The 54,592-nt window shown below is 73.6% G+C and carries 54 protein-coding genes (1 of these 54 cut by a window edge); 23 read left to right on the top strand and 31 right to left on the bottom strand.

Going from position 1 to position 54,592, the window contains the following annotated elements; genetic code table 11:
- On the bottom strand, positions 1-387 hold the start of the coding sequence (locus ACFVS9_RS27400) for a geranylgeranyl reductase family protein (protein WP_383115905.1). Its footprint begins 897 nt before the window's first position; the window shows 387 of its 1,284 coding nt (coding positions 1-387); it begins with the start codon at positions 385-387; the stop codon falls past the left edge of the window.
- Between the two features lie 97 nt (positions 388-484).
- Here ACFVS9_RS27400 and ACFVS9_RS27395 point away from each other — a divergent pair, with 97 nt between their 5' ends.
- On the top strand, positions 485-1,003 hold the full coding sequence (locus tag ACFVS9_RS27395; RefSeq protein ID WP_383115906.1) for a GNAT family N-acetyltransferase: 519 nt from the start codon (positions 485-487) through the stop codon (positions 1,001-1,003).
- Positions 1,004-1,069: 66 nt separating this feature from the next.
- Here the strand turns inward: ACFVS9_RS27395 and ACFVS9_RS27390 are convergent, their stop codons facing one another.
- Entirely contained in the window at positions 1,070-1,762 is a 693-nt protein-coding gene (locus tag ACFVS9_RS27390) for a demethylmenaquinone methyltransferase (RefSeq protein ID WP_383115907.1), read from the bottom strand.
- 392 nt (positions 1,763-2,154) lie between these two features.
- Here ACFVS9_RS27390 and ACFVS9_RS27385 point away from each other — a divergent pair, with 392 nt between their 5' ends.
- Positions 2,155-3,075 (top strand): DUF3152 domain-containing protein, encoded by a 921-nt coding sequence (locus ACFVS9_RS27385; protein WP_389936367.1) that lies wholly within the window; start codon positions 2,155-2,157, stop codon positions 3,073-3,075.
- A 51-nt stretch (positions 3,076-3,126) separates the two neighbouring features.
- Here ACFVS9_RS27385 and ACFVS9_RS27380 read toward each other — a convergent pair whose 3' ends face one another.
- The 4 genes from ACFVS9_RS27380 to ACFVS9_RS27365 form a co-directional block, all read right to left on the bottom strand.
- Positions 3,127-3,771 (bottom strand): hypothetical protein, encoded by a 645-nt coding sequence (locus ACFVS9_RS27380; RefSeq protein ID WP_383115909.1) that lies wholly within the window; start codon positions 3,769-3,771, stop codon positions 3,127-3,129.
- A 7-nt stretch (positions 3,772-3,778) separates the two neighbouring features.
- The gene (gene mqnC / locus ACFVS9_RS27375; RefSeq protein ID WP_383115910.1) at positions 3,779-4,978 is read right to left on the bottom strand and encodes a cyclic dehypoxanthinyl futalosine synthase; all 1,200 of its coding nucleotides are present in this window, start codon (positions 4,976-4,978) and stop codon (positions 3,779-3,781) included.
- Positions 4,979-5,050: 72 nt separating this feature from the next.
- On the bottom strand, positions 5,051-6,700 hold the full coding sequence (locus tag ACFVS9_RS27370) for a serine/threonine-protein kinase (protein ID WP_389936363.1): 1,650 nt from the start codon (positions 6,698-6,700) through the stop codon (positions 5,051-5,053).
- A 395-nt stretch (positions 6,701-7,095) separates the two neighbouring features.
- A complete protein-coding gene (locus tag ACFVS9_RS27365) occupies positions 7,096-7,974 on the bottom strand; it encodes a menaquinone biosynthetic enzyme MqnA/MqnD family protein (RefSeq protein ID WP_383115912.1) in 879 nt (292 codons plus the stop codon).
- Positions 7,975-8,259: 285 nt separating this feature from the next.
- Here ACFVS9_RS27365 and ACFVS9_RS27360 point away from each other — a divergent pair, with 285 nt between their 5' ends.
- The 3 genes from ACFVS9_RS27360 to ACFVS9_RS27350 all read left to right on the top strand — a co-directional run bounded on the left by ACFVS9_RS27360 (position 8,260) and on the right by ACFVS9_RS27350 (position 12,092).
- Positions 8,260-8,463: a cold-shock protein gene (locus tag ACFVS9_RS27360; RefSeq protein ID WP_003967102.1), complete on the top strand. Its 204-nt coding sequence runs from the start codon at positions 8,260-8,262 to the stop codon at positions 8,461-8,463.
- Between the two features lie 293 nt (positions 8,464-8,756).
- Positions 8,757-11,726, top strand: a complete 2,970-nt coding sequence (locus tag ACFVS9_RS27355) for a BTAD domain-containing putative transcriptional regulator (protein WP_383115913.1) — start codon at positions 8,757-8,759, stop codon at positions 11,724-11,726.
- Between the two features lie 192 nt (positions 11,727-11,918).
- Complete coding sequence (locus ACFVS9_RS27350) at positions 11,919-12,092, top strand: hypothetical protein (RefSeq protein WP_383115914.1); 174 nt, start codon at positions 11,919-11,921, stop codon at positions 12,090-12,092.
- Positions 12,093-12,216: 124 nt separating this feature from the next.
- Here ACFVS9_RS27350 and ACFVS9_RS27345 read toward each other — a convergent pair whose 3' ends face one another.
- A complete protein-coding gene (locus tag ACFVS9_RS27345; RefSeq protein WP_389936359.1) occupies positions 12,217-12,750 on the bottom strand; it encodes a hypothetical protein in 534 nt (177 codons plus the stop codon).
- A 222-nt stretch (positions 12,751-12,972) separates the two neighbouring features.
- On the opposite strand from ACFVS9_RS27345, the gene ACFVS9_RS27340 reads away from it, so the two are divergent.
- On the top strand, positions 12,973-13,647 hold the full coding sequence (locus tag ACFVS9_RS27340) for a hypothetical protein (RefSeq protein ID WP_389936356.1): 675 nt from the start codon (positions 12,973-12,975) through the stop codon (positions 13,645-13,647).
- Positions 13,648-13,650: 3 nt separating this feature from the next.
- Here the strand turns inward: ACFVS9_RS27340 and ACFVS9_RS27335 are convergent, their stop codons facing one another.
- Both ACFVS9_RS27335 and ACFVS9_RS27330 read right to left on the bottom strand, forming a co-directional pair.
- Positions 13,651-16,032 carry a PQQ-binding-like beta-propeller repeat protein gene (locus ACFVS9_RS27335; RefSeq protein ID WP_389936353.1) on the bottom strand — a complete coding sequence of 794 codons (2,382 nt, stop codon included), beginning with the start codon at positions 16,030-16,032 and terminating at the stop codon, positions 13,651-13,653.
- Positions 16,033-16,237: 205 nt separating this feature from the next.
- Complete coding sequence (locus ACFVS9_RS27330; protein WP_389936351.1) at positions 16,238-17,029, bottom strand: VOC family protein; 792 nt, start codon at positions 17,027-17,029, stop codon at positions 16,238-16,240.
- Between the two features lie 477 nt (positions 17,030-17,506).
- On the opposite strand from ACFVS9_RS27330, the gene ACFVS9_RS27325 reads away from it, so the two are divergent.
- The 5 genes from ACFVS9_RS27325 to ACFVS9_RS27305 all read left to right on the top strand — a co-directional run bounded on the left by ACFVS9_RS27325 (position 17,507) and on the right by ACFVS9_RS27305 (position 21,875).
- Positions 17,507-18,154: a TetR family transcriptional regulator gene (locus ACFVS9_RS27325; protein WP_383116596.1), complete on the top strand. Its 648-nt coding sequence runs from the start codon at positions 17,507-17,509 to the stop codon at positions 18,152-18,154.
- A 157-nt stretch (positions 18,155-18,311) separates the two neighbouring features.
- Positions 18,312-18,977: a pyridoxal 5'-phosphate synthase gene (locus tag ACFVS9_RS27320; RefSeq protein ID WP_389936348.1), complete on the top strand. Its 666-nt coding sequence runs from the start codon at positions 18,312-18,314 to the stop codon at positions 18,975-18,977.
- A gap of 88 nt (positions 18,978-19,065) precedes the next feature.
- Complete coding sequence (htpX, locus tag ACFVS9_RS27315) at positions 19,066-19,977, top strand: zinc metalloprotease HtpX (protein WP_389936345.1); 912 nt, start codon at positions 19,066-19,068, stop codon at positions 19,975-19,977.
- Positions 19,978-19,986: 9 nt separating this feature from the next.
- The gene (locus ACFVS9_RS27310; RefSeq protein WP_383116599.1) at positions 19,987-20,571 is read left to right on the top strand and encodes a hypothetical protein; all 585 of its coding nucleotides are present in this window, start codon (positions 19,987-19,989) and stop codon (positions 20,569-20,571) included.
- Positions 20,572-20,687: 116 nt separating this feature from the next.
- Positions 20,688-21,875, top strand: coding sequence for a flavin-containing monooxygenase (locus tag ACFVS9_RS27305; protein ID WP_389936342.1), 1,188 nt, complete (start codon positions 20,688-20,690; stop codon positions 21,873-21,875).
- 14 nt (positions 21,876-21,889) lie between these two features.
- Here ACFVS9_RS27305 and ACFVS9_RS27300 read toward each other — a convergent pair whose 3' ends face one another.
- The gene (locus ACFVS9_RS27300) at positions 21,890-23,194 is read right to left on the bottom strand and encodes an MFS transporter (protein ID WP_389936339.1); all 1,305 of its coding nucleotides are present in this window, start codon (positions 23,192-23,194) and stop codon (positions 21,890-21,892) included.
- Positions 23,195-23,343: 149 nt separating this feature from the next.
- Positions 23,344-23,805 carry a DUF2809 domain-containing protein gene (locus ACFVS9_RS27295; protein WP_389936336.1) on the bottom strand — a complete coding sequence of 154 codons (462 nt, stop codon included), beginning with the start codon at positions 23,803-23,805 and terminating at the stop codon, positions 23,344-23,346.
- A gap of 62 nt (positions 23,806-23,867) precedes the next feature.
- Here ACFVS9_RS27295 and ACFVS9_RS27290 point away from each other — a divergent pair, with 62 nt between their 5' ends.
- Positions 23,868-24,857: a GlxA family transcriptional regulator gene (locus tag ACFVS9_RS27290; RefSeq protein WP_383116603.1), complete on the top strand. Its 990-nt coding sequence runs from the start codon at positions 23,868-23,870 to the stop codon at positions 24,855-24,857.
- A gap of 6 nt (positions 24,858-24,863) precedes the next feature.
- Here ACFVS9_RS27290 and ACFVS9_RS27285 read toward each other — a convergent pair whose 3' ends face one another.
- The 3 genes from ACFVS9_RS27285 to ACFVS9_RS27275 form a co-directional block, all read right to left on the bottom strand.
- Positions 24,864-25,319, bottom strand: coding sequence for an ATP-binding protein (locus ACFVS9_RS27285; RefSeq protein ID WP_383116604.1), 456 nt, complete (start codon positions 25,317-25,319; stop codon positions 24,864-24,866).
- Between the two features lie 623 nt (positions 25,320-25,942).
- Positions 25,943-26,479, bottom strand: a complete 537-nt coding sequence (locus ACFVS9_RS27280; protein ID WP_383116605.1) for an EF-hand domain-containing protein — start codon at positions 26,477-26,479, stop codon at positions 25,943-25,945.
- An 82-nt stretch (positions 26,480-26,561) separates the two neighbouring features.
- Entirely contained in the window at positions 26,562-26,936 is a 375-nt protein-coding gene (locus tag ACFVS9_RS27275; RefSeq protein WP_383116606.1) for an STAS domain-containing protein, read from the bottom strand.
- 288 nt (positions 26,937-27,224) lie between these two features.
- Here ACFVS9_RS27275 and ACFVS9_RS27270 point away from each other — a divergent pair, with 288 nt between their 5' ends.
- Together ACFVS9_RS27270 and ACFVS9_RS27265 are read left to right on the top strand one after the other, a co-directional pair.
- Positions 27,225-27,806 (top strand): RNA polymerase sigma factor, encoded by a 582-nt coding sequence (locus ACFVS9_RS27270; protein ID WP_389936331.1) that lies wholly within the window; start codon positions 27,225-27,227, stop codon positions 27,804-27,806.
- On the top strand, positions 27,803-29,065 hold the full coding sequence (locus tag ACFVS9_RS27265) for a maleylpyruvate isomerase N-terminal domain-containing protein (protein WP_383116608.1): 1,263 nt from the start codon (positions 27,803-27,805) through the stop codon (positions 29,063-29,065). The genes ACFVS9_RS27270 and ACFVS9_RS27265 overlap by 4 nt, the downstream gene beginning before the upstream one ends.
- A 19-nt stretch (positions 29,066-29,084) precedes the next feature.
- On the opposite strand, the gene purU is transcribed toward ACFVS9_RS27265, so the two are convergent.
- Entirely contained in the window at positions 29,085-29,984 is a 900-nt protein-coding gene (gene purU / locus ACFVS9_RS27260) for a formyltetrahydrofolate deformylase (RefSeq protein ID WP_383116609.1), read from the bottom strand.
- 28 nt (positions 29,985-30,012) lie between these two features.
- Complete coding sequence (locus ACFVS9_RS27255; RefSeq protein WP_383116632.1) at positions 30,013-30,459, bottom strand: hypothetical protein; 447 nt, start codon at positions 30,457-30,459, stop codon at positions 30,013-30,015.
- Between the two features lie 174 nt (positions 30,460-30,633).
- Here ACFVS9_RS27255 and ACFVS9_RS27250 point away from each other — a divergent pair, with 174 nt between their 5' ends.
- Complete coding sequence (locus ACFVS9_RS27250) at positions 30,634-31,902, top strand: ABC transporter substrate-binding protein (RefSeq protein WP_383116610.1); 1,269 nt, start codon at positions 30,634-30,636, stop codon at positions 31,900-31,902.
- Between the two features lie 49 nt (positions 31,903-31,951).
- Here the strand turns inward: ACFVS9_RS27250 and ACFVS9_RS27245 are convergent, their stop codons facing one another.
- Together ACFVS9_RS27245 and ACFVS9_RS27240 are read right to left on the bottom strand one after the other, a co-directional pair.
- On the bottom strand, positions 31,952-33,379 hold the full coding sequence (locus tag ACFVS9_RS27245; RefSeq protein ID WP_389936326.1) for a hypothetical protein: 1,428 nt from the start codon (positions 33,377-33,379) through the stop codon (positions 31,952-31,954).
- 160 nt (positions 33,380-33,539) lie between these two features.
- Positions 33,540-34,922 carry a transcriptional regulator gene (locus ACFVS9_RS27240; protein WP_383116612.1) on the bottom strand — a complete coding sequence of 461 codons (1,383 nt, stop codon included), beginning with the start codon at positions 34,920-34,922 and terminating at the stop codon, positions 33,540-33,542.
- 257 nt (positions 34,923-35,179) lie between these two features.
- Here ACFVS9_RS27240 and ACFVS9_RS27235 point away from each other — a divergent pair, with 257 nt between their 5' ends.
- From ACFVS9_RS27235 to ACFVS9_RS27225, 3 genes are read left to right on the top strand one after another with little or no spacing between them, the layout of a single operon-like run.
- On the top strand, positions 35,180-35,857 hold the full coding sequence (locus ACFVS9_RS27235) for a bifunctional DNA primase/polymerase (RefSeq protein ID WP_383116613.1): 678 nt from the start codon (positions 35,180-35,182) through the stop codon (positions 35,855-35,857).
- 37 nt (positions 35,858-35,894) lie between these two features.
- Complete coding sequence (locus ACFVS9_RS27230; RefSeq protein WP_389936322.1) at positions 35,895-36,710, top strand: ABC transporter ATP-binding protein; 816 nt, start codon at positions 35,895-35,897, stop codon at positions 36,708-36,710.
- Positions 36,707-38,350 carry a transporter gene (locus tag ACFVS9_RS27225; RefSeq protein ID WP_389936319.1) on the top strand — a complete coding sequence of 548 codons (1,644 nt, stop codon included), beginning with the start codon at positions 36,707-36,709 and terminating at the stop codon, positions 38,348-38,350. Before ACFVS9_RS27230 ends, ACFVS9_RS27225 begins: the two co-directional genes overlap by 4 nt.
- Before the next feature lie 234 nt (positions 38,351-38,584).
- Here the strand turns inward: ACFVS9_RS27225 and ACFVS9_RS27220 are convergent, their stop codons facing one another.
- The gene (locus ACFVS9_RS27220; RefSeq protein ID WP_383116633.1) at positions 38,585-39,478 is read right to left on the bottom strand and encodes an alpha/beta fold hydrolase; all 894 of its coding nucleotides are present in this window, start codon (positions 39,476-39,478) and stop codon (positions 38,585-38,587) included.
- 721 nt (positions 39,479-40,199) lie between these two features.
- Positions 40,200-40,892 carry a metal-dependent transcriptional regulator gene (locus ACFVS9_RS27215; protein WP_383116616.1) on the bottom strand — a complete coding sequence of 231 codons (693 nt, stop codon included), beginning with the start codon at positions 40,890-40,892 and terminating at the stop codon, positions 40,200-40,202.
- A 209-nt stretch (positions 40,893-41,101) separates the two neighbouring features.
- Between ACFVS9_RS27215 and ACFVS9_RS27210 the strand changes: the two genes are divergently transcribed.
- Positions 41,102-41,857: an SIS domain-containing protein gene (locus ACFVS9_RS27210; protein ID WP_389936316.1), complete on the top strand. Its 756-nt coding sequence runs from the start codon at positions 41,102-41,104 to the stop codon at positions 41,855-41,857.
- A 297-nt stretch (positions 41,858-42,154) separates the two neighbouring features.
- Here the strand turns inward: ACFVS9_RS27210 and ACFVS9_RS27205 are convergent, their stop codons facing one another.
- A complete protein-coding gene (locus ACFVS9_RS27205) occupies positions 42,155-43,543 on the bottom strand; it encodes a PAS domain S-box protein (protein WP_383116618.1) in 1,389 nt (462 codons plus the stop codon).
- 389 nt (positions 43,544-43,932) lie between these two features.
- Complete coding sequence (locus ACFVS9_RS27200) at positions 43,933-44,718, bottom strand: SDR family oxidoreductase (protein ID WP_389936313.1); 786 nt, start codon at positions 44,716-44,718, stop codon at positions 43,933-43,935.
- A gap of 112 nt (positions 44,719-44,830) precedes the next feature.
- Here ACFVS9_RS27200 and ACFVS9_RS27195 point away from each other — a divergent pair, with 112 nt between their 5' ends.
- Positions 44,831-45,436: a TetR/AcrR family transcriptional regulator gene (locus ACFVS9_RS27195; protein ID WP_383116620.1), complete on the top strand. Its 606-nt coding sequence runs from the start codon at positions 44,831-44,833 to the stop codon at positions 45,434-45,436.
- 4 nt (positions 45,437-45,440) lie between these two features.
- On the opposite strand, the gene pdxH is transcribed toward ACFVS9_RS27195, so the two are convergent.
- The gene (gene pdxH, locus ACFVS9_RS27190) at positions 45,441-46,073 is read right to left on the bottom strand and encodes a pyridoxamine 5'-phosphate oxidase (protein WP_383116634.1); all 633 of its coding nucleotides are present in this window, start codon (positions 46,071-46,073) and stop codon (positions 45,441-45,443) included.
- Positions 46,074-46,329: 256 nt separating this feature from the next.
- On the opposite strand from pdxH, the gene ACFVS9_RS27185 reads away from it, so the two are divergent.
- Positions 46,330-47,439, top strand: coding sequence for a citrate synthase 2 (locus ACFVS9_RS27185; RefSeq protein ID WP_383116621.1), 1,110 nt, complete (start codon positions 46,330-46,332; stop codon positions 47,437-47,439).
- Positions 47,440-47,700: 261 nt separating this feature from the next.
- Here the strand turns inward: ACFVS9_RS27185 and ACFVS9_RS27180 are convergent, their stop codons facing one another.
- Together ACFVS9_RS27180 and ACFVS9_RS27175 are read right to left on the bottom strand one after the other, a co-directional pair.
- Positions 47,701-48,015: a hypothetical protein gene (locus ACFVS9_RS27180; protein ID WP_389936309.1), complete on the bottom strand. Its 315-nt coding sequence runs from the start codon at positions 48,013-48,015 to the stop codon at positions 47,701-47,703.
- Entirely contained in the window at positions 48,012-48,275 is a 264-nt protein-coding gene (locus tag ACFVS9_RS27175; protein ID WP_389936306.1) for a hypothetical protein, read from the bottom strand. The genes ACFVS9_RS27180 and ACFVS9_RS27175 overlap by 4 nt, the downstream gene beginning before the upstream one ends.
- A 155-nt stretch (positions 48,276-48,430) precedes the next feature.
- Here ACFVS9_RS27175 and ACFVS9_RS27170 point away from each other — a divergent pair, with 155 nt between their 5' ends.
- Positions 48,431-49,255 carry a Scr1 family TA system antitoxin-like transcriptional regulator gene (locus ACFVS9_RS27170; protein ID WP_383116624.1) on the top strand — a complete coding sequence of 275 codons (825 nt, stop codon included), beginning with the start codon at positions 48,431-48,433 and terminating at the stop codon, positions 49,253-49,255.
- Positions 49,242-49,466, top strand: coding sequence for a DUF397 domain-containing protein (locus ACFVS9_RS27165; RefSeq protein ID WP_389936303.1), 225 nt, complete (start codon positions 49,242-49,244; stop codon positions 49,464-49,466). The genes ACFVS9_RS27170 and ACFVS9_RS27165 overlap by 14 nt, the downstream gene beginning before the upstream one ends.
- Positions 49,467-49,510: 44 nt before the next feature.
- On the opposite strand, the gene ACFVS9_RS27160 is transcribed toward ACFVS9_RS27165, so the two are convergent.
- From ACFVS9_RS27160 to ACFVS9_RS27135, 6 genes are all read right to left on the bottom strand, one after another.
- Positions 49,511-49,750 carry a hypothetical protein gene (locus ACFVS9_RS27160; protein WP_389936300.1) on the bottom strand — a complete coding sequence of 80 codons (240 nt, stop codon included), beginning with the start codon at positions 49,748-49,750 and terminating at the stop codon, positions 49,511-49,513.
- 16 nt (positions 49,751-49,766) lie between these two features.
- The gene (locus tag ACFVS9_RS27155; RefSeq protein ID WP_383116627.1) at positions 49,767-50,369 is read right to left on the bottom strand and encodes a TetR/AcrR family transcriptional regulator; all 603 of its coding nucleotides are present in this window, start codon (positions 50,367-50,369) and stop codon (positions 49,767-49,769) included.
- On the bottom strand, positions 50,357-51,097 hold the full coding sequence (locus ACFVS9_RS27150; protein ID WP_389936297.1) for an enoyl-CoA hydratase family protein: 741 nt from the start codon (positions 51,095-51,097) through the stop codon (positions 50,357-50,359). Before ACFVS9_RS27150 ends, ACFVS9_RS27155 begins: the two co-directional genes overlap by 13 nt.
- The gene (locus ACFVS9_RS27145) at positions 51,094-52,671 is read right to left on the bottom strand and encodes a 4-coumarate--CoA ligase family protein (protein ID WP_389936294.1); all 1,578 of its coding nucleotides are present in this window, start codon (positions 52,669-52,671) and stop codon (positions 51,094-51,096) included. Before ACFVS9_RS27145 ends, ACFVS9_RS27150 begins: the two co-directional genes overlap by 4 nt.
- Before the next feature lie 79 nt (positions 52,672-52,750).
- Positions 52,751-53,920, bottom strand: a complete 1,170-nt coding sequence (locus ACFVS9_RS27140) for an acyl-CoA dehydrogenase family protein (RefSeq protein ID WP_383116630.1) — start codon at positions 53,918-53,920, stop codon at positions 52,751-52,753.
- A partial coding sequence (locus ACFVS9_RS27135; protein WP_389936291.1) for an acetyl-CoA carboxylase biotin carboxyl carrier protein subunit occupies positions 53,917-54,592 on the bottom strand: 676 nt, incomplete at its 5' end. The genes ACFVS9_RS27140 and ACFVS9_RS27135, both read right to left, overlap by 4 nt.

Raw genomic sequence — 54,592 nt, 5'->3', positions numbered from 1 at the left:
GCGCTCGTACAGCCGGGCGCCCGCCTTCTGGGCCTGGCGGGCCAGCTGCTCGTCGAAGTCGTCGCGCTTGCGGACCAGACCGTAGTCCGGGTAGGAGGCGAGGTCCGGCCAGTCGAGCTGGAGGCGGACGCCGCCGCCGATGATGCGCAGGCCCTTGTTGCGCAGCCAGCCGGCCTCTTCGGAGATGTCGATGCCCATGGAGACGAGCTGCTTGGTGGCGCGCGGGGTGAGACCGTCGCCGCAGACCTTCTCCCGCGGGAAGGCCGTCTTCTCCAGGAGGAGGACGTCGAGTCCGGCCTTCGCGAGGTAGTACGCGGTCGTGGAGCCGGCTGGGCCCGCTCCGACGACGATCACGTCCGCGCTGTGTTCGGAGAGGGGCTCGGTCACGGTCGGATCTCCCGAAGACTCGAATTCGCGTGCCGCGCGGCACATGTCGCGTGCAGTCTATGGGTGCCTGCTGATCAACCTCCCGAAGGGCTCCCCGATGCCGAACGTGCCTGATTCGACCCCGTCCGTACATCTGCGCGTCCCCACCGACGAGGACGCCCTGGCCTGGTACCGGGTGTTCGACGATCCGGAGGTGATGGAGTTCCACGGCGGACGTCCGGCGGAGTACTCCGTGTACGAGGAGTTGACCGCCCGCCAGCGCCGGCACGACGCGGAGCTCGGCCACTGCCTGTGGACGGTGCTGGACGACTCCGGCGCGGTGCTCGGCTTCACGGGCGCCCAGCCCTGGCCGCACGCGTCCTTCGGCCCGGTGGGCGAGGTCGAGATCGGCTGGCGGCTGGGCCGGGCCTCCTGGGGCCACGGGTACGCGACCGCCGCCGCGCGCACCACGCTGGAGCGGATACGGGCCCTCGGGGTGCGGGAGGTCGTGGCGATGATCAACTCGCGCAACGCCCGCTCGGTGGCCGTGGCCGAACGTCTCGGCATGCGGCACGCCGAGACGTACACCACCCAGGTGACACAGCAGGAGGCGTACTGCTTCCGGCTGGAGCTGTGAGGCAGCGCACCGGGTGCCGGGGCCCCGCGCCCGGTCGCGTGACGGGACGCGCGGAGCCCCGTGGGCTCAGGCGCGCACGCCCCGGTGGAGCGCCACCACTCCGCCGGTGAGATTGCGCCAGGCCACGTCCGACCAGCCGGCCTCCTGCAACAGCGTGGCGAGGCCGGCCTGGTCGGGCCAGGCGCGGATCGACTCGGCGAGGTAGACGTAGGCGTCCGGGTTGGACGACACCGCCCGCGCCACCGGGGGCAGCGCGCGCATCAGGTACTCGGTGTAGACGGTCCGGAAGGGGGTCCACGTCGGCTGGGAGAACTCGCAGATCACCACCCGGCCACCGCGCCTGGTGACCCGGTACAGCTCGCTCAGCGCGGCGCCGGTGTCCTGGATGTTGCGCAGCCCGAAGGAGATCGTGACGGCGTCGAAGGTCTCGTCCTTGAACGGGAGCTTCATGCCGTCGCCCGCGGTGAACGGCATCCACGGGTGGCGCCGCTTGCCCACCCTGAGCATCCCGATCGAGAAGTCGCAGGGCACCACGTAGGCGCCGGCCCGGGCGAACGGCTGCGAGGACGTGGCCGTGCCGGCCGCCAGGTCGAGGATCTTCTGGGCCGGGCGGGCGTCGACGGCCCGGGCGACCTCCCGGCGCCAGAGCCGCGCCTGGCCGAGCGACAGGACGTCGTTGGTGAGGTCGTAGTTCGCCGCCACGTCGTCGAACATCGAGGCGACTTCGTGCGGCTGCTTGTCCAGGGATGCTCGGGTCACCCTCCCATTCAAGCAGCCCCGCCCCCGCCCGCTCGCGGCGGCGTGGAACGGCTCCGGCCCACCGGCCCCGCGGCGCCCGTACGGGGGTACGGGCGCCCCGCGTGCCCGGCCCCGGGGCGCGGGAGCGGGGCACCGGATTCGTGCCTGTCGGCCGATCACCGCCGTTTTCGGGAACAGCACCGCCCCGGACGACGTCTCAGGAGGCGAGGGGAGAGGGGTTTCCGTGACCGGTGACCACCCGGCGGCTCCCGGAGGGCGCGCGGGAGGACGGACCGCCGGAGGTCGTACGGACACGGACGGGCACCCGGTGCCCGACGAGCAGGTCAGCGTGCGGGACGGATGGTCCATCGGTCCCGCACGGCCATACCGAGAGCACGGATACACACCAGAACATGCGCAGTGACGACACGCAGCGAATACGCGGAACCGCCGGCCGAGGGCGGGGGGCCGGGGCACCCCGGCCGGGGGTGCGGCCCGCGTCCGCCCGGCCCCGGCCCCGGCCCATGAACCGCCGCGGAGCCGTGCGGCGACGGCGGGCGCGCCTCACGGCGGTGGTGCTGGCCGCCGCTGCCGCCGCGGCGTTCCTCTACGTCTCCCCGCCGTGGCACGACGACGGCGCCGCCGTCGCGGCCGGCCAGGATCCGTCCCGGCCCCCCGCGGCCGCGCCCCCGTCCGGGGCGTCGGCGACCCCGGAGGCAGCCGCGCCCCCGGACCGCTCGCCGGGCGCCGGGGAGCCCGTGGATCCGGGATCCGTGCCGCAGTCGGGCCCCGGCACGTTCACCGTGGCACGGGCGGGCGTCCCGTCCGGGGGCGGCGGCAGCCGCTACCGCGTCGAGGTGGAGGACGGCATCGGCGTGGACGCGGACGGCGCCGCCGAGGAGATCGCGAGGATACTCGCCGACCCCCGGGGGTGGGGCGAGGGAGGGAAACGCGCCTTCCGGCAGGTCGACGACGGATCGGCCGGGCTGGTGATCCGGATAGGGACGCCGAAGACCACCGACCGGCTCTGCGGGCGGTACGGCCTGGACACCGGGGGCGAGGTCAACTGCCGGGGCGGGAAGAACGTGATGGTCAACCTGGCCCGCTGGCAGCTGGGTTCACCGACGTTCGACGGCCCCGCGTCCGAGTACCGGGCCCTGATCATCAACCACGAGGTGGGCCACTGGCTGGGCCACGGCCACGAGACCTGCCCCGGTGAGGGCAGGCCTGCGCCCGCGATGATGCAGCAGATCAAGGGGCTGAAGGGGTGCAGGTCCAACGCCTGGCCGTACGACGGCAACGGGCACTACCTGGGCGGGCCCTCCGTGCCGTAGCGGTGCGGGGCGGCCGGCCGCGTCCGTGTCCCGGGCCGCCTGGAGGCGCTCTCAGCGCCGCCGGTACACCAGCCGCCCGCCGAGGACGGTGGCCACGCAGGTGACGGCGCCCGCCGCGCACAGCCCCGCCTCGTCCGGCACGTCGAAGACCGCCAGGTCGGCACGGCCGCCGACGGTGAGCGGGCCGTGCGCGGACCCCGCCAGGTCCCGCCCCCGGGTGAGGGGGTCCAGGCCGGCCCCGCCGGACGGGGCCCCGGCGGGCGGGAGGACCGTCAGGCCCGCGCGGGCCACGGCGGTGCGTACGGCCGGTTCGGCGAACCCGCCCGCGAGGTGGGTGGTGCCGTGGCGCAGCATCCGCTGGAGTCCCCGGCGTACGCTGCCGGCCCGGCGGGGCTCGTCCATCCGGGCGGCCAGCCGCTCGAAATCCGGTCCGGTCAGGGGCTGTTCGCCGAGCTCGTCCGCCTCGCGCGGGTCGGGGTGGTAGCAGCGGGTCAGCAGCGCGACGGCGTCCGGCTGGTAGAGCCCCGGGGTGAGGACGCCCGGCCACCGCCGGACCCGGGCGTCCGGGAACGCGCCGGCCACCTCGTCGTAGGGGCCGAGGGCCACCACGCGGTCGCCGTCCACCGCGACCGCGCCCCCGTCCACGGGCGCCGCGCCGGCCGGGAGGACCAGCGGCGCGGCGTGAACGGTCAGCACCGGTGCCTCAGTTGGCGTCGAGGAGCTTGAGCTCGGGGTGTGCCGTGCCGCCCGCGATCGCCGTGGAGGAGATGTGCGAGACGACACGCTCGTCGACCGGGTCGTTCGCCGGGTCGTCGTGGACGACCAGGTGCTCGTAGGTCGTGGCGCGCTGGGCGGGGACGCGGCCCGCCTTGCGGATCAGGTCGATGATCTCGAGCCGGTTCGAGCGGTGCCTGGCGCCGGCCGACGAGACGACGTTCTCCTCCAGCATGATCGAGCCGAGGTCGTCGGCGCCGTAGTGCAGGGAGAGCTGGCCGACCTCCTTGCCGGTGGTCAGCCAGGAGCCCTGGATGTGGGCGACGTTGTCGAGGAAGAGCCGGGCGATGGCGATCATGCGCAGGTACTCGAAGAGCGTGGCCTGCGTCCGCCCCTTCAGCTTGTTGTTCTCCGGCTGGTAGGTGTACGGGATGAACGCGCGGAAGCCGCCGGTGCGGTCCTGGACGTCGCGGATCATCCGCAGGTGCTCGATGCGTTCGGCGTTCGTCTCGCCGGTGCCCATCAGCATGGTGGAGGTGGACTCGACCCCCAGGCCGTGGGCGATCTCCATGATCTCCAGCCAGCGCTCGCCGGACTCCTTGAGCGGGGCGATGGCCGTACGCGGCCGGGCGGGCAGGAGTTCGGCGCCGGCGCCGGCGAAGGAGTCGAGGCCGGCGGCGTGGATCCGGCGGATGGCCTCCTCCGCGGAGACGTCGGAGATCCGGGCCATGTGCTCGATCTCGGAGGCGCCCAGCGAGTGGATGACCAGCTGCGGGAACGCCTTCTTGATCGCGGAGAAGTGCTCCTCGTAGTACTCGACACCGTAGTCCGGGTGGTGGCCGCCCTGGAACATGATCTGGGTGCCGCCCAGCTCGACGGTCTCCGCGCAGCGGCGCAGGATGTCGTCGAGGTCGCGGGACCAGCCCTTGGCGGTGTCCTTGGGCGGGGCGTAGAACGCGCAGAACTTGCAGGCCGTGACGCAGACGTTGGTGTAGTTGATGTTGCGCTCGATGATGTACGTCGCGATGTGCTCCGTACCGGCGTAGCGGCGGCGGCGCACCGCGTCGGCGGCGGCTCCCAGCGCGTGCAGCGGTGCCGACCGGTAGAGGTCGAGCGCCTCCTCCGGAGTGATCCGCCCGCCTTCGGCGGCGCGGTCGAGGACGGGCTGAAGGTCGGCCTTCTCGGTCACCGGGCTGTCACCTTTCGGCGGTTCTTCTGCTGTTCCACGGACCGATCCAGCCTACGCCAGCCCCTGCCGGGGTCAGCCGTCGGACCGGGTGAGCGTGCCCTTGGGCGTGCCCGCGGCCTCCTCGTGGGACTCGTAGCGCAGGGTGCCGCCGGGGGTGAGGGTGAAGACCAGGTCGGCCTCACCGCCGGTGCACAGCGTGCCGGTACGGGCGTCCGGGTCGGCCCGCTCGCGGATCCTCAGCTCGGTGGCCGTACCGGAGACGAGGGTGCCGACGCCCTTGCAGACGACGGTCGTCCCGAGCGCGTCGAACCGGTACGACAGCCGGACCACCTCCTCGCCCTTCTCCCCTTCGACGAAGACGGCGGTGACGGTGCCGTGCGGCGCGCCGCTGCGTTCGGTCGCGGCGCCCTTCCAGGTGCCGGCGAACGCCTCGGGCAGCTCGCTCACCCCGCCGGACGCCGAGGAGGCGTCCGACGGGGCCTGGGAGGCGGTGTCGGGCGGGGTCTGCGCGGCGTCGCCGACGGAGCCGCCGCTCCCGCCGCCGCCGGGGAACAGGTCCCCCATCATCGCGACGCCGACGGTCACCGCGGCGAGCGCGCCCGCGACGGCCAGCGCGACCGTGCAGCTGACCCGCCGCCCCCGGCGCGCGCCGGGCCGGGGGCCGGTGTCCAGGGTGAGCGCGACGCGGGAGCCCGCTCCGGGCTCCCCCGCGGGAGCTGCCGTCGGGGGCCCTGGCGGGAGCGGGGGCGGGCCGAAGGCGCCGGGCGCCGCGCTCCCCAGCGACGCGTTGCTGAACGGCACCGGCCCGGTCTGCACCGGGGCGTCCTGCGGCTCCAGGTCCAGCAGGGCCACCGCGGACCTGCTGACCTCGCGCACCAGCGGGCCCGGCAGCCAGCCGGGCGCCACCAGCGACGCGGCACCGCCGGGCGCCAGCCTGCGGGCGAGCTCGGCGGGGGCGGGCCGGTCGGCGGGGTCCTTGGCGAGGCAGCCGGCCACCAGCTCGCGCAGTTCGCCCTCCAGGTCGCCGAGTTCGGGTTCCTCGTGGACCACCTTGTAGAGGAGTACGGCGGAGGAGTCGCCGGGGAAGGGCGCGGTGCCGGTCGCCGCGTAGGCGAGGACGGCCCCGAAGGAGAAGACGTCGGCAGCGCCGGAGATCTCCAGGCCGCGGATCTGTTCCGGCGCCATGTAGCCGGGCGAGCCGACGGAGACGCCGGTGGAGGTGAGGGACACGGTGGCGCCGAGGGCGCGGGCGATGCCGAAGTCGATCAGCCGGGGGCCGTCGAGCGCGAGCAGGACGTTGGACGGCTTCACGTCCCGGTGGATGAGGCCGTGCGCGTGCACGGCGTCGAGCGCCTCCCCGAGTCCGGCCCCCAGGGTCCGCACCGCGTACTCGGGCAGCGGGCCGTGGCGGACCACGGCGTCGGAGAGCGGCGGACCCGCGACGTAACCGGTCGCCACCCACGGCACGGCCGCGTCGGGGTCGGCGTCCAGGACCGGTGCCGTCCACTGCGCGCCGAGGCGCCGCGCGGCCTCCACCTCGCGCCGGAACCGCGCGCGGAACTGCTCGTCCTGGGCGAAGTGGGGGTGCACGACCTTGACCGCGACGGTGCGTCCGCCCGCGCTGCGCCCCAGGTAGACCCGGCCCATACCGCCGGCGCCGAGTCTGCCGAGCAGCCGGTAGGCGCCGATGGTGTGCGGTTCGCCGGCTTCCAGCGGCTGCATACGGTCTCCCCCTGTGGACCCCGGGACTCGGACGGCAGCCTAGGCGGCCCGCGTCGCACGGTCACGGAGACCCCGTGCGCCGATTTCGCCCCTATGGGCACGAAGCAGGGATTTTGCCACGCGGAAAGGCGCGAATACGCCGTTCGTCCGCACCGCAGGGGTTCACGGGAGGGAAACCGGAAGGCGTTCCGGGAGTCATCCGCTATTCCCCCGCGCACCCCCGGAGAGGGGCCTCATGACAGAACTCCGACATTCGCGCCCTTTCAAGGGAACGGAATGCCGGAGTCACGCATCAGGGGGAAAGCGCGGTGCGGGGAAGGAAGGCCCGGGAAGGTACGGGATTCACCTTCTCCCCCGCACCCATTCGCGTACGCCGCCCCCGGGCGCCCGCGCCCTCAGCGGCCGAACAGCTCGACCTCCACGTCCGCCGGGAACCCGGTGCTCGGACCGGTCCGCCGGGCGAACTCGCGCACGCCCGCCAGCTGGTCCGGGCCGAAGCGGAAGTCCAGGGTGGTGAAGTAGCGCTCCAGCACCTCGGCGTCGAAGCTCTCCCAGCGCGCGGCCTGCTCGGCCACCTTGGTGACCTCCTCCAGCGAGAGGTCGCGGGAGGCCAGGAACGCCTCGTGCACCTTCTCCACGTACTCGGGGTGCGAGGCCAGGTAGTCCTTGCGCACCGCCCAGACCGCGAAGACGAACGGCAGCCCCGTCCACTCCTTCCACATCGCGCCCAGGTCGTGGACCTGCAGCCCGAGCCTGGGGGCGTCGTGCAGGTTCGCCCGCAGCGCCGCGTCACCGATGAGGACGGCCGCGTCGGCCTCCTGCATCATCAGGCCGAGGTCCGGCGGGCAGGTGTAGTAGTCGGGTGCGACGCCGTACCGCTCGGCGAGCAGCAGCTGGGCCAGCCGTACGGAGGTGCGCGAGGTCGAGCCGAGGGCCACCCGGGCCCCGTCCAGCTGCTCCAGGGGGAGCTGGGACACGATCACGCACGACATGACGGGGCCGTCGCAGCCGACGGCGATGTCGGGGAGGGCGACCAGTTCACCGGCGTTGCGCAGGTACTCGACCAGGGTGACGGGACCGATGTCGAGGTCACCCCTGACCAGCTGCTCACTGAGTCTTTCCGGGGTGTCCTTCGAGAGCTCCAGGTCGAGCAGGGTTCCGGTCCGCGCCAGGCCCCAGTAGAGGGGGAGGCAGTTCAGGAACTGGATGTGGCCGACGCGCGGCCTGCTGCGACGGTCGTCGCCTTCTACGGGAGAGACGGTTGAATTGTCCACATCGCGAGGCTAGACCTGTCCCCGCCGGGCGGCATCATCGGGTCTCCCGCACCGCCCCGCGGAGGCCTTGTACGTCAGCTCTCCGGCGGCCCAATCAAACATCCGGGTGAAGTGATCTTTCCCTCTACCGCTCCCCACAGAGTGCGTGCTAGGCTCGCCGCAAGTTGCAGTTTGGTTTCCCTTGCAGTACAGAGCCTGCGGAGCATGTAACCCGCAGGCTTTTGTAGTTTTCAGACTTGTTTGCAGGTTCTGGAGCAGGGCAACCCTTTGGCCCAAGGAGGGCTTATGGCTACCGGAACCGTCAAGTGGTTCAACGCTGAAAAGGGCTTCGGCTTCATCGCCCAGGACGGCGGCGGCCCGGATGTCTTCGTCCACTACTCCGCGATCAACGCGTCCGGGTTCCGCTCCCTCGAGGAGAACCAGGTCGTGAACTTCGACGTCACTCAGGGACCCAAGGGTCCGCAGGCTGAGAACGTCACCCCGGCCTAGTTGCCCGGGTCGGCCGATCGCGGCCGAGTGAGCAGTACCCAAGGAGCCCCGCTCCCCCGCTTCGGCGGAGGAGCGGGGCTCCTGCCTTTGCGGTCCCGGCCCGCCGCGCCGGGCGGTGGAGGCGGCCCCTTCGGGCGGGTCCTCGCCCCCCGTTCATGTCGAGGGCCTGTGCAGAGCGTCACCCGATACTGACGAGCCCGCCCATAACAAGGCAGACTGTTGACCGCGACACCAACGGTAGGAAGCAGAGCGGGATCAGCAGCACCGGCGGGGCAGGCAGGACAGGGGGCATCATGGACCGCGACAACGGACCCGGCGTGCGCGTTCCGGAGCAACGCGCTCCGCGGGAACGGGCGGCAGGCACCGAACTGCGCTTCTCCGTGCTCGGCCCGGTACGCCTCTGGCGCGGCGGCGAGCCCCTTCAGTCCGGCTCCCCTCAGCAACGCGCCCTGCTCGCCGCCCTGTTGCTGCGCGACGGCCGCACGGCCACCGCCGCCGAGCTCATCGACGCCCTCTGGGGGGACGAGCCCCCCTCCCAGGCGCTGGCCACGGTACGGACGTACGCCTCCAGGCTCCGCAAGACCCTGGGCCAGGACACCCTGGTCAGCGAGGCGGGCGGCTACGCGGTCCGGATCCCGCGCGAGGCGCTCGACCTGACGCTCGCCCAGGACCTGGCCGCCGAGGCGGAGAAGGCGCGCGGCGGCGGGGACCGCTGCCAGGCCCGCACGCTGATCAACAAGCTGCTGGGCCTCTGGGACGGCGAGGCCCTGGCCTCCCTGCCCGGCCCGTACGCCGAGAACCAGCGCGCCAGCCTGGAGGAATGGCGCCTCCAGCTCACCGAGACGCGCCTCGACCTGGACCTGGAGGTCGGCTGCCACGCCGAGGCGGTCTCCGAACTGACCGCGCTCACCGCCGCGCAGCCGCTGCGCGAGCGGCTCCGCGAGCTGCTGATGATCGCCCTGTACCGCAGCGGCCGGCAGGCGGAGGCCCTCGCCGTGTACGCCGACACCCGCCGCCTGCTCGCGGAGGAGCTGGGCGTCGACCCCCGCCCCGAACTGGCCCGGCTCCAGCAGCGGATCCTGCGCGCCGACGAGGAACTGGCCCGCCCCGCCGACGAACCGGCACCCGCGGCCGTCCCGGTCCGTCCGGCCCAGCTCCCCGCCACCGTCCCGGACTTCACGGGCCGTGCGGCCTTCGTGCGCGAGCTGAGCGACCGGGTGGTGACCGCCGAGGGCTCCGTCATGGCGGTGTCCGCGCTGGCCGGCATCGGCGGCGTCGGCAAGACGACCCTCGCCGTGCACGTCGCCCACCAGGCGCGTCCGCACTTCCCGGACGGCCAGCTCTACGTCGACCTCCAGGGCGCGGGCGCCCGGGCCGCCGAACCGGAGACCGTCCTCGGCTCGTTCCTGCGCGCCCTGGGCACCGCCGAGTCCGCGATCCCGGACACCCTGGACGAGCGCGCCGCCCTCTACCGCTCCACGCTCGACGGGCGCCGCGTCCTGGTCCTGCTCGACAACGCCCACGACGCGGGCCAGATCCGGCCGCTGCTCCCCGGCACGGAGGGCTGCGCGGCCCTGATCACCAGCCGGGTCCGCATGGTGGACCTGGCCGGGGCGCACCTGGTGGACCTGGACGTGATGTCCCCCGACGAGGCCCTCCAGCTCTTCACCCGCATCGTCGGCGAGGAGCGCGTCCGCTCGGAGCGGGAGGCGTCCCTGGACGTGGTGGCCGCGTGCGGCTTCCTGCCGCTGGCCATCCGCATCGCGGCCTCCCGGCTGGCCGCCCGCCGCACCTGGACGGTGTCGGTGCTGGCCGCCAAGCTCGCCGACGAACGCCGCCGCCTCGACGAGCTCCAGGCCGGAGATCTCGCGGTGAAGGCCACCTTCGAGCTCGGCTACGGCCAGCTGGAACCCGCCCAGGCCCGCGCCTTCCGCCTGCTGGGCCTGCCGGACGGCCCGGACATCTCCCTCGCGGCCGCGGCGGCCCTCCTGGACCTGGACCCCCGCACGGCGGAGGACCTCCTGGAGTCCCTGGTCGACACGAGCCTGCTGGAGTCGGCGGCCCCGGGCCGCTACCGCTACCACGACCTGGTGCGGCTCTACGCGCGTGCGTGCGCCGAGCGGGACGAACAGCCGCCGGTGGAGCGGGATCTGGCGCTGTCGCGGCTGCTGGACTTCTACCTGGCCACGGCCGCCGGGGTGTACGCGCTGGAGCGGCCGGGCGACCGGACCGTCGACCACCTGGAGGCCACGGAGTACCCCGGTCTGGAGTTCGCCGCGCAGAAGGCCGCGCTGGACTGGCTCTACACCGAGGCCGGTTCGCTCCTGGCGTGCGCGCAGCAGCAGGCCGCGGTGCCCGGGCGGATCCGGCACAGCGTGGACCTCATGCTGGCGGCCAAGGACCTCGCGGAGTCGGGGGCGAACTCCCGTCAGTTCGAGTCGGCGGCCGTCGCGGTCCGGGACGCCGCGGTGGCGGCCGGCGACCCCCGGTCGGAGGCGCGGGCGCGTACGACGCTGGCTCAGGTGCACAGCATCGCGGGGCGGTTCGCGCAGGCGGAGGACGAGGCCCGGCGCGCGCTGCTGCTGGCGCCCGCGATCGACGACGTGTGGACGGACTGCAACGCCCCGAACGAACTCGGGATCATCGCCGGGTACCAGAACAGGCACGGCGAGGCGGAGCCCCTCCTCCAGCAGACCCTCGCCGCGTTCCGGCAGGACGGGAACCGGCCCGGCGAGGCCAGCGCCCTGTGCAACCTCTCGCGGATCCAGCTGGCCATCGGCCACACGGACAGCGCGGTGGAACTGGCCGGCGAGGGCGTCGCCCTGTACAACCGCCTGGGTCTCACGCTGCGGCTGGCCAACGGCCGGTACGCGCTCGGGCTCGCGCTGGCGCGTGCGGGCCGCCAGGACGAGGCGCAGGAGAGGCTGCAGGAGGCGCTGGCGGTGTTCCGGGAGAGCCGGCAGAGGCTGTGGGAGGGCATGACGCTCTTCCGCCTGGCCGAGGTCCACCTCGACGCCCGTCGTCCCGGTGAGGCCGCCGCCCTCTCCGAGCAGGCCCTCGCGGTACTTCTGCACATCGGCGGCGAGTGGCGGCGCGCGAACGTCCTGACCGTGCTGGGCACGGCCCTGCAACGGATCGGGCAGGTGGACCGCGCGAAGGTGTGCTGGCACGAGGCCCTGTCGACCCTGGAGCAGCTGAAGGCGCCCGAGGCCGACGCCGTACGCCTCCTGCTGTCTCCCGCACCCGCGGCGAACGGGCGCTGACAGCGCGTTCATCGTTCGTTTATCCCGGCCCTGCACTCTGATGACCGTCGGAACGTCGCGTCGGGGGGCAGACGATCCGGCGGCCGGGACCGCGCACTAAGGTGAACGGCTCTGAACAGCCCGTCCGGCAGTCCACGGGGGAACAGCCGGACGGGCTTCGCCGCCTGTCCATGCACCGAAGATGGAGTTCACATGAGTGATGTCAAGAAGCCCGTGGTCCCGAAGGCCGGCGCCGTGGGGGGCACCAAGCCGACGGACAGCCACATGACCGGCGAGCCCGTGGCCGAGCCGACGGACAGCCACATGACCGACGAGCCCGAGGTCACGACGCTGGACAGCCACATGACCGGTGGCGATCCTCGCTAGGACCGCCCTGACGGGGGAGACGGCCGCGGCGGCGCGGAGGGGGAGCCGTCGCGGCCGTCGCGTCGTCCGCGTACACGACGAGGGCCCGAGCCGACCGGCTCGGGCCCTCGTCGTGTGCGCCGCCTCAGTGGCGCAGTTCCGCCGTGACCAGGCAGCGCTTCACCTCGGGGAGCAGGCGCGGGCTGTCCATGCGGACCGCGACGGTCTCGGACCCGCCGCCGTCGACCTCGACGTCGGCCTCCCCCGTGTCGACCGTCAGGCCCTTGGCGTCGACGAAGGTCACGTCGATCTCGTACACATGGGTGCCCGTGGCGGTCGAGCGGACCTCGATGGAGGAGGAACTGCTGGCCTTGCGCGTGCCCTTGCGCGGCTGGGCGCAGCGGATGACGCGCAGCTCGGGCGCCTCCGAGGCGGTGGCGTCGGGTGTGGGCGACCCGTACGCGGAACCACCCGACGAGCTCGATGTGTTGTCGTCATGGGAGCGGTATCCGCCGTTGCTCTTGCCGGAGTTGGAGCAGCCGCCGCCGTCGGAGCCGCCGCTGCGGCTCTTCCCGCTCCCGCTCCTGCCGCCGTGGCCCGATCCCGAGGTGGAGAACCCGGTGAGCGCGAGCACCACCACGATCAGGACCGCCCCGAACCTCATCCGCCGCCGCACCATCGATGCAGCCCCCCTAGCTGTCGTCCCTGCTTCCGGCTTCCGCGGCCACCGCCCGTCCGCGCGACGGCCCGGTGCACAGCATTCCGGCCACTCACCCCCAGCGCGGTCATGACCCTGTCACGGTCTCGTCCCGGTCTCCGATGGCAGGGAAGATCGGCCGGGCGTAGCGTCGGTCCGGGGAGCGGTGCGCACAGCCGTGCGCCATGGCCCGGGAGGCTGTCGATGATCCGCAATGTCCTCGGCTCCGTCGTCGCCCTCGTGGGAGCGGCGGCGGCCGTGCAGAGCCCCTTCCACAGCTGGTACGACGCCCGGCTCGGGCGGGACTACCGCATCCAGGACCTCTTCGGCGGCATCACCGGCGTCGCGTCGTCCGTCATGGGCTCGATCCTGCTGCCGTTCCTGTTCGCCGCCGTGGTGACGATCGTGGGCGTCGTGCTCCGCGCCCGCTGGGTGGTGGCCCTCGCGGGCCTCGTCGTCCTCGGTTTCACGGTGCTGTGGATGGTCCGGCAGGGCCAGGCCGCCGGGAGCCTGACGGCCGGTGGCGGCTCCGGGCTGCGCTGGGGCGTGGCGCAGGCACTGGCGGGCGGCGTCCTGCTCCTGCTGGGCGCCCTGGTGATGTCGGGGAGGCGGGGCGTACGCCGGAGCCGCGCCCCCGAGCCCTACCCCGTTCCGCCGGACGACCGCCCCGACACCTGGCCGCCGACCCAGGAGCCGGGTCCGTCCGCGCAGACGTCCCCGGCGCCCGAACCCGAGGCGGACCCGTACACCGGGCCCGGCCGGCACCGGGCGTCAGCGGCCGACGAGGACACCGCCGAGTACCCGGTCCAGGACGGGAACACCTACCCGGGCCAGGACGGGCCGCAGGAGCCGGGCCGGTACCACCCGCCCCATCCCTGAGCGTCAGGCCCGCGCCCTGTTCCCCGTCCCGGTGCCCTTCGACGCGTCCAGGGCGTACACGCAGCGGTCCTTGCTGCACGCGTACACGACGCCGGCCCGCACCACCGGGGAGCCGGTGATCTCGCCGCCCGTGGCCAGCTTCCAGCGGAGCTGGCCGCCGGCCGCGTCCAGGGTGTAGAGCACGTGGTCGGCCGAGCCGAAGTGGACCCGGCCGTCGGCCGCCACCGGCGCGCCGACGACCTCGCCGCCCGCCGCGAAACGCCACTTGGGCGTGCCCGTCACCGCGTCCAGGGTGTAGAGCGCGCTGCCGCTGCCGACGTGCACGTTGCCCGCCGTGACCAGGACGGGCTCGACGGACTGCCGGGCCTCGGTCGCGATCCGCCACCGGTCCTTGCCGGAGGCGGCGTCCAGCGCGTACACCGTGCCCAGGTAGTCGGCGAGGTAGACCCCGCCGCCCGTGACCGCGGGCCCCGGCGCGAACGCGGGCGGGGAGAGGAAGACGGCCGGTGCCTCGAAGTGCCAGCGCACCCGGCCCGAGGCCGTGTCCACGGCCAGCACCCGGGTGCCCGCCGCGACGTACACGGAGCCGTCGGGGGCGGGGGTCACCCGGACCGGGACCCCGCCGCAGGAGGCGGCGTCGCCGACGGGGTAGGACCACCGCTCCGCGCCGGTGCGCGCGTCGACGGCCCGCAGCCGGGCGTCCTGCCAGAGGTAGACCGTGCCGTCGTGGATGACGGGGCCCGCCTCCGGCGTCTCGAAGTCCGTCTGGACGCCCGAGACCTCCCACAGCTTCTCGCCGCCGGACGCGTCCCACGCCTGTACGCCGCCGCCCCGCGTCCCGGTCAGGACGGTGCCCAGGTCGGCCTTGAGGGAGTACACCCAGGCGTCGCTCCGCAGCCGCCACCGCTCGGCGCCGGTCGTCGCGTCCAGCGCGTACAGGGACGGGCCGTCCGAGGCGTGGATGCGGCCGCCGTCCACGGCCATCGACCAGGCCACGTCACGGGTCTTGAACTGGCGGCGCCCGTTGCCCACGTCCAGGGCGTGGACCTCGAAGGACGTCACGTACAGCAGGTCGTCGACCACGACGGGCGTGCCCCACACGTCGTTCGACATGCGGAAGCGCCAGGGCCGCCACCGCTCGGGCGCGGCGGACGCCTCGTCCGTGGGCGGCGCGGGGGCGGGCACCGGAGCGGCCGGAGCGGCCGGAGCGGCCGGGGTGTGCCCGCCGGGCGGGCGGACCCAGCCGGTGGCCGGATCGGCGTGCGCGGCGGCCGGGCCGCGTACGTCCACGGGGCGCGGCCCCGGCCCGATCGGCACCCGGGCGCCGGCCAGGTGGACCGGACCGCCGTCGGGGGCGGGCGCCCGCGCCGGGGCGGGCGCGGTCCGCAGGTCGCCGCCGGCGTGCCAGGCCCCGCCGGGAGCGGCACCCGGCGGGGGCTGCCTCGGGGGCGGCGGAACGGCCACGGGCGCGGGCGCGACGGTGACGGTGCGGCCACCGCCCCGGCGCTGCTCGATCATCGCGGTGGCGACGCTCGGCAGCCACGCCGACGCGGTACCGCTGTCGTCGGAGCCGGAGGCGAACAGGTGCGGGGCCAGCTGGGACTGGAGGTCCGCCGGGCTGGGCCGCCGGGTCGGGTCCATCTGCATGCAGGACTCGATGAGCGGACGCAGGTCGTCGGGCAGCCCTTCGGTGTCGGGACCCTCGCGCAGCAGCATGAAGACGGTCTCGACGGGGTTCGCCCCGTGGAAGGGCGCGTGCCCGGTCGCGGCGAAGACGAGGGTCGATCCCAGCGAGAAGATGTCGCTGGCGCCGGTCACGCTGCGCGAGTCGCGGGCCTGTTCCGGGGACATGTAGGCGGGGGTGCCCACCGCCACGTTCGTCATGGTCAGCCGGGTGTTGGAGACGCCGGAGGCGATGCCGAAGTCGATGACCCGGGGTCCGTCCTCGACCACGAGGACGTTGGACGGCTTCAGGTCGCGGTGGACGAGTCCGGCGCCGTGGATGGACTGGAGGGCCTCGGCGATCCCGGCGGCCAGCCAGCGCACGGCCTGCGTCGGCATCGGCCCGCACTCACTCACTATCTCCTCGAGGGAGGGGGCGGGGACGTAGGCGGTGGCCAGCCAGGGGACGGCCGCCCTCGGGTCGGCGTCGACCACGGCGGCGGTGTAGAACCCGCTGACCGCGCGGGCGGCCTCCACCTCCCGCGTGAACCGGACCCGGAACAGCTGGTCCTCGGCCAGTTCCGTACGGACCGTCTTGATCGCCACCCGCCGGCCCGACGCCGACCTCGCCAGATAGACCAGCCCCATGCCGCCGGCCCCGAGCCGTCCCAGCACCTCGAACGGGCCGATCCGCCTCGGGTCATGCTGCGTCAGCTGCTCCACTTGCCTGCCACCTCCCCGTACGGACCTCAGAGAACAGAAGCCCGCGAAATCCCGCCCTGTGCAGCGTCTCACCACTGGGCACCACTTGGCGGTGCGCACCCTGATTCTTCCTGTCCCGGGGCCCGGTTGCGAACCCGGGGGCGAGTCGGGGTGTTGTGTGGCACTCCATCCCTTTCAGGACAGCGGCACGACGGCGGCAGGGCGGCTACGCGGGCGGCCCGGCCGCCTGGAGGACCGCGAAAGCCGCACCCTGGTCGTCCTGCAACACCGCCATCCGCCCGTACGGGATGTCCAGCGGCGGGGCCGTGATCCGGCCACCGAGGCGTGCCGCGGTCTCGACGGCGCGGTCGCAGTCGGCCACGGCGAAGTAGGTGAGGAAGAAGCTGGGCAGCATCTCGGGGAACGCGTCGGTGATGACCGCGCGGCCGCCGACCGCGGTGTCCTCGCCCCGCTCGGTGCCGGCGGGCGACCAGACCCGGAACGGCTCCGCCGCCCCGGGGGCCGCCGGTTCGACGTCCGTCCCCTGGAAGCCGAGGACCTCCTCGTAGAAGGCGTCCACGCGCTCCGGCTGCCGGGTGTGCACCTCGGTCCAGCAGAAGGCGCCCGGCGCGTTCCGCTTCTCGAAGCCCGCACGCTCCCCCGCCTGCCAGAGGCCGAAGACCGCGCCGCCGGGGTCGGCCGCCTGGGCGAGGATCCCGGCGGCGCCGGCCCGCACCGGATCGGTGATCATCCGGCCGCCCGCCCGCCGGACCAGCGCGACCGTGGCCAGGATGTCGTCGGTGGAGAAGTAGACGCCCCAGGTCGTGGGCATGCGGCCGTCCCGTTTGGCGGCGAGCGCGGCGACCAGCCGGCCGTCGCTGTACGCGTCGGCGAAGGGCAGGCCGTCACCCGCGTGGAAGGTCCAGCCGAAGAGCCCTCCGTAGAAGCGCTTGCCCGCTTCCAGGTCGGCGAGCTGGACGTCCACCCAGCACGGTGCGGACTGCGCGAATACGGCCATGGCCGTGGTCCTTCCGTCGCTGTGGGCTCGCCGCGGGGCCGCCGCGAGTCGGCCGGTGAACGCGCCGCGGGGCCGCCGCGGGGCCCGGTGCGCCTCGGCGGTGACGCTGTGGACCGCCGCCGGCCGCGCCGGCAGCAGCCGTGACGCCCGTCACACTCAACGTAGCGGCGGAGCCCTCGGGGCGCGCCCCGAGAGGCCGAATAGAACCTTTGCCCGAATCGTGAAGATCCCGCACCCCGCGTGGACGAAGGTTGTCCACCGAAGTTATCCACAGGCTGTTGATAACACCATCCGACCGGAGCGCGCCGCGGGCGCCGGGGAAGGGGAATTCATAAACGCCGATTCCGCGCGGAAAACGGATCGGGCACCCCCGCGAATTACACCGTCCGCCGTGTGGCAGACCGTGCGCCGACTGGGACGTTCCCCATTTGCAGTCGGCCAGATCGCGCTCGGATCACCCCTCGGTAAGCTGACGGCATGACAGGACAAGTACGCACCGTCGACGGCCGCGTGGCTGGTCGGCGAGGCCAGGCGACGCGGCAGAAGCTGCTCGACTGCCTCAGCGAGATGCTCAGCTCCTCGCCGTACCGGGACGTCAAAGTCATCGACGTGGCCCGGAAGGCGGGGACTTCACCCGCGACTTTCTACCAGTATTTCCCCGATGTCGAGGGCGCCGTTCTCGAACTCGCCGAGGAAATGGCCAAGGAAGGCACCGGACTGACCGAACTGGTCGGCGGCCGCTCCTGGGTCGGCAAGGCCGGCTGGCAGGCCTCCGAAGAACTGGTCGAGGGATTCCTCGACTTCTGGCGGCGTCATGACGCGATCCTGCGTGTCGTCGATCTCGGCGCCGCCGAGGGCGACAAGCGGTTCTACAAGATCCGCATGAAGGTGCTGAACTCGGTCACCAGCTCCCTGACGGACGCGGTCAAGGAGCTCCAGTCCAAGGGCAGGGTGGACAAGGACGTCAGCCCGGCCGCGGTGGCCGGCTCCCTGGTCGTCATGCTCGCGGGGGTCGCCTCGCACCAGAAGGGCTTCACGACCTGGGGCGTGAAGCAGGCCGAACTCCGGCCGAACCTCGCCCTGCTGGTCCATCTGGGCATCACCGGCAAGAAGCCGGTCAGGTAGGCGCCGGCCAGGACACTCCCCCTCGCACCCGCCGGGCGCCGCGCACCTCCCGCGGCTCCCCACGTCCTGTCGCGCCGACGGCGGACCACACACCCTGTGGTCCGCCGTCGGCGTCTCCGCGCGGACGCGGACCGCCGCGACGCTGTGGAATGGACCCATGAGCGATGCACAGCAGGACTTCCGCGACCTCCTCCACGCGCAGCGCGTCTGGGACGTGCCCCTCCCCTCCTTCGACGCGTCCCGCGCACCCGCGGCCCCCCTCCCCCTCTTCCACGCCTGGTTCGCCGAGGCGGTGGCGGCCGGGCAGACCGAACCGCACACCATGACCCTGGCCACCGCGGGCACCGAGGGCCGGCCCGACGTGCGCACGCTGATGCTCCACGACGCGGACGGGCGCGGCTGGCACTTCGCCACGCACGCCACCAGCGCGAAGGGGCGCCAGCTCGCCGCGTGCCCGCACGCGGCGCTCGGCTTCTACTGGCCCTCCCAGGGCCGCCAGGTCCGCGTGCGGGGCACGGCCGTCCCCTCGGGCCGCGAGGAGAGCCGGGCCGACCTGCGCGCCCGGTCCACCGGCGCGCTGGCCGCCGCGCTCACCGGATCGCAGAGCGAGGTGCTGGCCGCGCGGGAGGACCTCGTACGGGCCTCCGAGGCGGCCTGGGAGCGTGCGCGGGCGCGGCCGGACACCGAGGCGGAGACCTGGACGCGGTACGTGGTCGAGCCGCGGGAGGTGGAGTTCTTCCAGGGGGACGACCGGCGGCGGCACGTGCGGCTGCGCTACCGCCGGGACGGCGCCGGCTGGACCCGCGAACTCCTCTGGCCCTGAGCCCGCCCCCGGCCGGGAGCCCCTCTTTATCCGCTTTGCACGGCAAGGGGGCACTATGGAAGTCAGGTGAGCTACTGGAGGCACCCCCATGGCACGAATCCGTTCCCGTTACGCCCAGGACCGCGGCCTGACCACCCGCATGGTGAGCACGATGTTCTTCATCGGCCTGCTGTACGTGGTCATCGTGGGCGTACTGCTGGCCGTCCTGCGCGGCGCCTGGCCCATCATCCTGATCATCGCGGGCGGAATGTTCATCGCCCAGTTCTGGTTCAGCGACCGCATCGCGGCGTACGGCATGGGCGCCCGGGAGGTCACCCCGCAGGAGGCGCCCGAGCTGCACGGGGCGGTCGACCGGATCTGCGCCCTGGCCGACATGCCCAAGCCGCGGGTGGCCATCGCCCGCAGCGACGTGCCGAACGCCTTCGCGACCGGCCGCAGCGAGAAGACCGCGCTGATCTGCGCCACCACGGGACTGCTGCGCAGACTGGAGCCCGAGGAGCTCGAAGGGGTCCTCGCCCACGAGATGTCGCACGTGGCGCACCGCGACGTGGCCGTGATGACGATCGCGTCGTTCCTCGGCGTACTGGCCGGCATCATCACCCGGGTCGCCCTGTGGGGCGGCTTCGCCCGCAACAGCCGGGGCAACGACCCGGCGGGCATCATCATCATGCTCATCCCGCTGATCAGCGGGGTCGTGTACGCCCTGAGCTTCCTGCTGACCCGGCTGCTCTCCCGCTACCGGGAGCTCTCGGCCGACCGCACGGCCGCCCTGCTCACCGGCCGCCCCTCGGCGCTCGCCTCCGCCCTCACCAAGGTGAGCGGGCAGATGGCCAGGATCCCGACGGAGGACCTGCGCAAGGCGGAGCCGTACAACGCCTTCTACTTCGTGCCCGCCTTCAGCTCCAAGGAGAGCCTGAGCCGGCTGCTCTCCTCCCACCCGACCCTCGAACAGCGTCTGGACCAGCTGGCCCGCATCTCCGCCGGCCTGTCCCACCCGTAAGGAGCCTCCGTGGGCCTGCTCGACACCATCCTGGGCCGCAGCAAACCGGTCCGTCCCGACCTCGACCAGCTCTTCGCGGTGCCCTCCGCCGCGCTCACCCTCCAGGCGGGGACCGGTTTCGAACCCACCGGGCTCGGCTCGGTCTGCTTCGCGGGGGTGGAGGGCGGCACGTTCGCCCGCGTCCAGCAGGACGTGCGGGAGCTGCTCGACGCGGACACGGCCCGGGGCGGGGTGCCGGTGGAGTTCAGCCGCGACGGCTACGGCTACACCTGGCTGCTCGCCCGCCAGGCACCCGAGGACACGGCTTCCCTGGTCAACGACCTGCACGCCGTCAACACCCTGCTCCAGGACGGCGGCTTCGGCCCCCACCTGCTCTGCTCGATCATCGGGTTCCGGGGCCCGGAGGGGCGCTCGCTGGCCCTGGTCTACCTCTACAAGCGGGGCACGTTCTACCCGTTCGCCCCGGCGCCGGGCGGCGGGGAGAAGCGCGACAACGAGCTGGAGCTCCAGGTGCGGGCCGTCCTCGGCGACGACCTCCGGGTGGAGAGCGACCTGTCGCGCTGGTTCCCGGTGTGGGGCGCCCCCGGGCTCTGAACGGCCCCCGCGCCCGCCTGGCCGGGGGTCCCGCGCACCGGTCCGTGATCATTTCGCAACCGATTCCGGTCCGGACCGGAACCCATCATGTCCATGTCCTCCTTACGCTCCGAACCATGCCCGAAAGCGCCCCCGCCCCCGATGACGCCCTGCCCGCCTCCATCGACCGCACCGACGGCCGGCCGGTCTACGTGATCGGCGGCGGCCCGGGAGGTCTCGCCGTGGCGGCGGCCCTGCGGGAACAGGGCGTGCGCGCCGTGGTGCTGGAGAGGTCCGCGGCCGTGGGGTCGTCCTGGCGCGGCCACTACGACCGCCTGCACCTGCACACGACCCGGCGCTGGTCCGCGCTGCCGGGGCTGGCGATGCCCCGCCGGTTCGGGCGCTGGGTGTCGCGCGACGACATGGTGCGCTACCTGGAGAAGTACGCCGAGCACCACGAGCTGGAGGTGGTGACGGGGGTCGAGGTGTCCCGCGTCGACAAGGCCGCCGACGGGTCGGGCTGGCGGCTGAGCGCGACCGGCGGCCGGGTGCTCACCGGCCGGGCGGTGGTGGTGGCCACCGGCTTCAACCACACCCCGCGCATCCCCCCGTGGGCCGGCCGGGAGGACTTCACCGGCACGCTCACGCACGCCGCCGACTACCGTGCCCCGGGCCCGTACGCCGGCCAGGACGTCCTCGTCGCCGGCATCGGGAACACCGGCGCGGAGATCGCCGTCGACCTGGTCGAGGGCGGCGCGTCCCGGGTGCGGATCGCGGTCCGCACGGTCCCGCACATCGTGCGCCGCTCGACGGCGGGCTGGCCCGCCCAGGCGACGGCCGTCCTGGTCCGCAGGCTGCCGGTCCGGCTCGTGGACCGGGCGGGCCGCCTGATGTGCCGCGTCTCCGTCCCCGACCTGGCGGCGCAGGGCCTCCCGCGCCCCGGCACGGGCCTGTACTCCCGGGTCAGGGAGGGCGCGATCCCCGTCCAGGACGTCGGGCTGATCGACGCGGTCAGGAGCGGCCGGGTGGTCCCCGTGGCCGCGGTCGAGTCGTTCGACGGGGACGCGGTGGTGCTGGCCGACGGCACCCGGATCACCCCGGACGCCGTGATCGCGGCGACCGGCTACGAGCGCGCCCTTGAGGGCCTGGTCGGCCACCTCGGCGTACTGGACGCCCGGGGCCGCCCGGTGGTGCGCGGTGCCCGCACACCGGACGGCGCACCGGGCCTCTACTTCACCGGGTTCACCAACCCGATCAGCGGAATGCTCCGCGAGATCGCCCTGGACGCCCGGAAGATCGCCGCCCGCCTCGCGCGGACGGGCTGAGCCCGGCCGGTGCCTCAGCCGGCGGCGGCCGGTGTCGCTCCGCCGTGCCCGCGGCGGATCACCAGGGCCATCAGGGCCGCTGTCGCGCACAGGGCACCGGAGGCGTACCAGACCACGTCGTAGGAACCGGTCACGTCCCTGGCCACCCCGCCGAGGAACGCCACCAGGGCGGCCCCGACCTGGTGCGAGGCCAGGACCCAGCCGAAGACGATCGCGCTGTCCTCGCCGTACCGCTCACGGCACAGCGCCAGCGTCGGCGGGACCGTGGCGACCCAGTCGAGTCCGTAGAACACGATGAAGAAGACCATCGGCGGGTGGACCACCGGGGCCATCAGCATGGGCAGGAACAGCAGTGAGATCCCGCGCAGCGCGTAGTAGACGGCCAGCAGTCTGCGGGCGTCGAAGCGGTCGGTGAGCCAGCCGCTGAAGACCGTGCCGACGATGTCGAAGACGCCGATGACGGCCAGCAGCGACGCCGCGGCGGTGATCTCCATCCCGTGGTCGTGGGCCGAGGGCACGAAGTGGGTGCGGATCAGGCCGTTCGTGGAGGCGCCGCAGATCGCGAACGAGCCCGCCAGCAGCCAGAACGGGCCCGTGCGGGCCGCGTCGGCCAGGACGCGCAGGGTGCGGGCGGCGGCGCCCCTGGCCGGGGCCGGCTTCTCCACGTACGCGCCGCCGTAGGGGGCGAGCCCCACGTCCGCCGGGTGGTCGCGCATGAGGAGCCAGACGAACGGGACGACGACGAGCGCGGCCAGGGCGACCGTCACCGACGCCGGGCGCCAGCCGTGCTCGGAGACGATCCAGGCGCAGAGCGGGAGGAAGACCAGTTGGCCGGAGGCTCCGGCCGCGGTGAGGATGCCGGTCACCAGGCCGCGCCGGGCCACGAACCAGCGGTGGGTGACCGTCGCGGAGAAGGCCATCGCCATCGAGCCGGTGCCCAGGCCGACGAGCAGGCCCCAATAGATCATGAGCTGCCAGCTCGCCGTCATCCAGACGCTCGCCAGCGCCCCGGCCGCCACCGCGCCGAGCGCGACGACCACCACCCGGCGGATGCCGAACCGGTCCATCAGCGCCGCCGCGAACGGCGCGGTCAGGCCGTACAGCGCCATGTCGATGGAGACGGCGAGCCCGATCTCGCCGCGTGACCAGCCGAACTCCGTGTGGAGGGGGTCGATCAGCAGTCCGGGCAGGGAGTTGAAGGCCGCCCCGCCGATGATCGTCACGAAGGTGACGGCGGCGACGGTCCACGCGCGGTGGATCTGCGGACGGCGGCGGCGCGGCGCGTGCCGGACCGCCGGGCTGTCGGTTGTCTGGGTCACGCCGCTCAGCATCCGTCCGTGCTCCGCACCCGGACGAGTGGCCGGAGGGACACCCTTCGCAGGAATCGGGCCAGGGGCGCCGGGGCCGGGCCGGGCGCGCGGATCCGCTCGGGCGGACCGGCTCCGACCGGCGGTTCAGGCGGGCGGGGTCACGTGCGGCGGGCGCGCCGGGCCGGGCCCGCGCCGCCGGACCGGGCCGGGCCGGCGCCGGACGGCAGGCGGCTGTGGACGGCCCAGGCGAGGGCCGCGCCCGCCGCGTACCAGAACAGGTCCGGGACGTTGAACGTCGAGCCGAGCACCAGCCGGGCCACCGTGCTCTGCCGGGCGAGCCCGGCCGGTACGCCCGTCAGCTGGGCGAGTTCCACGGCCCAGCTGACGGCCAGCGCGGCGGCCGCGGCGGACAGCGGGCGCACCCGGGGCACGAGGAGGACCACGAGGGTGTGGATCAGCACGGTGTAGAGGGCGTCGCCCGCGTACTTCGCGACCTCGCCGCCCGCCACCGAGCGGATGCCGAGGCCCGCCGCCACGGTGACAAGGGCCGCCGCCGCGGCGCGAAGACGGACGGCGACCGTCCCGGGAACACCTGCGCGGGCGGCCTGCTTCTCCTTCATGACCGGTACGTTTATCAGGCCGTGAGCGGTCACGCCGAATCCGTGGGAAGGCGGGGGTCCAGATGTGCCACCGTGTCGTCGTCCTCGCCCTCGACGGGGTGCTCCCCTTCGAACTGGGCATCCCCCAGCGGATCTTCGGCCGTTCACTGCGCACCGGGCCGGACGGCGGGAGCGAGAGGCTGTACGACGTGGTGACCTGCTCGGTGCGCCCGCCGGGCCCCGTCCGCACCGACGCCGACTTCAGCATCATGGCCGAGCACGGCCCGGAGGCGCTGGCCGGCGCCGACACCGTCGTCGTCCCGGCCTCGTACGAGCTCGGCCCCGTGTACGAGGAGGGCCGGCTCACCCCCGAACTGGCCGCGGCCTTCGCGCACATCAGGCCGGGGACCCGCATGGTCTCCATCTGCACCGGCGGTTACGTCCTCGCCGCGGCCGGTTGTCTCGACGGGCGCCCCGCCACCACCCACTGGTCGTCGGCGGACCACTTCCAGCGGCTCTTCCCCGAGGTCCGCGTCGATCCGGACGTCCTCTTCATCGACGACGGCGACGTCCTCACCTCGGCCGGTGTCGCCGCCGGGATCGACCTCTGCCTGCACATCGTGCGCCGGGACCACGGCACCGCGGTCGCCAACGACGTCGCCCGCCGCACCGTCGTGCCCCCGCACCGCGACGGCGGCCAGGCGCAGTTCATCCGGCGCCCGCTGCCCGAGCCGGGGCTCGCCACCACGACGGCCGCGCGGGCCTGGGCCCTCGGGCGGCTGGAACAGCCCATCCAGCTGCGCGACCTGGCCCGCCAGGAGTCGATGAGTGTGCGGACCTTCACCCGCCGCTTCCGCGAGGAGGTCGGCATCAGCCCGGGGCAGTGGCTCTCGCGGCAGAGGGTGGAGCGGGCCCGGCATCTGCTGGAGTCCACCGATCTCTCGGTCGACCAGGTGGCGCGGGACGCCGGCTTCGGTACGGCCACGTCCCTGCGGCAGCACGTGCAGGCCGCGCTGGGGGTGTCCCCCACGGTCTACCGGCGCACGTTCCGCTCGGCGGCCGCCGGGCGCTGAGGCCCGTCAGGCGCTGGCGCGGTCGCCGGGCTGTTCCTGGACCGCGGGGACCATGACCGGGCCACCCCGGTCGATCTCGCACCAGATCCGCTTGCCCGCGCCCTCCGGCTGCCAGCCCCAGCGGTCGGCCAGGCCGTCCACCAGCTCCAGGCCCCGGCCGCCCGTGTCCTCACCTTCGGCGTGACGCGGCCGGGGCGGACGGCAGCTCCTGTCGGCCACCTCGACCCGCACGGTCTCCGCCGAACCGGCCCCCCCGGCCGAGCCGAACAGCATCCGCAGCACGGCCGGACAGCCGGTGTGGACCACGGCGTTGGTGACGAGCTCGGAGATCAGCAGGATGAGCGTCTCCGCGAGCGTCTCGTCGTCCTCCATGCCGGACCCGGCCAGCCGCGAACGGGCCCACCTGCGGGCCCGCCCCACCTCGGCGGGATCCGGACCGACCTCGAGCTGAACCTGAAGCACCGCTCACACCATCCGAACCGGCGGACACATCGCCTCGCGCCTCCTCAGGGTCACGGAACGTGACTCCCCTTCGAGACAGCATGGTTGACGTACAGTCACCGCGACAAGCGCTTCGGGCATATTCCAGCGCGAAGGAGTACGCGTGGTCCATACTGTGCGACGCACGCCGCGGAGAGTCGAACAGAGGCGCTCGGACACAGCGGGGACCGGGTCCCCGACAGGCCCGCCGCAGCTCCGTGCGCCGCGAGCCCGGGACCGTGCGTCCTCCGGGGCGGCCACAGGGGTCGCCCCCGGATCCTCCGGTTCCAGCACCACTCGCATCCCACGGAGGGTACCCGAGCGCGGGCCCGTGACTCCTCCCGGTGACGGGTCACTCCGGGGGCGCACGGAGGGTTCGGATGCGTTGAGTCACCCGTGACGCACCGCCCGTACGCCCCCCGGACGCGCCCGTACGCCTCCGGCCGGGCGGGCGGGGGGCAGGGGGCCGGTCACGCGCGCCCCGCCGCCGGGTTCGCCCACCCGTTCCCACCCGGCCGGTTCGACCACCCCGCCCGCCGTGCCCGGTCGTGCGCCCCCGCCGGCCCGTGCACCCGGGCCCGCGCGTCGGGTCCGGACCCGTGCGCCTACGCGTCGGGTTCGGTCACCGTGAAGTACGCGGAGAAGGCGGCGATGGCGTCCGACTCGGCGACCTGGCCGTCCTGGTCGGTGTCCAGGCTCCTCGCCGCCACGCTCGCGATGTCCTCCGCGGCGCCCAGCACCCGCAGGGCGCGCTCCACGGCGGCGACCGGCGCCGAGGCGGGCGCGTTGCCCTCGGGGTCCGTGCCGGCGGCGACGGAGAGCGCCGCGCGCAGGAACGGGCGCGCGATCTCCGCGAAGCGTTCGGGGTTGTCCCGCAGCCGTTTCACGGCTCCGCCGACGAACTCCTCCCGGGTGACGCGCTGGTCCCCGTCCACGTCCGCGATGCCCGCCATGCCCTGCCAGAAGGCCTCGGCTCCGGTGTAGAGCGACTGGCCCCTGTCGCAGCGGGCCCGCGTACCGAACTCGGTGAGCAGCCGGGCCGCGGCGGCGTTGAAGTCGCCTCGGTCGATGTAGTCGTTGCCGTCCTGGTCGAAGGCGGCGAAGCGGTGCGCGATCTTGCGCTCGTACTCTGCGCTGTCCATGCGGGGAGCGTACGACGCCGAGCGGCGTCACGTGTCACTAACTCCCTTCAGTGGTGTGACGACCTCGTGCCACCGCGGCGTGTCACGCGGTGAGCGGCCGGGACTCGTCGTCGGTGGCCGCGCCTGCGTCCGGATAGACGTCGAAGAGCCGGCGCACGCCCAGGGCGCCGAGCACCTTGTTGACGTGCGAGCCGTCGACCGCGCCGCGGGCGGGGAGGATCAGCCGGAGCCGGCCGCCGCAGGACTTCATGAGACGGCGGGCGGCGATCAGGACGTTGACGCCGCTGGAGTCGCAGAAGAGGACGCCGGAGAGGTCGAGGACCACGTCGTGGCGTCCGGCGGCCACCGCCCCGTGGACGGACTGGCGCACGACGGGTGAGCTCACGAGGTCGAGTTCGCCGTGGATCCGCAGCACCGTCCACGCGTCCTGCTCGGTCTCGTACACCTTCAGCGTCACGCGACTCGGCCTCTCGTTCCGGGGCTCCGGAGGATCCGGAAGTTTCCGTTCCTCCTCGCGGCTGCCCGCGTACCGGCCCGCGAAACGCCCTTCCGCCTGCCGGCCCGGCACAGGATTGCTCCAGAAACGATCACTTCAGGATCGTTTACGCGATCAGTAAAGGGCAAGGGGTGAACTGTTCTCTATCATTCGGCGCCACTCCCCGGACGTACTTACCGGAAAGGTTCGTGTCCGGACTATGCCGCCGACTACATTCGACGTGACGAGAGGCACAGGGCTGGGGGCTGGATGGCTAAGGACGCACCACCGCGCTGGGACCGCCGGATGCAGCAGCGGCTGACGCGTGGCGAGGCTGCGGCCCTGGGCGAGCTCTACGACCGGTTCGCCTCGCTCGTCCACAGCCAGGCGCACCGCATGCTCGACGACGAGGACGCGGCGGACCAGGTGACACGCGAGGTCTTCGGCTACGTCTGGGAGAACCCCGGCGCGTACGACCCCAGGCACGGCTCCATGCGCTCCTGGGTGGCGCGGCTCACCCACCGCCAGTCCGTCCAGCGGCTGCGCGGGGCGCACGACGGGGACGGGGGACCCGGCGCGGACGGCCGGGCCGAGGAGCTGGAGCACCGGGTGCTCAGGGCGACCGCCGCGGCCCGCGCCGACTACATCGTCGCCTCCATGCCGGCGCCGCTGCGTGCCGCCCTGGAGCTCGCGTACGTCCAGCGCAGGGACTACCGGCAGGCCGCCGAGGACCTGGGTGTCACCGGGGACGAGGCCAGGCGCCGGCTGCGGCTCGGCCTCCAGCTGCTCTCCACCGCGAACACCCGGCCGTCCGCGGACTCGGCGCCTCCCGGATACGGACCGCTCTCGTGACCGGCGGCCACGACGGCGACGGCCGCGACGGGGAGCAGCCGGTCGGACGGCGCATACCGGGTCCCCGGGCCGCCGCGGACGACCAGGAGGTGCTGCCTCCGGCACGGTCCTGGGCCGTGGAGCCGGCGAAGCCGCCGGATCCGCCCGTCCCGCCGCTCCCCCACCAGGTGCTCAAGTCCCTCCTCGGGGCCTGGGCCCTGGCCGCGTGCTCGGCCGGGGAGACCGCCGCCGTCGAGGAGCACCTCACCTCGTGCGCGCCCTGCGCCGACGAGGCACTGCGGCTGCGCGACGCCGTGGGACTGCTGCACACCGACGGCACCCTGGACCTGGACCCGATGCTCCGCTCCCGGGTGCTGGAGGGCTGCCTCGGCCGGCGGCCGGCGCGTATCCCCGTCCCCGAGTGGGCGGCGCCCTACGACGCGGAGACCGCGCGGCTGGACGCGCTGCTGCGGGACATCGGCGACGCGGAGTGGCACGCGCCGGTGCGGCTGAAGTGGTTCGAGGACGACCGTCAGGTGAACCGCAGGACGACGGTCGCCGGGGTGATCACGCACCTGATGGCCGTCGACGGCCTGGTGTCCAGGGCGCTCGGCCTGGACGACCCGCTCGGCAGGCCCGGCCACGACCGGCCGCCCACACCGACCGGGCGCACCGAGAGCTACTGGGCGGCGGCGCTCCGGCCGCCCACCCGGACCGTGCGGGAGCCCTGGCGCGACCAGAGCCACTCCCTCGTGCGCACGGTCTCGTTCGCCGGCCGCGGCGTCGCGGAGCTCTCCGTGCCGTACGGGGACTTCGCCCTGCCGCTCCAGGACTCGCTCCTGGAGCGGGCCTTCGAGTGCTGGGTGCACGGCGGGGACATCGCGAAGGCGGTGGACTACCCCTACGAACCGCCCGCAGCCGCCCATCTGCACCGGATGATCGACCTGGCCGTCCGGCTGCTGCCGGCCGTCCTCGCCGGGCGCCGCCGCGCGGGGCTCGCCTCACCGGCCCGCCATCTGGTCGCCGCGGGCTCGCCGGGACGCTCGCTCCACCTGGAGGTCGAGGGACGCGGCGGCGGTGACTGGTACATCGCCCTGGACTCGCCCGCCGCCCTCGGCTCCCCCGCCCACACGGTCGCGCAGGTCGCGCTCGACGGGGTGGAGTTCTGCCGGCTGGTCGCCGGACACGTGCCGCCGGTCGAGGCCGCGGCCGGCCAGGAGGGCGACCGCGAGGCGATCAGCGACGTCCTGTTCGCGGCGGCCTCCCTCAGCCGGCTGTAGGGCACCGGGCCCCGGGGCCCTACGGGAAGACGACCGTACGGCGGCCGTTGAGCAGGATGCGCCGCTCCGCGTGCCAGCTGACGGCGCGGGCCAGCGCCCGGCACTCCACGTCCCGCCCGACGGCGACGAGCTGGTCCGGCGTGACGCCGTGCCCGACGCGCTCGACCTCCTGCTCGATGATCGGCCCCTCGTCGAGGTCGGCCGTCACGTAGTGCGCCGTCGCCCCGATCAGCTTCACACCGCGCGCGTGCGCCTGGTGGTACGGCTTCGCGCCCTTGAAGCTCGGCAGGAAGGAGTGGTGGATGTTGATGATCCGGCCGCTCAGCTGCTTGCACAGGTCGTCCGAGAGCACCTGCATGTACCGCGCCAGGACGACGAGTTCGACGTTCTCCCCGCGCACCAGCTCCAGCAGCTGCGCCTCGGCCTCCGGCTTGTTCTCCCTGGTCACGGGGATGTGCCGGAACGGGACGCCGTACGAGGCGACGAGCTCGGCGAAGTCCGTGTGGTTGGAGACGACGGCCACGATCTCCACCGGCAGGGCGCCGGTGCGGGAGCGGAACAGCAGGTCGTTGAGGCAGTGCCCGAACTTGCTGACCATCAGCACGATGCGCATCCGGTCACTCGCCCGGTGGATCTGCCAGTCCATCCGGAAGGAGTCCCCGATCGCGGCGAAGCTGGCCCGCAGCTTGTCCACGGTGACCGTGGCGTCCGCCGAGAAGTGGACGCGCATGAAGAAGAGACCGGTGTCGTGGTCGCCGAACTGCTGGCTGTCCTCGATGTTGCAGCCGGTCATGAACAGGTAGCTCGACACGGCGTGCACGATGCCCTGCTTGTCGGGGCAGGAGAGCGTGAGGACGTACTGCTCGGAGGCGGTGTCCGAGGCAGCGGACACGGATTCGGCGGGCTGCGGCGCGGTCATTCCCGTAGGGTGCCACACCGCCCGCCGGTCAGGCGGAACTGGTCATGATGCGGAGCACGTCCAGGGAGCGCGGCGGGATGTCGGGGTCCTCGGCGTCGTTGGTGGCGAGCATCACATGGGCCTCGCGGGCGGCGACGACCGCCTCCTGCCAGCCCGGGTGCTCCAGGTAGGCGGACACCGGGGCGTCGGCGCCGATCTGGTGCATGATGCGCAGCACCCGCAGGGCGGCGACGTCGACGAGGGCGGCCTCCGCGGAGTCGCGGAAGATCGTCCCCACGTACTTCTCGGCGGACCAGTTGTCCAGCCAGGTGTCCTCGACCAGGCGGTACACGGCGTCGGTGACGTCGCCGTACCCCTCCCGGCCGGTGAGCCAGCACTCGTGGTGGAAGACGGGATCGGAGAGCATGTGCAGCGCCGAGCGCACGTTGCTGCGCCAGCGCCACCACGGCATGTCGTTGAGCGGCATGCCGCCCATGGTGGAGGAGCGACGGCCGCGACGGGAAGTGTTCTCCGAACCTTGCTGCACGGTTGCCGATCGTACGTTCCTTCGCGGCGGCCGTGTGAAGCCCCCCGTAATTCACCTCCACGTCACCGTGTGTTGACCACCGCACACTGCGGCGTTACCCCTGAACCGTAAAAGTTCATGCCCATGACCGGATGGCGACGTCTCCTCCCACCCCGTCCCTGCCGACTCCTCGCATCGGCGGCGGCCGGAGCGCTGCTGATGTCCGGCTGCGGCGTCCTGCCCGGCGCCTCGGGGGGTTCCAGGGAACCCGTCACCGTGATGACCTGGGCCCCCGACACCACCGGGGCCGACGCGGTGAACATGGCCGGCATGCCCGCCATGGCGAGGACCTACGCCCGCTGGATCAACGAGAAGGGCGGGATCGACGGCCACGAGCTGCGGGTGCTCACCTGCAACGAGCAGGACACCGCGGCGGGTGCGTCGAAGTGCGCCCGGCGGGCCGCCGACGAGGACGTGGCGGCGGTCGTCGGCTCGTACAGCAGGTACGGGCGGGCCTTCCTGGCGCCGCTGGAGGCCGCCGGAATCCCGTACATCGGCGGGTACGGCGCCTCCGCCGACGAGTTCACCAGCTACCTCTCCTACCCGGTCAACGGCGGCCAGCCCGCGCTCCTGGCGGGCAACGGCGAACAGCTGGCCGCCCACTGCGAGCGGGTGTCGCTCGTGCGGCCCGACACCCTGGTCGGCGACACCATGCCCGGACTCCTCGACACGGGCCTCGGCCGGGGCGACCGCCCCGCGGCCCACGACATCAGCGCGGCCGAGGGGGCCACCTCGTACGAGTCGGAGGCGGCCAGGGCCCTCGACGAGGCGGGCGACGGCTGTGTGACCGCGGTGCTCGGCAAGGGCACGGAGACGTTCTTCGACTCGTTCCGCCGGCTGGAGCCCGCGGACAGCAAGGTGCGGATCTCGTCCGTGCTCGGCAGCGTCGGCCAGGGTCTCGTCGACCGCACGGGCGGGGCGGACAGCCCCTTCGAGGGGGCCCTGGTCACCGGCTGGTACCCGGAGTCGGGCGACGCCCGGTGGAACGAGATGCGCGAGGTGATCCGGAAGTACGCCTTCGGGGACAACCGGATCGATCCGGCGGACACGGGCGTGCAGACGACCTGGATCGCGTACACCGCGCTGCGGGCGGTCGTCGAGGCGATGGACCGGCCGGACATCACGGCGGGCGGGATCTCCGTCAGCCTCAACCGGGGCACCGAGGTGGACACCGGCGGCCTCACCCCGGTCCTGCGCTGGCGGTACCAGGACATGGTCGGTACGGCCGCCTACGGGCGGATCGTCAACGGGCGGGTGACGTTCCAGGTGGTCCGCGACGGACGGCTCACCGCGGCGGAGAAGGACTTCGTCGATGTGACGGAGACGCTCCTGGACGCCCGCACGGGCGGCTGACCCCGCGTGAGCGTCCCCGCCCCCGCGGCGCGCGGGGGCGGCTGCCGGGTCAGAGCTGCGTGGGGGCGCGCTCGGTCAGCGCGTACTTCTGCGCGATGGAGTTCCACAGCCCCGAGGCCTTGCGCTTGGCCGTGGTGGCCTCGCCGCTCGACACGTTGGCCTTGTTGAACTCGTCGGTGGAACGGGCCTTGCCGCCCTTGCAGACCTTCTTCTCGTCCTTGGCCTGCCCGGCCCACGCGGCGTAGTGGTCGTCGGCCTCGGCCGACGCCTGCCAGGCGTCGGTCAGGGACGAGGTCAGCTCGGCGTGCTCGGGGAGCTGGTCGACGCTCAGCGCCTCCAGCCGTGTCACCAGGTCCCGGCGCTGGTCGGCGGCGCCCTTCAGGTCGGTGGCCGCCTGGTCGAGCTCCCGGCAGTTCTTGATCTTCTCCACGGCGCTGATCACCGCCGCACGGCTGCTGTTGCTGTCCGCGAGCAGCTTGTCGAGCTCCTCGGCCTGCGGTTTCGCCGGGTCGTCGGTCTGCGTGGCGGGGTCGCTCCCCTGCGAACTCTGCGAGGCCACCGGCTGCTTGTCGTCCGAGGGGCTGTCGTCGCCCCCGCTCATCAGGGCGCCGGCGCCGAGTCCGATGACGGCGCAGCCGATGACGACGGCCGCGATCAGCGGGACGGCGGCGGACCGCTTGCGCGGCTCGGGGCCGCCCTGGGGCGGCTCCTGTCCGCCGTGCCCGGCCTGGGGTCCCTGCGGAGGCTGGTAGGGCGGGGCGCCGGGCGGCGGCTGCGGGGCACCCCGGTGGGGCTGCTGGGGCTGCTGCTGCTCGGCGTAGCGGGGCATCTGCTGGGTGGCGCCCGCGGGGCCCTCGTTGCGGAAGAGGCTGTCGAACTCGGCGGGCGGCTGCCGGTCGCCCGGGGCTCCCGGCCGGATTCCGTACGGGGCGCCGCCGGGCACGGGGGGTATGTACTGGGTCGCGTCGGCGTCGGACTGCTGCGCCGGCGCGCCGGTGTGCCCCATGAACTGGGTGGACTCCGCCGGGCGCTCGGGCGGCAGCCCTCCGGGCAGCGGGCCGCCGGGTACGGGCGCGATGTACTGCGTGGCGTCCGCGTCCCCGCCCTGCCCCGCGGCGGCGGCCTCGGGCGGCAGGGGCTGGGCGTACTGCTGCGGCTGCTGCTGGTACGGGTCCTGCTGCCGGTACGGGTCCTGCGCGTAGTGCTGCTGCTGGTACTGCCCGTGCTGCTGGTACGCGCCCTGCGGGTGCTGCTCCGGTGGCAGCTGCCCCGGCGGCGGACCGTCCTGGTGCGCGGCCTGCGGCCCCCAGGGCTGGCCCCAGGGCTGCCCGCCCGCGGGGGTGGCCTGGTCCGGCTGCCCGCTCGCCGGCCCCCCCGGGTTCCAGGGGGCACCACCCTCCGCGGGCAGCACGACACCTTCGTGCGCGGGCCGTACAGCGGGAAGCTGCCGCTCGTCACCCTGTCCGCTCTGCGTCACCGGGACTCCTACGTGTGAACCTATGGAATCGTCGGCTCACGCTACCGGGTGCCCGGAGCGCCGCGCCAAGCGCCCAAGGGCTCACACCACCCCTTCACACGGCGGGTAACACGAGCGGCGTCCACGGCGCTGTTCATGGTCAACTCGCCCCCGGGGCAGGTCAGGCGGCCTGGAGTTCGAGCCTGGCGCCGAACTCCCGGACCGCCGGTTCGGCCTGGTAGGGCTCGAACCGCTGCTGGAGGTCGTCGAGGTATTCGGCACCCCGGCTGGAGCGCACGGTCCCGAGCAGTTCCATCGCCCGCAGACCCGTGTGGCAGGCCTGTTCCACCTCGCGCTGCTGCACCTGGGCGGAGGCCAGGAGCACCAGGCCGATGCCCCGGCGCCGGGTCCGGGACTCCGGGAGGGCGGCCAGGGCCTCCTTCGCCCGGCGGGCGGCCGGCTCGCCCTGCCCGAGGTCACGGTGGCAGTGCGCCAGCTCGTCGGCGAGGTAGCCCGCGTCGAAGTGGGCGATCCAGTCGGGGTCGTCGCCCTTGTCGGGGTCGGCCTGCTCCAGCGCGGCGATGGCCCGGCCCGCCGCGACCTGGCAGTTGCGGGCGTCGCCCATCAGCGCGTGCCCCCGGGCCTCCGCCGCGTGGAACATCGACTCGGCCCGCGGGGTCACCCGTCCCCGGGCGCCCTCCTGCGCGGCCCGCGCCAGCTGGGCGATCTCGCGCGGGTTGCCGAGCTGGGCCGCGAGGTGGCTCATCGACGCGGCCAGCACATAGCCCCCGTACCCGCGGTCGCCCGCGGCCTGGGCCAGGCGCAGCGCCTGGATGTAGTACCGCTGGGCCAGCCCCGGCTGACCGGTGTCGACGGCCATGTACCCGGCGAGTTCGGTGAGCCGGGCGACCGCGCCGAACAGCTCGCGGCCGACCGATTCGCGGTAGGCCCCCGAGAGGAGCCCGGACACCACGCTGTTGAGGTAGTGCACCAGCACGGGCCGCACGTGTCCGCTGCCGAAGCGGTGGTCCAGGTCGACGAGGGCGGCCGTCATCGCCCGCACGGCCGCCACGTCCGGCATGCCGACCCTGCTCCCGGCGGTGCGGGCCACCTGCGGGTCCGCGCCCGTGATCAGCCAGTCGCGGCTGGGCTCGACGAGGGCCGAGGCGGCGACCGCCGATCCGGACAGCAGGTCACGGCGTCCCACGTCGCTGCGCCACAGCTCGCAGACCTGTTCCACGGCGCCGAGGACGGTGGGCGAGAACTGCAGGCCGACGCCGGAGGCCAGGCTCTTGCCGTTGGCCATGCCGATCTCGTCGATCGTCACCGTGCGGCCGAGTTTGCGTCCGATCGCCTCGGCGATGATTCCGGGCGCCCTGCCGCGCGGCTGCTGTCCGCGCAGCCAGCGGGCCACCGAGGTCTTGTCGTAGCGGAGGTCGAGTCCGCGTTCCGCCCCGACCATGTTGACCCGGCGTGCGAGACCGGCGTTGGAACACGCCGCCTCCTGGATGAGCGTCTGGAGCCGTTCGTTCGGCTGGCGGGCGACGAGTGGCCTGGCTGCCATATTTTTTCCCCCTGGGACCGCAGTGATTCAGTGAAGGCATCACTGCCCGGCACGGCACAAGAAATGCGCATATTCATCTGTATCTGGTATGAGCGGTGGTGAGTTGGCACAACCCTGCAAAGGGTTACCCGCGGAAGGGTGCGCCGCCTCCCACGCGCCCCCGGCCGTGCACCCGTGCGCCCCATGTGCGGGACCGGTCCGCCGTCACGGGCGTACGTGCGCCCGTAACCCCAGGTGGCGCCGGGAGTTGAGTGGACGTGGAAGAGCCCATCGGAGTGACGGAAGCCGCCAGGATCCCCCAACAGCGGAGTGAGCAGCTGCTCGAGGCCGCCGCCTGGTATGCCCAGGAGCGGCACTGGGACGTGTTCCCGGGCACCTGGCTCGAGGCCGGCGGGGGGACGGAGCACTGCTCGTGCGGTGACGCCCGCTGCGCGGCCCCGGGCGCCCATCCGACCCGGCAGGACTGGGCGGGCCAGGCGACCGGCAGCGCCGCCGCCGCGCGCCGGATGTGGTCGAGGCAGCCCGGTTCGGCGGTGCTCCTGCCCGCAGGGCGTACGTTCGACGCCCTGGACGTGCCGGAGTCCGCGGGCTTCCTGGCCCTGGCCAGGATGGAGCGGATGGGTGTGACGCTCGGCCCGGTGACCCGCACCCCTGACCGGCGGATGCTGTTCTTCGCGCTGCCCGGGGCCGCGGCGAAGGCACCCGGGCTCGTACGGCACCTGGGGTGGAACGCCGACGCCATCGGCCTGGTGGGCCGCGGCGAGGGCGACTACGTGGCGGGGCCGCCGACCCGGGTGGCGGGGCGCGGGGCCGTCCAGTGGGCCCGCCGGCCCTCCCGGGCCAACCTGTGGCTTCCCGACGCGGACGAGCTGGTCAGCCCGCTCGCGTACGCCTGCGCCAGGGAAGCGGCCGACGCCCGGACGCGTCTTTCGTAGGGTGGTCCCCATGACGGGGACATCGAAAGACAGTGCCATGCCGGAGCGTACGGACGGGACGGGGGCGGTGGGTGCGGCTCCGGCGGCCGTGCCCGCCGTACGGGTCGAGGGGCTCTGGAAGCGGTTCGGGGACCAGGTCGCGGTCGCCGGGATCGATCTGGAGCTGCCCGCCGGGAAGTTCATCGGCCTGGTGGGTCCCAACGGCGCGGGGAAGACCACCACGCTGTCGATGGTGACGGGGCTGCTGCGGCCGGACATGGGGCGGATCGAGATCGGCGGCCACGACGTGTGGCGGGACCCGGTCGAGGTGAAGTCCCGGATCGGGGTGCTGCCGGAGGGGCTACGGCTCTTCGAGCGGCTCTCGGGGCGCGAACTCCTGGCGTACACGGGCCGGTTGCGGGGCCTGCCGGGCGCGGAGGTGGACAAGCGGGCCGGCCAGCTGCTGGACGTGCTGGACCTCGCGGGGTCGCAGCACAAGCTGGTCGTGGACTACTCGACCGGCATGCGGAAGAAGATCGGCCTGGCGTCCGCGCTGCTGCACAACCCCGAAGTCCTGTTCCTCGACGAACCGTTCGAGGGTGTGGACCCGGTGTCGGCGCAGACCATTCGCGGGGTGCTGGAGCGCTACACGCGCTCCGGGGCGACCGTGGTGTTCTCCAGCCATGTGATGGAGCTGGTCGAGTCGCTCTGCGACTGGGTGGCCGTCATGGCGGCGGGCCGGATCCGGGCCCGGGGCACGCTGGCCGAGGTGCGCGGCGAGGCCGCCTCCCTCCAGGACGCCTTCCTCGAACTGGTCGGCGCGGGCGCCCGGGACACCGGGGACTCCCTGGACTGGCTGGGCGGTGCCCGATGACGGTGCTGGACGCCCCGGCGGGTGCCGCCGTCCCGGCCGTGCGCGGTCAGGGGCTCGTCCCCGTCTTCGTACGGCTCAAGCTGGCGCTGCTGCGCAACGGCCTGCGTCAGTCGTCCGGGCGGCGGGCCGCCTACATCGCGTCCCTCGTCGTCACCCTGCTGCTCGCGGCGGGCCTGGTGATCGGGCTGGTGGCGCTGCGGGGCCACGCGCAGGCGGGCACCCTGGTGGTGCTGCTGACCGCGGTGGTGGCGCTGGGCTGGGCGGTGATGCCGCTGTTCTTCCCGAGCGGCGACGAGACGCTGGACCCGAGCCGGCTGGTCATGCTGCCGCTGCGGCCCCGCCCGCTGATCGGGGCGCTGCTGACGGCCTCGCTGATCGGGATCGGGCCGCTCTTCACGCTGGCCCTGGCGTCCGGCTCGGTGATCGCGCTGGCGCACGGGGCGGTCGCGGTGGTGTGCGCGGTGATCGCCGTGCCGCTGACGCTGCTGGTCTGTGTGGCGCTGGCGCGTTCGGTCGCCACGGCCAACATCCGGCTGCTGACCTCGCGCAAGGGCCGGGACCTCGCGGTGCTCAGCGGGCTGGTGATCGCGGTGGGCATCCAGTTCGTCAACTTCGGTGTGCAGAGCCTGGGACGGGCGGGCGGGCTGTCCTCGCTGGAACCGGCCGCCGACGTGGTGCGCTGGCTGCCGCCCGCCTCGGCCCTCGGGGCGGTGCGGTCCGCCTCCGAAGGGGCGTACGGGGCGGCGTTCGGGCAGCTGCTGCTCTCGGTGCTCGCGCTGGGCGGGCTGATGTGGCTGTGGGAGCGGAGCCTGGTGAGGCTGATGACGTCGCCGGACGGCTCCACGATCGCCGCCGCGGGACCGTCGGCCGAACGCTCCGGCACGGACCGTTCCGGTCTCTTCCGGCTGCTGCCCGAGGGGCGTACGGGCACGGTGATGGAGCGGAGCCTGCGCTATGTCGTGCGGGCTCCCAAGACCAAGGCGGCCTGGGTGACGGCGCTGGCGATCGGTCTGATCGTGCCGGTGCTCAACGCGGTGCAGGGGGCGGGGTCGGTCTACTTCGCGTGTTTCGCGGCCGGGATGCTCGGCATGCAGATGTACAACCAGTTCGGGCAGGACACCTCCGCCTTCTGGATGGTGGCGCTCTCCGTGTCCTCGACCCGGGACGCCTTCGTCGAGCTGCGGGCGCGGACCCTGGCCCTGCTGCTGATCACCCTGCCGTACACGGTCCTGGTGACCGTGGTGACGGCCGCGGTGACGGGGGACTGGGCGGCGCTGCCGGGGGTCATGGGGCTGTCGTTCGCGCTGCTCGGGGCGATGCTGGCGACGGGCGCCCTGGCGTCGGCGCTGTTCCCGTACTCGATCCCGCAGGACGGGGCGTTCAAGAACGTCGTGCCGGGGCAGGCCGGGCTCGCCTGGATCTCCATCCTCGGCGGCGTCGTGACGGCCGCGGTGCTGAGCGCGCCGGTGATCGCGCTGACGGTCTGGCTGCACGTGGCGGGCCACCAGGACCGGCTGTGGGTGCTGCTGCCGGTGGGCGCGGTGTACGGAGCGTTCGTCTGCTGGCTGGGCGTACGGCTGGCCGCGCCGCGCGCCGCGGCCCGGCTCCCCGAGATCCTGACCGCCGTCAGCAAGGGCTGAGGACCGGACGGCGGGGGTGTACGGCCGCGCGGGGCGGGCCCACCGGGGGGTCCGCCGGGCCTGACGGGGCGGGGTGAGGGGATCCAGGCTGAGCGGATCCGGGCCGTGCGGATCCGGGCCGTGCGGATCCGGGCCGTGCGGATCCGGGCCGCAGGCAGCGCGACCGGGCCGCGCGGCCTGCGCGGCCTTCTCGGACTGCCGGGGCCTTCGCGGACTGCGGGGCGGGGCCCGGGGTCAGGGGCTGACGGGCTGCCTGTCCTCCCGGTATCCCTCGGCGAACTGCTCCAGGAAGGGCTCCACCGCCCTGCGCCAGCCCTCCGGCCGGTCGTAGTGGACGAGATGGCCGGCGTCCTCCACCTCGGCGTACTGCCCGCGCGGCAGGACGCGGACCATCTCCTGGGCCTCGGCCCTGCCCAGCTGGCCGTCGATCCCGCGCAGGACCAGGGTCGGGCAGCGCACCTGGGCGAGCTCGTCCCAGTGGGCCTCGTAGATCCAGGTGGCCCGGGACGTCAGCATCTGCTCCTGGGAGAAGACGGGCCGCCAGCCGTCGGAGCCCTCGGCCATCACCTCGGCGTAGAACTCGCCGCGTGCGGGGTTGGGCCGCTCCACCCACGGGTCGTCCTCGCCGAACCACTTCCGGACCTCGGCGAGCGTCGCGAAGGGCAGCGGCCAGGTGTTGAACCAGTCGGCCCACTCCCGCTGCGAGGCCGCCCCGAGCGCGGAGGCCCGCATGTCGCAGACGATCAGCGCCTTGACGAGATCGGGGCGCTTCGCGGCGAGCTGCCAGGCGGTGAGGGCGCCCATCCCGTGCCCGACGAGGGTCACCGGAGCGAGGTCGAGCTGCTCGATCGCGGCCTCGGCGTCCGCGACGTAGGCGTCGCGGGTGTAGGGGCCGTCGGCCGGCTTCTCGCTGCGGCCGTGGCCGCGCTGGTCGAGGCCGACCGGCCGGTGGCGCTCGGAGAGCCAGCGGGCGGTGGAGGCCCAGTGCGTGGCCCGGCCCAGCAGTCCGTGGAGCATCAGGACGCCGGGGGCCCGCCCGGCGTCCGCGCGCTCCTTGGGCGGATCGGCGAACTCCCAGGCCGCGAGGCGTACACCGTCCGATCCGGTCACATCGATGCGCCGCACCATAGGTTCTGGCACCCCCTTCTGGTCCTCGATCACCGTGCGCTCGTGCATGCCAGACTATCGAACCTTTATTCGAAAACCCGCTTCCGGCTCGCAAGATCCCACGTTTGAGTGACAGCGGTTCAGGATTGACGAAGGCCGCCCAGGGGAGACCTTCTCCGGGAAGCGGACCACTCGGGGACAGGGGTCCGTGGGGACTGACCTCGGGAGCTCGGGGCTCCAGGTCAGCGCAGGGGAGGACCGGCCCCGGCACCTACGGGCGCCGGGGCCGTCCCCTGTCCTGGAGGCCGTCGGCCCGCGCTCGGGGCGGACGGCGAGTGGCCGCGCGGCCACCGGGCCGGCACACCGCGCGAGGGTGCCCGGGCGCCCGGCCGGGGCGTCCTCACGGGCCGGCCCGTCGGGGCGGACGCGCCCCGGGGTGATTCGAACACTCCGCACGGCCACGGCGGCACGGCGGGTCACGAGGGCGTCGGAGAGCCCGGCGGTCACCTCGCGGTGCACGTGCCAGTACGACGGGCGCATTCCCTGCTCCCTCCCCGACCGCGCGGCAGCTTCCGCCGGCGCCCTCAGGTCATATGCCTGGCCACAGCCTGGCACGCGTTTCGCCCGGGCGCTGCGATTCCGGGCGGAAAACAGAAAGCGGGCTTACCGGCTCACATCTGCACGTGCATCCGCATCGGCGCCTGCACCTGCGGCAGGCCGCCGACGCGGACACATCCGCTGGTCAGCGCTTCGCGACGAAGACGTGCGAGGCGACCTCGGCGTCCAGCTCGGCCGCCTCACCGCTGGAACCGACCAGCACGCCGCCGGCCGATTCCGTGACGCTGACGACCGAACCGGGCTGCACGCCCGCCCGTCGCAGCGTGTACATCAGCTGTGCGTCGGTCTGGATCGGCTCACCGATCCGGCGCACCACCACGGTCTTGCCCTCGGCGCCCGGGTCGAGCTCGGCCAGGCTGACCATGCCCTCGTCCAGGAACGGATCGGCCTCGGACTTCTCGCCCAGCTCCTCCAGGCCCGGGATCGGGTTCCCGTAGGGAGACTCGGTCGGGTGCCGCAGCAGCTCCAGCACGCGGCGCTCCACGGCCTCGCTCATCACGTGTTCCCAGCGGCACGCCTCCGCGTGGACCTGCTCCCACTCCAGGCCGATGACGTCGACGAGCAGGCACTCGGCGAGCCGGTGCTTGCGCATGACCCGCGTCGCCAGGCGGCGCCCCTCCTCGGTCAGCTCCAGGTGGCGGTCGCCCGCGACCTGGACCAGCCCGTCCCGCTCCATCCGCGCGACCGTCTGGCTGACCGTCGGACCGCTCTGGTCCAGCCGTTCGGCGATCCGGGCGCGCATGGGGACCACGCCTTCCTCTTCGAGCTCGAGGATGGTGCGGAGATACATCTCCGTTGTATCGATCAGTCCGGACATACGTGCCCCTCGATGCTGTGACATGAAAATCGTCGTGCGATGGCCCTGCACCAATTCTGACGCATAGCACCGACAACCGTGCCCCGCCGTCGGGAGCCCGTGCCCACGGCCGGTCCGGCGCACTATTGACAGCCCACTGGTCCAGACCGCAACGTGATCCGCGACACGGGCTCCGCCCGGGCCCCCACCCCGCAGGAAAGGCCTCCTCGATGAGCGACAGCAAGCTCGCCGGTCAGTTCTTCGACGCCGCGATCGGCCTGCTGGAGCGGGTGCGGGACGAGGAGGCCGGGGCCATCGCCGCCGCGGGGGCCGCGATCGCCGACACCGTCGCCGCGGGCGGCCGGCTCTTCGCGTTCGGCGCCGGGCACTCCTCGCTCGCCGCGCAGGACGTCGTCTACCGGGCGGGCGGGCTCGCCCTGATGAACCTGCTCTCGGTGCCCGGCACCGTCGGGTTGGACGTCATGCCCGCCACGCTCGGCTCCGCGCTGGAGCGGGTGGACGGTCTCGCCGGCGCCGTGCTCGACTCCAGCCCGGCCCGTTCCGGCGACCTCCTCGTGATCATCTCGCTGTCCGGGCGCAACGCGCTGCCGGTGGAGATGGCCCAGAACGCGCGGGCCCTCGGGCTCACGGTGGTCGGGGTCACCTCGGTCGCCTACACCACGGGCACCAGGTCCCGTCACGTCTCGGGCGGTTTCCTCCGGGACCACTGCGACATCGTGCTGGACAGCAAGATCGCGATCGGTGACGCGGAACTGCGGGCGGAAGGGGTCGAGGCGCCGTTCGCGCCCGCGTCCACGGTCGTCACCAGCGCGCTCATGCAGGCCATGATGGCGACCGCGGCGGAGGAGCTCGTCGCCCGCGGGATCGAGCCGCCGCTGCTGCGCTCGGGCAACGTCGACGGCGGGCACGAGTGGAACGGGCGCGTGATGCGGGAGTACGGCGACCGCGTCTTCTACCGGCACTGAGCGTCCGGGCCGGCCCGAGCGGCCCCCGCGCCGCGGCCGTTGCCCTGACCCGCCGCCCGCACCCACCGGGCCGCACGCCCTGCGCCGCCCCTACGCCGCCCCCGGCACCTCCACCGCCGCCCCGGCGTCCCTATGCCGCCCCGGCACCCCGGCCGCACCGAGGCGTCCCTCCGCCGCGCCGAGCGTCCGTACGCCACACCAGGCTCCTCCGGCCGCACTGGGGCACGCGCACACCTCACCACACCTGGACGTCCGCACACCGCACCACGCCCTGGCACGCGCACGGCCGCGCCGCGCTCAGGCGTCCGGCGCCGCCGTCAGCCGGGCCAGGTCGATCGCCGAGGCGACCCGGACCGCCACGCTCTCCGCGTACGTCACGTCGGGGCGTTCGAACGCGCTGCGGTTGGCGGCGCGCAGGAACGTCACCACGCCCAGGGTCCGCCCCCGGCTCCGCAGCACCGCGCACAGGGCGTGCACCGAGTCGCCCGGCCACCGGTGCTCCGCCGCCCACGCCTCGCCCGCCGTCGGGGGCGCGGCGGCACGGACGGAACCCGTGCGCTCCACGGCCTGGAGGGCCGGGTGCCCCGGCGCGTACCGCGCCGGGAGCGGGCCCCCGGAGACCGGCAGGCAGGGTCCCGGCGCGTCGGAGGGCGTGGACGCCGCCCGTACGAGCCGCTCCCCCGCCGTCCGCCCGGCCAGCAGGTCGACGACCGCGTGGTCGGCGAACCCCGCCAGGGCGTAGTCCAGCGACGTCGTGGCCGCCTCCATCGGGTCCTCGCACTCCGCCGCCTGGCGGGCCGCCCGGTGCAGCTGGTTGGCGCGGAAGCGCACGCGGTCCGCCTCCTGCTCCGCGAGCTTCGCCGTGGTGACGTCGCGGAACAGCCAGCCGACCCCGAGCGGAATCGGTTCCTCCGCCAGGGGCGAGGCCAGCCTCAGGAACCCGCTGCGCCAGCAGCGCCGCCGCTCGCCCTCGGCGGTGCGCAGGGTCACCCACAGCTCGGCCGGGGCGGTCGGCGCGCCTTCGGCGAGGACGTGCTGGAGCGCGCCCTCCAGATCTTCGACCCCCTGCACGATCAGCTCGCCCAGCGGGCGTCCCAGCAGCTTCACGCGGCCTCCGCCCAGGGCCCGCGCGGCGTAGGCGTTGACCACGGTCGGGCGGAGGTCGACGTCGACGGTGACCACCCCCCAGGAGGCGTCCTCGAACAGGGCCTCGCCGAGCGCGATGGAGCGCTCCAGGTCCATCCGCGCGTCCACCTCGCTGAACGCGCAGTACACCCCGGCGGGCTCCCCGTCCTCGCCGCGCACCCCGGAGGACTGGGTCCGTACGAGGACGCGTCCGCCGTCCTTGCGCAGCAGCGCGAACTCGTGGACCTGGCGGCCGGGCGCCCCCATGGCGGACAGCAGCCGCTCCGCGACGTCCTCGGCGTCGGCCCTCCGCACGGCCCATCCCGCGAAACCGCGCCGCCCGACGGCGTCGTCGGCGCTCCAGCCGAGGATCCGTTCGGCCTCGCGGTTCCAGTGGGTGATGGTGCCGTGGGCGTCGAACGCGCAGAGCGCCGCGTCCATCCCGTCGAGCAGCGCGGCGAGGAGCCGGGAGCCCGGCACGGCGGAGGCCGGCGTGTCCCGTCCGGGGTCCTCGTCGGGGCCGAGCGCGTCGGTGGTCCCGGTGCTCCTGGAAGCACTCACTCCGTACCTCCCGCAGGACGTATTCCGCTACGCGTTCCGCATTGCCGCACGTCAGACCATTGAACTCGAATGTGAGCCACCACACAGCCACTTCCAGGAAATCCGGTGTCCGCCGGCGCTCCCGTTAATTCGGTTGTGCGGCCGCAGGGGCGTTCCTAGGCTGTGGGTACACGCGAAAGGAGGTGTTCCGGAAGTGATTTCTCTTCGGACTCGTGAGGTGGCTGCGGGCTGACGCCCGTCGTCGCGCTCTGTGCAGTGCAGGCCGGTCGCCGGCCAATCCCGAGCAGTCACCGACCCGCAGGCTCGCCGGTAAGTCCGGCCGGCTCCTCCGTGAGGAGGGACCAGAGCCTGCGGGTCTCCGCTTGTCCGGGCCGTGCGGTCCGCCGCTGTCAGTACTGCTCGGACTGGCCGCCGTCGATCGGGACGACCGTGGCGTTGATGAAGCCGGACTCCTCGGAGAGCAGGAACGCGACCAGGTTGCCGACCTCCTCCGGCCTGCCGAAGCGCTTCATCGGGTTGACGCTGACGAAGGCCTCGCCGGCCTTCTCCCACTCGTCCGCGTCGATCTGCTTGAGCGACGCCTCGACCATCGGGGTCATGATGGCGCCGGGGGCTATCGCCTTGACGGATACGCCGAACTGCCCGTACTCCACGCCGGAGTTGCGGGTGAGGCCGACGACCCCGTGCTTGGCCGCCGCGTAGCCGGACTGGTTGCCGACGCCCCGGATGCCGCCGACGGAGGCCGTGTTCACGACGGAGCCCGAGCCCTGGCCCTTCATGACGGGGAGCACGTACTTGAGGCCGAGGAACACCCCGCGGAGGTTGATCGAGACGACGCGGTCGAACTCGTCGGCGCCGAAGTCCTGGGTGAGGTTCTGCTTGCCCTCGATGCCGGCGTTGTTGAAGAAGCCGTCGATGCGTCCGTAGGCCTCGACCGTGGCGGAGACGTACCGCCGGGCCTCCGTCTCGGAGCTGACGTCGGCGGTGATCCGCAGGACCTCCGTGCCGGGGGCAGCCTTCTCCACCTCCGCCGCGGTGTCGGCGAGGCCCTGCTCGCTGACGTCGACGAGGGCGAGCCTGGCGCCCTCGGACGCGACCCGCACGGCAGTCGCGCGGCCGAGACCCGAGCCGCCGCCGGTGATGAGGACGACCTTGCCGCTGAACCGGTCTTCCATGACTGAACCTCCACGCTGAGATGTACTGGACGACACTAGATTAGACAGTACGTACAGTCTAAATATTCCGGCTGTACGCTCGGCCCACAGCCCAGCCCCCGGAAGAGGTTCCATGGACGACGACCGGCCCGCCGCACGCCCCCGGCGCGGCCCCCACCGTGACCCCGATGCCCATGAGGCCGTGCTGGCGGCCACCCGCGAGCTGGTGGCCGAGCTCGGCTACAAGGGCGTGACGATGGACCGCATCGCCTCACGGGCCGGGGTGGCCCGGATGACGGTCTACCGCTGGTGGCCGAACAAGGCGGCGGTGATCACCGAGGCGGTCGCGGACCGGCTCGCCCCCGGGCCCGCGCCCGACACGGGCGACGTGCGCGAGGACGCGCTGCTGTGGATGCGGAACCTGGTGCGGACCATGACCCTGCTGGGCGACCCCAGCGTGGTGACGGGTGCGCTGACCGAGCGCGGAGAGGCCGGGCGGGCCGAGCTGCGGGACCTGCTCAAGGCCCACGCCGAACCCGCCGCGCTGCTCATGCGGAACGGCGTGGCCCGGGGCGGGCTGCCCGAGGGGCTGCCGCTGGACGCCGTCGTGGACAGCTGGATCGGCTACGTCGTGTACCGGACGGTGTTCCTGGGGCAGGAGATCACCGAGGCCGACCTCCTCGACCTCGTACGGCTCCTGCCGCCGCCCCCCGGGGTGTCCGGAGGGCCGGCGGGCTGACGGGTCACGGGCAGAGGCGCTCCACGCGCCAGCCGGCGTCCGGGCTCTCCCGGACGTACCGCAGGCGGTCGTGCAGCCGGTTCTCGTGCCCCTGCCAGAACTCGATGGCGTCCGGTACGACGCGGAAGCCGCCCCACTGCGGGGGCGCCGGGACCTTCTCGCCCTCGGGGTAGCGGGCGGCGAGCTCCTCGTAGCGGTCGACCAGCTCCTGCCGGGAGCCGATCACGGCCGACTGGTCGCTCGCCCAGGCGCCCAGCTGGGAGCCGTGCGGGCGGGTGCGGAAGTAGGCCACGGTCTCCTCGCGCCCGACGCGGGCCGCGGTGCCGGTGACGATGACCTGGCGGGCGAGCGGGTGCCAGGGGAAGAGCAGCGAGACGCAGGGGTTCTCGGCCAGCTCGCGGCCCTTGCGGGAGCCGTAGTTGGTGAAGAAGACGAAGCCGCGCTCGTCGTAGTGCTTCAGCAGCACCGTCCGCGAGGACGGGCGGCCCCGGGTGTCGGCCGTGGACACCACCATCGCGTTGGGCTCGTGCAGCGCGCCGCCCCCGGCGACCTGACGGAACCAGTGGGCGAACTGGTCCATGGGGTCTGCGGCGAGATCCTTCTCGGTGAAGTCCTCGGAGCGGTACTGCTCGCGCATCACGGCCGGATCGGTGGTGCAATCGGTTGACGGGACGCGAGAGGAGGCGGAAGCGGAAGACGGAGTGGCATCTGCTGTGGGCACGGGGCCATCCTGCCGCAGCGCTCCGGTTCCCCGCGGGGAGGGGCGCGGTCACCGGTCCGTGGGCCGGGAGGCTGTGCCGGACGTCACCCTTCCCCGCGTCGTGGTAACCCGCCAGTATCGAGGGCAGGCCTTCGTGGCCGCCCTACAGCCGCCGAGTCGAGGGAGCCGCCCGATGTCCGACTTCGTACCCGGACTTGAAGGAGTCGTCGCGTTCGAGACGGAGATCGCCGAGCCCGACAAGGAAGGCGGCTCGCTCCGGTACCGCGGCGTGGACATCGAGGACCTCGTCGGCCACGTCTCGTTCGGCAACGTCTGGGGTCTGCTGGTGGACGGGGCGTTCAACCCCGGTCTGCCGCCCGCCGAGCCCTTCCCGATCCCCGTGCACTCCGGCGACATCCGGGTCGACGTGCAGTCCGCGCTCGCCATGCTGGCCCCGGTGTGGGGGCTGAAGCCGCTGCTCGACATCGATGTGGAGACCGCCCGCGACGACCTGGCGCGGGCCGCCGTGATGGCCCTGTCGTACGTCGCCCAGTCGGCCCGCGGCCAGGGACTGCCGATGGTCCCGCAGAGCGAGATCGACAAGGCGGAGTCCGTGGTGGAGCGCTTCATGATCCGCTGGCGGGGCGAGCCGGACCCCAAGCACGTCAAGGCCGTGGACGCCTACTGGACGTCGGCCGCGGAGCACGGGATGAACGCCTCGACGTTCACCGCCCGGGTCATCGCGTCGACCGGCGCGGACGTCTCGGCCGCGCTGTCCGGGGCGGTGGGCGCCATGTCCGGCCCCCTGCACGGCGGCGCCCCGTCCCGGGTGCTCGGCATGATCGAGGAGATCGAGCGGACGGGCGACGCCACGGCGTACGTGAAGCAGGCGCTGGACAAGGGCGAACGCCTGATGGGCTTCGGCCACCGCGTCTACCGCGCCGAGGACCCCCGGGCCCGCGTCCTGCGCCGCACCGCCCGTGAGCTGTCCGCCCCGCGCTTCGAGGTGGCGGAGGCCCTGGAGAAGGCGGCCCTGGAGGAGCTGCACGCCCGCCGCCCCGACCGTGTCCTGGCGACGAACGTCGAGTTCTGGGCGGCGATCGTGCTGGACTTCGCCGAGGTCCCGGCGCACATGTTCACCTCGATGTTCAGCTGCGCCCGCACGGCCGGCTGGTCGGCGCACATCCTGGAGCAGAAGCGGACCGGCCGCCTGGTGCGCCCCTCGGCCGCGTACGTCGGCCCCGGCACCCGCGACCCGCACGAGATCGCCGGCTACGACCAGCTGCGGGACCTGCGGAACTGACGGCGCCGGGCGGGGGCGGAGCCCGGCCGGTGGTTCCGGGGAGGTGACGGGCGGGGCACCCGGGACGTGCGTCTCGCCCCGCTCCCCAGGCGCCGAAGTGGGTGAAGGGACCCCACAGGGTCGGCCGGGCCCCCTCGGCGGCGGCACGGGGCACGGCCCGGCCGAGCGCGGCCGACGGGGACGCCCCGTCGTTTCATGAGCGAGAGAGCAGCGGCCCCGGTCCGGCCGAAATGGGCTTTCCGCGAAAGCGCTCGGACCCTGTCAGTCCCCGTCCGGGCCGTCGGCGTCCGCGTCGGCGTCCAGCCGCCGCCCCCGGCTCTCGGCCACGCGCCGTACGTCGCCCAGGGACTCGGCCAGCCGGCAGGCCAGGTAGTGCACCTGGACGCCGGTCGACCGGCGATCGGCCAGCAGGTCCGCCGCGTGGCCGAGCAGGTCCCCGGCCATGGACAGCTGCGCGTTCTCGATCCGGTCCGCGATCCGCGACACCGCGCCCGCGCCGTCCCCGAGCAGATAGCAGGGCTCTCCTCCCGTCGTCGTCCACGGGAGCAGCCGCGGTTCCCCGGAACCCGTCCTCATGCCGCCGTCCCCCGTCCGTGCGGGACGGGCACGACCACGCGCCGCCGTCTCGGCTCCGCGAGCCTGCGGGCCTCCCGCTCCCTTTCGTGGGCCACGTAGTACGGCCGGACCAGCGGGCTGTCCTCTCCTCGCGGCGGACGCTCCCCGGTACAGCGCGCCGTGACACCGCCGGGGCTGGCGGCCGCCGGCAGGCGCGCCTCCGTCTCCGGCACCGGCCTCCTCATCCGCAGTCCGAAGATCCGGGCGATACGGTCCCTCATGTCTTCCTGCTCTCCTCGGGTTCCGTGGGCACGCCACACGAAGGAGCGAATGACTGCGCTCCGTGCCCAACTCTTCACAGCGTGAGGTCGCCGCTCGCTACCCTGGAAGGGGTTCGCGCCTGACAGCGCGCCTGTCATCCAGGGGAGTTGGTCGTATGGCGTCGCATCACAGGCCGCGCACGGCGCGGGCGAAGTACGGCGAGGAGTTGCGGCTCAGGCGCACGACGGCCGGGCTGACCCAGGAGGCGCTGAGCGAGCAGATCGTGTGCTCGCCGACGCTCATCAGCCACTTCGAGGCCGGACGCCGGCTGCCGAACCCCGATGACGCCCAGCGGATCGACCGGGCGCTGGCCACGGACGGGTTCTTCGCCCGGTGGCTGGAGGACCTGGACACGAAGTTCGTCGACCACTTCGCGGCGGTGGCCGAGCTGGAACGCCAGGCCACGGAGATCCGGCAGTTCGGCCTCACTCTCGTTCCCGGCCTCCTTCAGACGGACGGCTACGCACGCGCACTCTTCCGCGCCTACCGGCCGAACCACCGGCGCGAGGAGCTTGACAGGGACGTGGTCATTCGAACGGAGCGTGGCCGGGTACTCGACAGCCCGTTGAACCCCGTCGTGTGGACGCTGCTCGACGAGGCGGTGCTGCGCCGCCATATCGGTGGTGGGGGCGTCATGGCGGAGCAACTGCGCCACATCGCCGCGCTGGCCGACGCCGGCCGGGTCCGGCTTCACGTCGTCCCGTTCGGCGTCGGGGCACACGCCCTGTTGCAGAGCCTCGTCACCCTGCTGAGCTTCGCCGACTCCGCACCCGTGGCCTATGTCGAAGGCTTCATGACGGGGCACCTGATGGATGACCCCGCGCTGGTGAGCGCCAGCCACACGGCCTACGCTCTGTCGCTGAGCGACGCGTTGTCGCAAGATGAGTCACTGGCCCTGGTGCAGGCGGCAGCGGAGGAACTCGAACATGGTCAGCAGTGAACGCACGGTCGCCGACTCGTCCACTCTCACGGGGTGGCACAAATCCAGCTACAGCGGGGGCGACCAGGGCGAATGCCTTGAGGTGGCCCGGGGTTACGACGCCGTCCCCGTGCGCGACAGCAAGGCCGCCCGCGGACCGGCCGTGGTCGCGTCCACGGCGAGCTGGTCGGCCTTCGTCACGGCCGTCGTGAACGGCTCACTCGACGCCTGACGGGTTCCCCCGGGACCCCGTCGCGCGGCGGTGCGGACCGGCCGTCACGGCTTCCCGCCGTAGTTCAGGATCCAGGCGATCGTGAGCAGCACCCCGAGCGCCCCCAGCCCGAACAGCCCGGTGACCTGGAGGAGTCCGCCGCCCTCCAGGGCGCTCCGGACCGATCCCGCGATCCCGCCCACCGCCCCGCAGACGCCGAGCACGAGCGTGCGGGAGCCCTGCGGCCGGAACCAGTGCAGGAGGCGGCGCCGGGGGCGCCGGGGTGTGTCGCGTGCGGGGGTCATCCGTGTCTCCGGTCCCTCATCCCAGCACGTCGTCGAGCAGGGCCGCCCACTGCGCGACGACCCTCTCCCGCCGTGCCGTGTCGTCGGTCAGCAGGTTGGCGAGGCCGAGGCCGCGGGCCATGTCGAGGAGGCCCTGGACCGTTTCGCGTACTCCGGGGCGGGACTCGTCGGCGCGCAGGAGCGCGACGGCGATCCGGTGGGTCTCGCGGCCCACGCGGGCTTCCAGTTCGGTGACGCGGGGCCTGAGCTGGGCTTCGTTGGAGGCGGCGACCCAGAGCTGGAGCGCGGCGCGGAAGAGCGGGCCCGTGTAGAGGTCGACCAGGGCGGCGACCACCGCCGTGCGGCCCTGGACGGGCAGGGCGCGCAGGGCGGCGGAGCGTTCCTCGGCGACGTACTCGACGGCTCCGGTGAACAGGTCCTCGCGGGTGGGGAAGTGGTGCTGCGCCGCGCCCCGGGACACCCCCGCGCGTTCGGCGACGACGGAGACGGTGGAGCCCGCCCAGCCGTGTTCGGCGAGGCAGGCGACCGCGGCTTCGAGCAGCCGTTGGCGGGTGGCGCGGCTGCGGTCCTGCTTGGGGGACTTCGCGGCGGGGGTTCTGGGGGGTGTCACAGCACCCATGAGGGATCCCGTCGTTCCAGGAAGGCCGTCATCCCCTCCCGTGCTTCGTCGGAGGCGAAGAGCGCTGCCGAGCGGGCGATGACGTCTTCGGCGTACTGGTCGAAACTCTCCAGCACAGTAGCCGTGACCAGCTCCTTCGATGCCGCCAGCCCCTGCGGGGACGCTCGGCGGAGTCCGTCCAGTACCGGTACGAGCGCCTTGTCCACGTCGTCGGGGCCCGCGTCCAGCGTGAGGAGGCCGATGCGGGCGGCCTCCGCCGCGTCGAAGCGCTCGCCGGTGAGGTAGTAGCGGGCGGCGGCGCGCGGGTCGAGGCGGGGCAGCAGGGGCAGGGAGATGACGGCGGGGGCGAGGCCCAGCCGGGACTCGGTGAGCGCGAAGGTGGCCTCCGGCCCGGCGGCCGAGATGTCGCACGCCGCGAGGAGGCCCAGGCCCCCGGCCCGGACGTGGCCGGTGACCCGGGCGACGACGGGTTTGGGGAGGGCGACGACCGCGCGCATCAGGGCGACGAACGCCGCCGGTTCGGGTGGTGCGGTCAGGTCGGCGCCCGCGCAGAAGGTGTTGCCGGTGTGGGTGAGGACGACGGCCCGGACACCGTCGTCGTCCGCGCAGGCCGCCAGGGCGTCGGAGAGCGCGCCGACGAGTCGGGCGGAGAGCGCGTTGCGGTTGGCCGGGGAGTCCAGGGTGAGGGTGGTGATGCCCCGGTCGTGGGACGGGGGTGCCAGGGTCATCGCGGCGTCTCCCGGTCGCGCAGCTCGCGCCGCAGGATCTTGCCGGACGCCGCGCGGGGTACGGCGTCGATGAACTCGGCCCGTCTGACCTTCTTGTACGGGGCGACCCGCCCGGCGACGTAGGCGATGACGTCCTCGGCGGTGAGGCCGCCCGCGTCGGGCCGGCGGACGACGAAGGCCTTGGGGACCTCGTTGCCGTCGGCGTCGTGGACCCCGATGACGGCGGCGTCGGCGATCGAGGGGTGGGTGAGGAGAAGGGCCTCCAGGTCGGCGGGGGCGACCTGGTAGCCCTTGTACTTGATGAGTTCCTTGACCCGGTCGACGACGTACAGCCAGCCGTCCTCGTCGACCCGGCCGACGTCCCCGGTGTGCAGCCAGCCCTCGGGGTCGATCATGGCGGCGGTGGCGTCGGGGCGGCCGAGGTAGCCCTTCATCACCTGCGGTCCGCGGATGAGGATCTCGCCGTCGGCGCCGGTGCCGAGGTCGGCGCCCGGGTCGGTCAGGGACACGATCCGCATCTCCGTGCCGGGGAGCAGTTTCCCGACCGTGCCGGGCGGCGGGTCCTGTGCGTCGAGGGGCACGACGTGGGTGCCGGGCGAGAGTTCGGTCATGCCGTAGGCCTGCCGGACGGAGGGGACGCCGAGCCGGGTCGAGCAGGCGGCGGCGAGTCCGGCGTCCAGGGGCGCGGCGGCGCTGACGACGTACTCCAGCGACGAGAGGTCGTAGTCCCCGACGACGGGGTGCTTGGCGAGGGCCAGGACGATGGGCGGGGCGACGTAGAGCCCGGTGATGCGGTGGGTCTGGACCGTCTCCAGGAACTGGGCGAGGTCGAAGCGGGGCAGGACGACGACGGTCGCGCCGTAGCGCAGCGGCCCGTTCATGAGGGCGGTCAGCCCGTAGATGTGGAAGAAGGGCAGTACGGCGAGGATCCGGTCGCGCTCCCCGAGGGGGACGAAGGGCCGCAGCTGTTCCAGGTTGGTGGCGAGGGAGCGGTGCGTGAGCATGACGCCCTTGGGGGTGCCGGTCGTGCCCGAGGAGTACGGGAGCACGGCGACGTCCTCGGCCGGGTCGAAGTCGATCTCCGGCCCGGGTGCGGTGGAGCCGAGCATGTCGAGTACGGAGGTGTGGCCCTCGGCCTGGTCGCAGACGTAGATCTGCTCGATGCCGCCCGCGCGTGCGGCCGCGTCCCGGGCGACGTCGAGGAGCGGGGAGACGGTGACGATCCAGCGTGCCCCGGCGTCCTTCAGCTGCTTCGCGAACTCCTCGGCGGTGGCGAGCGGGTGGATCGTGGTGACGGTGGCACCGGCCCTTGTCGCCCCGTAGAGGACGGGCGGATAGGCGACCGTGTTGGGGCTGTGCAGGGCCAGCACGTCGCCCTTGCGGAGGCCCGCGGCGGCGAGGAACGCGGCGATGCGCCGGTGGAAGGTGTCGAGCTGGGCGTAGGTGACGGTCATCCCGTCGGTGCCGTCGATCAGGGCGGGGGTGTCGCCGAAGTCCGCGGCGCGGCCGAGGACCGCTTCGTGGAGGGGGGTTTCGAGGGGCGGGACGTCTGCGTACTCGCTCTGGAACACCATGGCGGTCCTCTTCGACGCGGGTGGAGAGCCGGAACCGCCCCCGTGGGGGCGGGTGGGACGCGGGACGCGGCCGGGGCCGTCAGTACGACTTCGGCAGGCCCAGGGTCTGGTGGGAGACGTAGTTGAGGATCATTTCCCGGCTGACGGGGGCGATGCGGGAGACACGTGCGGCCGTCACGAGGGAGGCGAGCCCGTACTCGCGGGTCAGGCCGTTGCCGCCCAGGGTGTGGACGGCCTGGTCGACGGCCCTGACACAGGCCTCCGCCGCCGCGTACTTGGCCATGTTGGCGGCCTCGCCCGCGCCGGTGTCGTCGCCGTCGTCGTAGAGCCTCGCGGCCTTCTGCATCATCAGCCGGGAGAGCTCCAGCTCGATGTGCGCCTGGGCGAGCGGGTGCGCGACGGCCTGGTGGGCGCCGATGGGCGCGCCCTTCCAGACGGTGCGGGTCCTCGCGTACTCCACGGCCCTGCCGACGGCGTAGCGGCCCATGCCGATGGCGAAGGCCGCGCCCATGATCCGTTCCGGGTTGAGTCCGGCGAAGAGCTGGAGCAGCCCGGCGTCCTCGTCGCCGACCAGGGCGTCCGCGGGCAGCCGTACGTCGTCCAGCACCAGCTCGAACTGCTTCTCCGCCGCCTGTAGTTCCATGTCGATCGGGGTGCGGCCGAAGCCGGGTGCGTCGCGGGGGACGATGAAGAGGCAGGGCTTGAGGCTGCCGGACCGCGCGTCCTCGGTGCGGCCGACGATCAGGGTGGCGTCGGATATGTCGACGCCGGAGATGAAGACCTTGCGGCCGCTCAGGATCCAGTCCCCGCCGTCGCGGCGGGCCGTCGTGGTGATGCGGTGCGAGTTCGATCCGGCGTCGGGCTCGGTGATGCCGAACGACATGGTCAGGGAGCCGTCGGAGAGGCCGGGGAGCCAGGCCGCCTTCTGGGCCTCGGTGCCGAAGCGGGCGATGACCGTGCCGCAGATGGCCGGGGAGACGACCAGCATGAGCAGGGGGCTCCCGGCGGCGCCCAGTTCTTCCAGGACGATGGAGAGCTCGGCCATGCCGCGGCCCCCGCCGCCGTACTCCTCGGGCAGGTTGACGCCCAGGTAGCCGAGCTTGCCGGCCTCGGCCCACAGGGCCCGGGGGTGCTCGCCGTCGCGGGCGAGGCCGGTGGTGTACTCGCGGCCGAACCGCCGGCCGAGCGCGGCGACGGCCGCTCTGAGTGCCTGGTGCTCCTCGGTTTCGAGAACGGTGCTGGTGCTCATGGGGTCGTCTCCTCCTGGTGGGCGGGCGCGGGCGGCGGTGCGTCCTGTACGACGGCGAGCAGAGTGCCGACCTCGACCTGGAGTCCGGGGGCGGCGTGGAGCGCGGTGAGGGTGCCCGAGGCGGGCGCGAGGATGCGGTGTTCCATCTTCATCGCCTCCAGCCAGACGAGCGGCTGCCCGGCCTCGACGGCCGCTCCCGGGGCGAGCCCGACGGCGAGACGCACGACGGTGCCGGGCATGGGGGCGAGCAGCGAGCCGGGTGCGGTGCGGTCGGCGGGGTCGGTGAAGCGGGGCAGGGCGGTGAAGGTGTACGCGCCGGACGCGGTGTCCACGTAGGTCCGGTCGCCGTGGGCGGTGACGGTGAAGTGGCGTGTCACACCGCCGGTTTCGAGGACGACGGCGTCCGGGCGGGCGGCGAGGACCCGCTCGCCCGTTTCCGGGGCCGGGGTCCCGGTCCGGCCGGTGCGGTAGGCGATCTCGTACGGGGTGCCGTCGGGCTCGGCCCGGTAGCTCCTGGTCTGCGGCTGCGAGGGCAGGTTGCGCCATGCGCCGAAGCGGGCGGGGCCCGTCCGGCGGCCGGCCGCCGGGGGGGCGTCCGGCCGCGCGCGCGCGCCCGCGGGGGGGGGGGGCGCGGGGGGGGGGGGGGGGTGGGGCCGGGGGGGTTGGTGGGCC

Source organism: Streptomyces sp. NPDC058008 (assembly GCF_042886395.1).
In the GTDB taxonomy this organism is placed as follows: Bacteria; Actinomycetota; Actinomycetes; order Streptomycetales; family Streptomycetaceae; genus Streptomyces.
Note: the sequence above shows the minus strand (reverse complement) of the source record. Positions and strands in the feature narration are given on the sequence as shown.

Excerpts from the sequence above, each read along its gene's own strand:
- pdxH (WP_383116634.1), bottom strand. The coding sequence starts at position 46,073 with ATGCGCGAGCAGTACCGCTCCGAGGACTTCACCGAGAAGGATCTCGCC.
- htpX (WP_389936345.1), top strand. The coding sequence starts at position 19,066 with ATGGCACGAATCCGTTCCCGTTACGCCCAGGACCGCGGCCTGACCACC.
- ACFVS9_RS27340 (WP_389936356.1), top strand. The coding sequence starts at position 12,973 with ATGATCCGCAATGTCCTCGGCTCCGTCGTCGCCCTCGTGGGAGCGGCG.
- ACFVS9_RS27385 (WP_389936367.1), top strand. The coding sequence starts at position 2,155 with ATGCGCAGTGACGACACGCAGCGAATACGCGGAACCGCCGGCCGAGGG.
- ACFVS9_RS27305 (WP_389936342.1), top strand. The coding sequence starts at position 20,688 with ATGCCCGAAAGCGCCCCCGCCCCCGATGACGCCCTGCCCGCCTCCATC.
- ACFVS9_RS27225 (WP_389936319.1), top strand. The coding sequence starts at position 36,707 with ATGACGGTGCTGGACGCCCCGGCGGGTGCCGCCGTCCCGGCCGTGCGC.
- ACFVS9_RS27185 (WP_383116621.1), top strand. The coding sequence starts at position 46,330 with ATGTCCGACTTCGTACCCGGACTTGAAGGAGTCGTCGCGTTCGAGACG.
- ACFVS9_RS27160 (WP_389936300.1), bottom strand. The coding sequence starts at position 49,750 with ATGACCCCCGCACGCGACACACCCCGGCGCCCCCGGCGCCGCCTCCTG.
- ACFVS9_RS27360 (WP_003967102.1), top strand. The coding sequence starts at position 8,260 with ATGGCTACCGGAACCGTCAAGTGGTTCAACGCTGAAAAGGGCTTCGGC.
- ACFVS9_RS27395 (WP_383115906.1), top strand. The coding sequence starts at position 485 with ATGCCGAACGTGCCTGATTCGACCCCGTCCGTACATCTGCGCGTCCCC.
- ACFVS9_RS27150 (WP_389936297.1), bottom strand. The coding sequence starts at position 51,097 with ATGACCCTGGCACCCCCGTCCCACGACCGGGGCATCACCACCCTCACC.
- ACFVS9_RS27295 (WP_389936336.1), bottom strand. The coding sequence starts at position 23,805 with ATGAAGGAGAAGCAGGCCGCCCGCGCAGGTGTTCCCGGGACGGTCGCC.
- ACFVS9_RS27230 (WP_389936322.1), top strand. The coding sequence starts at position 35,895 with ATGCCGGAGCGTACGGACGGGACGGGGGCGGTGGGTGCGGCTCCGGCG.
- ACFVS9_RS27165 (WP_389936303.1), top strand. The coding sequence starts at position 49,242 with ATGGTCAGCAGTGAACGCACGGTCGCCGACTCGTCCACTCTCACGGGG.
- ACFVS9_RS27140 (WP_383116630.1), bottom strand. The coding sequence starts at position 53,920 with ATGAGCACCAGCACCGTTCTCGAAACCGAGGAGCACCAGGCACTCAGA.
- ACFVS9_RS27195 (WP_383116620.1), top strand. The coding sequence starts at position 44,831 with ATGGACGACGACCGGCCCGCCGCACGCCCCCGGCGCGGCCCCCACCGT.
- ACFVS9_RS27240 (WP_383116612.1), bottom strand. The coding sequence starts at position 34,922 with ATGGCAGCCAGGCCACTCGTCGCCCGCCAGCCGAACGAACGGCTCCAG.
- ACFVS9_RS27220 (WP_383116633.1), bottom strand. The coding sequence starts at position 39,478 with ATGGTGCGGCGCATCGATGTGACCGGATCGGACGGTGTACGCCTCGCG.
- ACFVS9_RS27325 (WP_383116596.1), top strand. The coding sequence starts at position 17,507 with ATGACAGGACAAGTACGCACCGTCGACGGCCGCGTGGCTGGTCGGCGA.
- ACFVS9_RS27180 (WP_389936309.1), bottom strand. The coding sequence starts at position 48,015 with ATGAGGACGGGTTCCGGGGAACCGCGGCTGCTCCCGTGGACGACGACG.
- ACFVS9_RS27210 (WP_389936316.1), top strand. The coding sequence starts at position 41,102 with ATGAGCGACAGCAAGCTCGCCGGTCAGTTCTTCGACGCCGCGATCGGC.
- ACFVS9_RS27170 (WP_383116624.1), top strand. The coding sequence starts at position 48,431 with ATGGCGTCGCATCACAGGCCGCGCACGGCGCGGGCGAAGTACGGCGAG.
- ACFVS9_RS27145 (WP_389936294.1), bottom strand. The coding sequence starts at position 52,671 with ATGGTGTTCCAGAGCGAGTACGCAGACGTCCCGCCCCTCGAAACCCCC.
- ACFVS9_RS27200 (WP_389936313.1), bottom strand. The coding sequence starts at position 44,718 with ATGGAAGACCGGTTCAGCGGCAAGGTCGTCCTCATCACCGGCGGCGGC.
- ACFVS9_RS27330 (WP_389936351.1), bottom strand. The coding sequence starts at position 17,029 with ATGGCCGTATTCGCGCAGTCCGCACCGTGCTGGGTGGACGTCCAGCTC.
- ACFVS9_RS27280 (WP_383116605.1), bottom strand. The coding sequence starts at position 26,479 with ATGGACAGCGCAGAGTACGAGCGCAAGATCGCGCACCGCTTCGCCGCC.
- ACFVS9_RS27175 (WP_389936306.1), bottom strand. The coding sequence starts at position 48,275 with ATGAGGGACCGTATCGCCCGGATCTTCGGACTGCGGATGAGGAGGCCG.
- ACFVS9_RS27215 (WP_383116616.1), bottom strand. The coding sequence starts at position 40,892 with ATGTCCGGACTGATCGATACAACGGAGATGTATCTCCGCACCATCCTC.
- ACFVS9_RS27345 (WP_389936359.1), bottom strand. The coding sequence starts at position 12,750 with ATGGTGCGGCGGCGGATGAGGTTCGGGGCGGTCCTGATCGTGGTGGTG.
- ACFVS9_RS27350 (WP_383115914.1), top strand. The coding sequence starts at position 11,919 with ATGAGTGATGTCAAGAAGCCCGTGGTCCCGAAGGCCGGCGCCGTGGGG.
- ACFVS9_RS27155 (WP_383116627.1), bottom strand. The coding sequence starts at position 50,369 with ATGGGTGCTGTGACACCCCCCAGAACCCCCGCCGCGAAGTCCCCCAAG.
- ACFVS9_RS27255 (WP_383116632.1), bottom strand. The coding sequence starts at position 30,459 with ATGGGCGGCATGCCGCTCAACGACATGCCGTGGTGGCGCTGGCGCAGC.
- purU (WP_383116609.1), bottom strand. The coding sequence starts at position 29,984 with ATGACCGCGCCGCAGCCCGCCGAATCCGTGTCCGCTGCCTCGGACACC.
- ACFVS9_RS27320 (WP_389936348.1), top strand. The coding sequence starts at position 18,312 with ATGAGCGATGCACAGCAGGACTTCCGCGACCTCCTCCACGCGCAGCGC.
- ACFVS9_RS27355 (WP_383115913.1), top strand. The coding sequence starts at position 8,757 with ATGGACCGCGACAACGGACCCGGCGTGCGCGTTCCGGAGCAACGCGCT.
- ACFVS9_RS27270 (WP_389936331.1), top strand. The coding sequence starts at position 27,225 with ATGGCTAAGGACGCACCACCGCGCTGGGACCGCCGGATGCAGCAGCGG.
- ACFVS9_RS27250 (WP_383116610.1), top strand. The coding sequence starts at position 30,634 with ATGACCGGATGGCGACGTCTCCTCCCACCCCGTCCCTGCCGACTCCTC.
- ACFVS9_RS27290 (WP_383116603.1), top strand. The coding sequence starts at position 23,868 with ATGTGCCACCGTGTCGTCGTCCTCGCCCTCGACGGGGTGCTCCCCTTC.
- ACFVS9_RS27370 (WP_389936363.1), bottom strand. The coding sequence starts at position 6,700 with ATGCAGCCGCTGGAAGCCGGCGAACCGCACACCATCGGCGCCTACCGG.